General features: G+C 61.3%; 43 protein-coding genes. 32 read left to right on the forward strand and 11 right to left on the reverse strand.

The window, feature by feature from the left end; translation table 11 throughout:
- On the forward strand, positions 1–199 hold a 199-nt coding region (locus ACETK3_RS19105; protein WP_373993377.1), incomplete at its 5' end, for a transposase.
- Between the two features lie 444 nt (positions 200–643).
- Positions 644–1,216, forward strand: a complete 573-nt coding sequence (locus ACETK3_RS19110; RefSeq protein WP_236803046.1) for a recombinase family protein — start codon at positions 644–646, stop codon at positions 1,214–1,216.
- Positions 1,217–1,375: 159 nt separating this feature from the next.
- On the opposite strand, the gene merA is transcribed toward ACETK3_RS19110, so the two are convergent.
- The gene (gene merA, locus ACETK3_RS19115; protein WP_373993378.1) at positions 1,376–2,818 is read right to left on the reverse strand and encodes a mercury(II) reductase; all 1,443 of its coding nucleotides are present in this window, start codon (positions 2,816–2,818) and stop codon (positions 1,376–1,378) included.
- 282 nt (positions 2,819–3,100) lie between these two features.
- On the opposite strand from merA, the gene ACETK3_RS19120 reads away from it, so the two are divergent.
- Entirely contained in the window at positions 3,101–3,490 is a 390-nt protein-coding gene (locus ACETK3_RS19120) for a heavy metal-responsive transcriptional regulator (protein WP_373993416.1), read from the forward strand.
- 21 nt (positions 3,491–3,511) lie between these two features.
- Here the strand turns inward: ACETK3_RS19120 and ACETK3_RS19125 are convergent, their stop codons facing one another.
- The 3 genes from ACETK3_RS19125 to ACETK3_RS19135 all read right to left on the reverse strand — a co-directional run bounded on the left by ACETK3_RS19125 (position 3,512) and on the right by ACETK3_RS19135 (position 5,583).
- On the reverse strand, positions 3,512–3,946 hold the full coding sequence (locus ACETK3_RS19125; protein ID WP_373993379.1) for a hypothetical protein: 435 nt from the start codon (positions 3,944–3,946) through the stop codon (positions 3,512–3,514).
- Positions 3,943–5,160: a serine/threonine-protein kinase gene (locus ACETK3_RS19130; RefSeq protein ID WP_373993380.1), complete on the reverse strand. Its 1,218-nt coding sequence runs from the start codon at positions 5,158–5,160 to the stop codon at positions 3,943–3,945. The genes ACETK3_RS19125 and ACETK3_RS19130 overlap by 4 nt, the downstream gene beginning before the upstream one ends.
- 204 nt (positions 5,161–5,364) lie before the next feature.
- Positions 5,365–5,583, reverse strand: coding sequence for a hypothetical protein (locus tag ACETK3_RS19135; protein WP_373993381.1), 219 nt, complete (start codon positions 5,581–5,583; stop codon positions 5,365–5,367).
- 674 nt (positions 5,584–6,257) lie between these two features.
- On the opposite strand from ACETK3_RS19135, the gene ACETK3_RS19140 reads away from it, so the two are divergent.
- On the forward strand, positions 6,258–6,839 hold the full coding sequence (locus ACETK3_RS19140) for a recombinase family protein (protein ID WP_373993382.1): 582 nt from the start codon (positions 6,258–6,260) through the stop codon (positions 6,837–6,839).
- A gap of 285 nt (positions 6,840–7,124) precedes the next feature.
- Here the strand turns inward: ACETK3_RS19140 and ACETK3_RS19145 are convergent, their stop codons facing one another.
- Positions 7,125–7,730 carry a DNA-binding protein gene (locus ACETK3_RS19145; RefSeq protein ID WP_373993383.1) on the reverse strand — a complete coding sequence of 202 codons (606 nt, stop codon included), beginning with the start codon at positions 7,728–7,730 and terminating at the stop codon, positions 7,125–7,127.
- 645 nt (positions 7,731–8,375) lie between these two features.
- Between ACETK3_RS19145 and ACETK3_RS19150 the strand changes: the two genes are divergently transcribed.
- The 5 genes from ACETK3_RS19150 (at position 8,376) to ACETK3_RS19170 (ending at position 11,054) form a co-directional block, all read left to right on the forward strand.
- A complete protein-coding gene (locus ACETK3_RS19150; RefSeq protein ID WP_373993384.1) occupies positions 8,376–8,747 on the forward strand; it encodes a TIR domain-containing protein in 372 nt (123 codons plus the stop codon).
- Positions 8,748–8,753: 6 nt separating this feature from the next.
- The gene (locus ACETK3_RS19155; protein ID WP_373993417.1) at positions 8,754–9,740 is read left to right on the forward strand and encodes a caspase domain-containing protein; all 987 of its coding nucleotides are present in this window, start codon (positions 8,754–8,756) and stop codon (positions 9,738–9,740) included.
- Positions 9,740–10,024, forward strand: coding sequence for a hypothetical protein (locus ACETK3_RS19160; protein ID WP_373993385.1), 285 nt, complete (start codon positions 9,740–9,742; stop codon positions 10,022–10,024). The genes ACETK3_RS19155 and ACETK3_RS19160 overlap by 1 nt, the downstream gene beginning before the upstream one ends.
- Positions 10,025–10,155: 131 nt before the next feature.
- On the forward strand, positions 10,156–10,326 hold the full coding sequence (locus tag ACETK3_RS19165; protein WP_373993386.1) for a hypothetical protein: 171 nt from the start codon (positions 10,156–10,158) through the stop codon (positions 10,324–10,326).
- A complete protein-coding gene (locus ACETK3_RS19170; RefSeq protein ID WP_373993387.1) occupies positions 10,326–11,054 on the forward strand; it encodes a DUF6338 family protein in 729 nt (242 codons plus the stop codon). Before ACETK3_RS19165 ends, ACETK3_RS19170 begins: the two co-directional genes overlap by 1 nt.
- Positions 11,055–11,708: 654 nt before the next feature.
- On the opposite strand, the gene ACETK3_RS19175 is transcribed toward ACETK3_RS19170, so the two are convergent.
- From ACETK3_RS19175 to ACETK3_RS19190, 4 genes are all read right to left on the reverse strand, one after another.
- Positions 11,709–12,542: a ParA family protein gene (locus ACETK3_RS19175; RefSeq protein ID WP_373993388.1), complete on the reverse strand. Its 834-nt coding sequence runs from the start codon at positions 12,540–12,542 to the stop codon at positions 11,709–11,711.
- 266 nt (positions 12,543–12,808) lie between these two features.
- Positions 12,809–13,666: a hypothetical protein gene (locus ACETK3_RS19180; protein WP_373993389.1), complete on the reverse strand. Its 858-nt coding sequence runs from the start codon at positions 13,664–13,666 to the stop codon at positions 12,809–12,811.
- Positions 13,667–14,227: 561 nt separating this feature from the next.
- The gene (locus tag ACETK3_RS19185) at positions 14,228–14,455 is read right to left on the reverse strand and encodes a hypothetical protein (RefSeq protein WP_373993390.1); all 228 of its coding nucleotides are present in this window, start codon (positions 14,453–14,455) and stop codon (positions 14,228–14,230) included.
- Positions 14,456–14,544: 89 nt separating this feature from the next.
- Positions 14,545–14,889 (reverse strand): ArsR/SmtB family transcription factor, encoded by a 345-nt coding sequence (locus ACETK3_RS19190; protein WP_373993391.1) that lies wholly within the window; start codon positions 14,887–14,889, stop codon positions 14,545–14,547.
- A 292-nt stretch (positions 14,890–15,181) separates the two neighbouring features.
- Between ACETK3_RS19190 and ACETK3_RS19195 the strand changes: the two genes are divergently transcribed.
- The 9 genes from ACETK3_RS19195 to ACETK3_RS19235 all read left to right on the forward strand — a co-directional run bounded on the left by ACETK3_RS19195 (position 15,182) and on the right by ACETK3_RS19235 (position 26,249).
- Positions 15,182–16,357 (forward strand): MinD/ParA family protein, encoded by a 1,176-nt coding sequence (locus ACETK3_RS19195; RefSeq protein ID WP_373993392.1) that lies wholly within the window; start codon positions 15,182–15,184, stop codon positions 16,355–16,357.
- Positions 16,354–16,713: a hypothetical protein gene (locus tag ACETK3_RS19200; RefSeq protein ID WP_373993393.1), complete on the forward strand. Its 360-nt coding sequence runs from the start codon at positions 16,354–16,356 to the stop codon at positions 16,711–16,713. The genes ACETK3_RS19195 and ACETK3_RS19200 overlap by 4 nt, the downstream gene beginning before the upstream one ends.
- A 671-nt stretch (positions 16,714–17,384) precedes the next feature.
- Positions 17,385–18,887 (forward strand): hypothetical protein, encoded by a 1,503-nt coding sequence (locus ACETK3_RS19205; protein WP_373993394.1) that lies wholly within the window; start codon positions 17,385–17,387, stop codon positions 18,885–18,887.
- A 4-nt stretch (positions 18,888–18,891) separates the two neighbouring features.
- Entirely contained in the window at positions 18,892–20,511 is a 1,620-nt protein-coding gene (locus tag ACETK3_RS19210) for a hypothetical protein (protein WP_373993395.1), read from the forward strand.
- A complete protein-coding gene (locus ACETK3_RS19215) occupies positions 20,511–22,094 on the forward strand; it encodes an ATP/GTP-binding protein (RefSeq protein ID WP_373993396.1) in 1,584 nt (527 codons plus the stop codon). The genes ACETK3_RS19210 and ACETK3_RS19215 overlap by 1 nt, the downstream gene beginning before the upstream one ends.
- A gap of 10 nt (positions 22,095–22,104) precedes the next feature.
- A complete protein-coding gene (locus ACETK3_RS19220) occupies positions 22,105–23,928 on the forward strand; it encodes a type IV secretory system conjugative DNA transfer family protein (protein WP_373993397.1) in 1,824 nt (607 codons plus the stop codon).
- On the forward strand, positions 23,925–24,593 hold the full coding sequence (locus ACETK3_RS19225; RefSeq protein WP_373993398.1) for a DUF4913 domain-containing protein: 669 nt from the start codon (positions 23,925–23,927) through the stop codon (positions 24,591–24,593). The genes ACETK3_RS19220 and ACETK3_RS19225 overlap by 4 nt, the downstream gene beginning before the upstream one ends.
- Entirely contained in the window at positions 24,586–25,668 is a 1,083-nt protein-coding gene (locus ACETK3_RS19230; protein ID WP_373993399.1) for a peptidoglycan DD-metalloendopeptidase family protein, read from the forward strand. The genes ACETK3_RS19225 and ACETK3_RS19230 overlap by 8 nt, the downstream gene beginning before the upstream one ends.
- Positions 25,665–26,249 carry a hypothetical protein gene (locus ACETK3_RS19235; RefSeq protein ID WP_373993400.1) on the forward strand — a complete coding sequence of 195 codons (585 nt, stop codon included), beginning with the start codon at positions 25,665–25,667 and terminating at the stop codon, positions 26,247–26,249. Before ACETK3_RS19230 ends, ACETK3_RS19235 begins: the two co-directional genes overlap by 4 nt.
- A 119-nt stretch (positions 26,250–26,368) precedes the next feature.
- On the opposite strand, the gene ACETK3_RS19240 is transcribed toward ACETK3_RS19235, so the two are convergent.
- Positions 26,369–27,127, reverse strand: coding sequence for a hypothetical protein (locus ACETK3_RS19240; protein WP_373993401.1), 759 nt, complete (start codon positions 27,125–27,127; stop codon positions 26,369–26,371).
- A 732-nt stretch (positions 27,128–27,859) separates the two neighbouring features.
- Between ACETK3_RS19240 and ACETK3_RS19245 the strand changes: the two genes are divergently transcribed.
- The 14 genes from ACETK3_RS19245 (at position 27,860) to msuE (ending at position 41,905) form a co-directional block, all read left to right on the forward strand.
- Entirely contained in the window at positions 27,860–28,489 is a 630-nt protein-coding gene (locus tag ACETK3_RS19245; RefSeq protein WP_373993402.1) for a hypothetical protein, read from the forward strand.
- Between the two features lie 12 nt (positions 28,490–28,501).
- A complete protein-coding gene (locus tag ACETK3_RS19250; protein WP_373993403.1) occupies positions 28,502–30,031 on the forward strand; it encodes an AMP-binding protein in 1,530 nt (509 codons plus the stop codon).
- Positions 30,028–30,300: an acyl carrier protein gene (locus ACETK3_RS19255; RefSeq protein WP_373993404.1), complete on the forward strand. Its 273-nt coding sequence runs from the start codon at positions 30,028–30,030 to the stop codon at positions 30,298–30,300. Before ACETK3_RS19250 ends, ACETK3_RS19255 begins: the two co-directional genes overlap by 4 nt.
- The gene (locus ACETK3_RS19260; protein WP_373993405.1) at positions 30,297–31,769 is read left to right on the forward strand and encodes a class I adenylate-forming enzyme family protein; all 1,473 of its coding nucleotides are present in this window, start codon (positions 30,297–30,299) and stop codon (positions 31,767–31,769) included. The genes ACETK3_RS19255 and ACETK3_RS19260 overlap by 4 nt, the downstream gene beginning before the upstream one ends.
- Entirely contained in the window at positions 31,766–33,022 is a 1,257-nt protein-coding gene (locus tag ACETK3_RS19265; RefSeq protein ID WP_373993406.1) for a type III PLP-dependent enzyme, read from the forward strand. Before ACETK3_RS19260 ends, ACETK3_RS19265 begins: the two co-directional genes overlap by 4 nt.
- Before the next feature lie 14 nt (positions 33,023–33,036).
- Positions 33,037–33,291 (forward strand): phosphopantetheine-binding protein, encoded by a 255-nt coding sequence (locus ACETK3_RS19270; RefSeq protein WP_373993407.1) that lies wholly within the window; start codon positions 33,037–33,039, stop codon positions 33,289–33,291.
- A complete protein-coding gene (locus ACETK3_RS19275) occupies positions 33,288–34,484 on the forward strand; it encodes an acyl-CoA dehydrogenase family protein (RefSeq protein ID WP_373993408.1) in 1,197 nt (398 codons plus the stop codon). The genes ACETK3_RS19270 and ACETK3_RS19275 overlap by 4 nt, the downstream gene beginning before the upstream one ends.
- A gap of 20 nt (positions 34,485–34,504) precedes the next feature.
- Positions 34,505–35,221 (forward strand): 4'-phosphopantetheinyl transferase superfamily protein, encoded by a 717-nt coding sequence (locus ACETK3_RS19280; protein WP_373993418.1) that lies wholly within the window; start codon positions 34,505–34,507, stop codon positions 35,219–35,221.
- A 67-nt stretch (positions 35,222–35,288) separates the two neighbouring features.
- Positions 35,289–36,071, forward strand: coding sequence for an enoyl-CoA hydratase-related protein (locus ACETK3_RS19285; RefSeq protein WP_373993409.1), 783 nt, complete (start codon positions 35,289–35,291; stop codon positions 36,069–36,071).
- A gap of 92 nt (positions 36,072–36,163) precedes the next feature.
- Complete coding sequence (locus ACETK3_RS19290) at positions 36,164–37,177, forward strand: NAD-dependent epimerase/dehydratase family protein (protein ID WP_373993410.1); 1,014 nt, start codon at positions 36,164–36,166, stop codon at positions 37,175–37,177.
- A gap of 45 nt (positions 37,178–37,222) precedes the next feature.
- Entirely contained in the window at positions 37,223–38,467 is a 1,245-nt protein-coding gene (locus ACETK3_RS19295; protein ID WP_373993411.1) for a DegT/DnrJ/EryC1/StrS family aminotransferase, read from the forward strand.
- On the forward strand, positions 38,464–39,831 hold the full coding sequence (locus ACETK3_RS19300; RefSeq protein WP_373993412.1) for a serine hydrolase domain-containing protein: 1,368 nt from the start codon (positions 38,464–38,466) through the stop codon (positions 39,829–39,831). Before ACETK3_RS19295 ends, ACETK3_RS19300 begins: the two co-directional genes overlap by 4 nt.
- A gap of 29 nt (positions 39,832–39,860) precedes the next feature.
- Complete coding sequence (locus ACETK3_RS19305; RefSeq protein ID WP_373993413.1) at positions 39,861–41,279, forward strand: MFS transporter; 1,419 nt, start codon at positions 39,861–39,863, stop codon at positions 41,277–41,279.
- On the forward strand, positions 41,255–41,905 hold the full coding sequence (gene msuE, locus ACETK3_RS19310; RefSeq protein ID WP_373993414.1) for an FMN reductase: 651 nt from the start codon (positions 41,255–41,257) through the stop codon (positions 41,903–41,905). The genes ACETK3_RS19305 and msuE overlap by 25 nt, the downstream gene beginning before the upstream one ends.
- A gap of 95 nt (positions 41,906–42,000) precedes the next feature.
- Here the strand turns inward: msuE and ACETK3_RS19315 are convergent, their stop codons facing one another.
- Positions 42,001–43,323 carry an ISL3 family transposase gene (locus tag ACETK3_RS19315; RefSeq protein WP_373993415.1) on the reverse strand — a complete coding sequence of 441 codons (1,323 nt, stop codon included), beginning with the start codon at positions 43,321–43,323 and terminating at the stop codon, positions 42,001–42,003.
- Between the last annotated feature and the right edge of the window lie 678 nt (positions 43,324–44,001).

Raw genomic sequence — 44,001 nt, forward strand, 5'->3', positions numbered from 1 at the left:
CGCCCGGTACCGGCGGGCCGTGAAGGCACGCGGTCATTTCCCAACCGAGCAGGCCGCGCTAAAGTGCCTGTATCTCGTCACCAGATCCCTCGATCCGACCGGTGCCGGCAGGACCCGATGGGCCGTGCGTTGGAAGCCCGCTTTGAACGCCTTCGCCATCACCTTCAGCGACCGATTCCCGGCAGCTGAAAACTACTAAAGGAAACCGCCGGATACACCGTTAATGAGATAGTCCCGGCGGTTTCAGCCCGGCGAGGAGAATCACGAGGCAAGGCCCCTGAGCTCGCCGCCGGGATCCTGAGCCTGTCCTGAAAAACGGGCAACACCATTGGCACTTAGGACATTCATCGTGCAGGCGCTGGCATAGACACGCTCCCCCGTGAACGAGCATTCCGCTCCACCTCGGCCAAGCGCGTCAGCATCTTCAGGTCTCTCTTGATGACGATGCCATCCTCATGCCCCGACTTGCCCCGCAACTTCCGGAAGCGGAGGTACTTACAGAACACAGCCGTAACGGTAACGATCGTTCGCGAGACATCTCTCGACCTGTTCAGCGGATCGCGCACTTCAGGGGTCGATTTTGTAATGCTTTCCGCGTACGCGTCTGTGTAATGCCGTGCAGGGTTGGTGATACGTTATGGGGATGCGCGTTGGATACGGACGGGTCTCTACCCGTGATCAGCACCCCGAAGCCCAGCACGATGCCCTGACCGCGGCCGGCTGTGACCAGGTATTCGTTGATGTGGCCTCGGGAAAGCTAGCCCGCCGGCCAGAACTGGACAAGGCCCTGCTCTCGGCCAACCGCGCTGGGGACCAACTCGTCGTGACCAAACTTGACCGACTCGGCCGGTCGTTGGAAAACCTCATCGAGGTCTCCAAGACACTCCAGGAGCGCGGGGTTGATCTGGTGGTCCTGGACCAGAGCATCGACACATCCACACCGATGGGGCGGATGTTCTTCCAAATCCTTGGCTCGATCGCCGAGTTCGAACACGCGCTGATGTCCGAACGTACCCGTGACGGTCTGGCCGCGGCCAGGGCGAGGGGGCGCACCGGCGGCCAGAAACCCAAACTCGGCCCCCGCCAAGTACGGCTGGCCCAGGAAATGTATGAAGAAAAAGGCCCAGACGGCAGACGTGCCCACACGGTCGAGCACATTGCCAAGGAATTTGGCGTTACCCGGCCCACCATCTACCGCCACCTCGCCAAATCATGAACGACGGTCGCTGCCACAACAGAACGACGGCATGTCCGTAAGGTAGGGCCGTTCAGGGCTCAGTCATCGCCTACAACCACTGAACCAATAGGACTCGATCATCCAGATTGCCCCTGCCGACACTCTCAGGAGTACCGGGCCGTGTGGGGAGGGCAGGTGTCAGGAGGCGCAGCAGGAGAGTTTGGAGATGTCCGTGGTGAAGGACTGGGCTGCGATTTTGAGGCCTTCGGCCATCGTCAGGTAGGGGCTCCACAGGTTCGCGACTTGGTTCACGGTCATCCCGGCTTCCAGAATGTAGACCCCGGCCGCGGCGAGGTCCCCGGCGTCCTTGGCGACGGCGGTGATTCCCACGATCCGTCCAGTGTCGGCGTCGGCGACGATCTTGATGAAGCCGCGGGTGTCCCTGTTCACGAGGGCCCGGGGCACGTATTCCAGGGGCAGGACCCGGCATTCGCACCGGATGCCGGCCTCGTTGGCTTCCTTGTCGGTCATCCCGACCGCGGCCAGTGCCGGGTTGGTGAAGGTGACCCGGGGCAGGTGCCGGTAGTCGACCTCGCGGCCGGCGTTGTTGAAGGCGTTCTCCACCATCAGGGAGCCGTGGGACGCTGCGACGTAGACGAATTCACGGTGTCCGGTCACATCCCCGGCGGCCCAGATCCTGGGGTTGGTGCTGGCCAGGGTGTTCTGCACGAGGATTTCGCCGCCGTCCCCGGTCTTGACGCCGACCGCCGCCAGGTTCAGGCCCTCCGTGACCGGCCGGCGTCCCGTGGCGACCAGCATCCTGGCGGCCCGGAATTCCTCCTGCCCGCCGGAGACGGCCGCGGTCGCGATGATCCCGCCGGTGGCCGGGTCCCTGCCCACGGAGGACACGGCCGCCCTGCGGACGACGCGGATCCCCTCGTCGGCGAAGACACCCATCAGGGCGCGGGAGGCCTCGGGTTCCTCAGCCGAGGCCAGGCGGGAGCGGACCAGCATGGTGACCCTGGACCCGAGCCGGGCGAAGAGCTGGGCCTGTTCCAGGGCCACGTACCCGCCGCCGATCACCAGCAGGGAGTCAGGGACCTCCTCGAGTTCCATCGCCGTGGTGGAGGTCAGGTAGCCAGTGTCCTGCAGTCCGTCGATCGGGGGCGCCCACGGGGCGGAGCCGGTGGCCACCAGATAGTGCGCGGCCCTCACAGATTCCCGGGCATCGTCCGCACCGGTAATTTCCAGGACCGGATCGTCCTGGGTGCCGGCGAACACGGCATCGCCTTGGCGCAGCTCCCAGCCGTAGTCCGCGATCAGGTCCACGTACTTATCCGAACGCATCGTCTCCACGAGGGAACGCTTCCCGCCGATCAGCCCGGCCATGTCCACCGGGGCGGCTGAGGTGCTGATACCGGGGAACCGGCCGGACGCGTCCAGGGCAACATGCCTGGCCTCTGCCGCGGCCAGGAGTGCTTTGGAGGGAACGCAGCCGGTGTTCACGCACGTGCCGCCGACGGTGGAACGCTCGATCATCAGGACGCGTTTGCCCAGGCTGGTCGCCCGGATCGCGGCCGCGAACGCTCCGCCGCCGGAGCCGATGACGGCCAGATCAAAATCAGGTGTTGGTTCAGACATGAAATCCTCCAAAGTCGTACAGCAGCACCGTCCCGGAACGCCCGCAACGGTGCCTCGTGTATGGGTCTGCCCCCAGTCTGCACCTTCCATCATGGGGGAAGGTCAAGAGACTGACCCGCCGCCGGCCCGGAACCGCGGAGTCCTCACCGGACTCAACGCCATCCGAACAAAGTGGGCGTTCGCTGTCCCAAGCCGGCACGCACGGGTTCCTGTACCCGTTCTTGACCTTCCACTAAACTGGAAGGTCAAGGGAGGAATCCCCCCCGGGACAAGAGGTGCATGATGCGTATCGGCGAAACCGCCGCGGCCGCCGGTCTGACGGCCAAGACACTGCGGTTCTACGAGGACCGCGGCCTGCTGCCGGCCGCCGACAGAGCGCCGAACGGATACCGCGACTACCCCCAGGAAACGGTCAGCCGACTGGAATTCATCCGCCGCGGCCGCACCGCCGGGCTGACCCTGGCCCAGATCGGCGACATCCTCTCCGTCCGGGACATCGGCCAAGCCCCCTGCGTACACGTCCGGGACCTGTTGGCCAAACAGCTCCGGGACCTCGACGCCCAGATCGCAGAACTCACCGCACTGCGGGCAACTGTCGCCGAATTCCATGACGCCGCGGCCGCAGGGGACCCCGCAGCCTGCGACCCCGAACGCATCTGCAGCTACCTCTAAACCCGAAACCGGCCCGGAACCTCAGTCGTCCGTGCTGTGGCTTTCTTCCTTGCCGTTGCCTTTGCCGTTGCCTTTGCCGTTACCGGGCGATTGTGGCACTGTCGGCGCAGGTGTCTGCAGGGCTGGCGCCGGGGTCGGGACGGGTGTCGGGGTTGCTGCGGTCAGGTCAGCGCGGATGAGGTCGATCGCGTTCTGGATGTCCTGCCGCCGCCCCGCGGAGAGCTCACCGTTCGCCGCGGCTGTGGACACGTCGCCGGCGAGCAGGTCCAGTTCGGTCCTCGCCGCGGGGAAGTCTTTGTCTGCGGCCGAGCGGGCGAGTGACTGGAGTCGGTCCTGGAGCTTTGCGGCGGTGTCGGGGTGCAGGTCAGTCTGGGTGTTCGCGCAGCCTGCGAGGATGCCGGCAGCCAGCACAGCGGCCGCCGCGATCCCAAGGAGTCTGTTCACTGTCCGGGTCATGGTGTGATGCTCTTCTTCAGCTGTTCGAGGTGTTGGCCGAGGGGACCGGGGATGCTCGGCAAAGGTTGCGGAACCGGGGATGCCGGGGCCTGGGCGTGGAAGACGGCAACGACCGCGATCACAAGTATGGCCAGTGTCAGACCGGCACCGGCGAGCCACGCCACCCGGCGCGGTAGGTTTCGGCGCCGCTGGCCCGGGTCCGGCGAGGCAGGTGCTGCCGTCGCGGCCGTGTGCTCAGCGTCTTCCCCCGGCAGGGTAGGGATCAGGACGCGCGTTCGGGTGTTTTGTTTGCCGGTGCGGGGCGGACGGTCCGGCATCCCGGCGAGGGCCTGGGTCACCCCGCCCGCGTTCCCGGGCAGGGCTGCCGGGACGCCGGAGCCGGTGGCGGCCCGGAGTGCTGTTTCGACATCCCTTGCTGCGGGACGTCCGGCCGGTTCCGTCGCTGTCATGGCCCTTAGCAGGGCATCCCATCGCGGGCCGAGGGCGGCGGGGATGCGGGGCGGCCGGTGCAGCCGGGCGACTGCTGATTCGACGCTGGTGCCGGGGTACTCGAGGGTTCCGGTCAGGCATTCGAGCAGGACCAGTCCCAGGGAATAGATATCGCTTTCCGGCCCGAGAACGGTCCCGGTGGCCTGTTCCGGGCTCAGGTAGGCGGCCGTTCCGACGGTGAGCCCGGTAGCGGTCAGGCGCGGGCCTTCCAGGATCCGGGCGATTCCGAAATCCGTGAGCTTGGGCCGGGGCGCGGTTCCTGGGCGTGTCTCTGCGAGGAGGATGTTGGCCGGTTTTATGTCGCGGTGGATGATCCCGCGTCCGTGGACATAGTCCAGGGCCGAGGCCAGGTCCGCTCCGATGCAGGCCACATCATGGGCACTGAGCGGTCCGCCCCGCAGCCTAGCGTGCAGGTCCTGTCCGTTGATCAACTCCATGGACAGGAAGGTCCGGGGCTCCTCCGGGACCCGCGTATCGGTGCCGGCGTCGTAGAGGGTCACCAGTGCGGGGTGGTTGAAGGTGGCCACGAGCCGCATTTCCGCTTCGAAGCGTCCCGGCCCGGCCGCGTTCCCCGCACTGAACACTTTCAGCGCGACGTCCCGGCCCAGTTGTTCATCTCGCGCCCGGTACACCGAAGCTGTCGCGCCGCGCCCGATCACGGCGTCGATCCTGTACCGGTCGGCGACCAGAACCCCCGCGGACCCGGTGAACAAACCCTCCGACACGACGACTACCGCTTTCTGTAAACCGTGAAAATCCAGCTGTCCATGTACGCCGCGGCCGGGCATTGATCCCTTTAAGCCCGGTCAATTCCAGCCCTCATCATACGTTCAGCCCGTCCTGGGGCAGCGGACCAGGGTCTGCCGCCAGGGTCATGACACCGGTTGGAAGAGGTGCCGCAGGAGTCATCGTTTGGGCCAATGAGAACGTCAGTGATCGGGGCGCCGGACGGTCATCATATGCATCAGCAGAGCACGTTCCGGCTGGCCGGGCCAGCGGGCGACATGCCCACCTAATGACCTCCGGACGCTTTCCTCTGCCGGATCAGTACCGCTGAGGATTTCATCAATGATTTCCAAGGCCTGCAGCTGCAGTTGAGGGACACATTCCGCGTCGATCAGCGGAAAGTCCTTTGGCTGGATACTCATAACATCCACCACCTTTGTTCGCTTGAAAACGCACCAGGGGCCAGCGTCCCCTCCGAAACTCCCAAACCAACATGATAAGCATACTGACGGTCTGCTCGTTTAGGAATCTCACGTTGGTGCAGGAATCCCTGCCCGGCTGTGCGCCGCCCCTTCCCATTGATTTGCCTCTGATCGCCTACCGGGCACCAGCGTGACCTGCCTGCAGGTTCAGGCTGACCCGAGGGGCCTGGATGGGCTGCTCTTCGAGAAAAAATTGATCGCCCCGATGCTATTGGGGGAAAGCATCGGGGCGATGAAAAGATCATATTTGGAGGCGTTTTTCAAGTCAAATAGTTGCGCCGGCGGCCAGCGTCCTGGTGAACCGTCCCTGAAGCAGTCGCGGTGCTTGGCCCTATGAGCCGGTTTCTGTAGCAGCGCGGAATTCGGCCCCTTGTTGAAGGGCCGCCGTTCTCCCGGTCGGCGGCCCTTCTGGCTCTTACAAAGGAAGGATTCCGAGAAAGCTACGAATCGAGAATCCCGGGTCGAGCGCTCATCGGTGTGGCGCGACGTCCTGCCGCGGAAAATGGGCTCGACGAAGAAAAACGGCAGCCCGCACCCCGGTTCTCACAAATAGTTCTCGAATCGGTAGAGTCGAAATAAGACCACGAACCGAGTTTTGAGAAGAGAACACCCCCATGACCACGCACCGCATCGGCTACGCCCGGGTTTCCACCCGGGACCAGAACCTGGACCTGCAGCGCGACGCCCTACAGAAGGCCGGATGCGACAAGATCTACAAAGACACGATCAGCGGCACCAAGTCCCAACGCCCTGGCCTCGACCAAGCGCTGGACAACCTGCGCGAAGGCGACACTCTGGTGGTGTGGAAGCTGGACCGCCTGGGTCGGAGCGTGAAAGACCTCCTGGATTTCGCCGGCGGACTGAACGACCGCGGCGTAGGATTCGTCAGCCTCACCGATGCGATCGACACCACCACGGTCTCTGGACGCTTCTTTTTTAACGTCATGGCTTCCCTGGCCCAGATGGAACGGGAACTCATGGTCGAACGTACGCAGGCCGGACTTCAGGCCGCGCGGGAACAAGGACGGGTCGGTGGCCGCAAACGCATCATGACGGATGCCAAGATCCGCTCAGCCCGAAAGCTGCTCAAGCAAGGAACACCGCCCCGGGAGGTCGCCGACACCCTAGGAGTCTCCGTGCCGACGCTCTACCGGTGGGTCCCGGCCGCAGGTACTGCTGAGGCTTCAAAGAAGTAGTTCCTGCTGGTTGGTGCAGGCGACTTCTGAAAAGTGATGGTTGGTGCAGAGGACTCTTGAGCAGAATGCAGTTCCGTGCAGGGCACTTCTGACATTTCAATGTCCATACTCGTCTGCACTACCCCGGAGTTCCGCGGGCGCCTGTGCAGATGACTTCTGAAAACGACACCTGAAGCTCTTATGCTCGGAAACCGCCGTTACTGGTCGGCCTGCTCCTGGCGCGCCCTGCACCCGGGCCACCTGTTCGGTTTTGGTGAAGTACGGCGAGAAGCATTTGTTCTTCTCTTAAGCACCGGGGGCCTTTGCCTCCGGCGCGACGCGTTGCAGCAAGGCGTTGTGTACCTTCTCCAGGGTCGTGCTGCGTGCCTCGGCACTGGCGAGCTTCTTCTCCGCCTCTGCCGCCGCGCCGGCAGCAGCACGTTCTGCCGTACGTGAGTCTTCCAACTCAGAGCCCAGCGCGGCCAGCTGCTGCTCCAAAGCCTTCGCCTGCGACTCCAGGGCGGTGACGCGGGCCTGATATTCGGCGGCCGCGGATTCCTTCTCCGCTGCAGCCTTGTCCAGGTCCGCCACCAGCTCGGAGATTTCCAGGTCTTTGTCCTTGCGTTCCTGCGCCCAGGCCGTCTCTACGGCGCTATGCCGTTCGGCCGCCAAGGTGGACGCCTCGGCCCAGCAGGCAGCGGCGAGCCGGGTTGCCTGTTCGAGCAGGGCCGGCGGTGTCGCGGCGACCTGTCCCCCGGCGGCGAGCTTCTGCTCGTTCCATTCCTTGAGGTAGCGGGTAGCGTCCGCGTTACTGACGCCCGCGGCGGCACGGACCGTGGAGACGGTCGGTCGGCGCTCGGCGCTAATCTGCTCGGCGGCGGCAAACACGCGATCTTTCACACTCGACGTCACGGCGTCTCCTCCATGAAAAGTAGTAGGAGTAGTAACGCTACTACTCCTACTACTACTTTTCAACATTTTAAGCGGCGTCTCAGAATCGCGGCCCGCTGCCCCCAGCCCCGGTGGCCCGCTGGTCGCCGGGGGTCTCGTAAGACCCTGCTCTTGAGCCGGGCGACGCCTAACAGGGGTGGCTTCTGAATTAGCGAAATATCCGGACGCTAACGTTCTAACTGGCGTTGTTGGTGCGCGGTGGCCACCGTCAGTCCCCGAAGGGTGCTGGCGGCCCATGGACAGTGGGCTGTCAGGCCTCGTCTTTCACCGGAGTCCAGGACATGTACACCTTCCCGGAGTCGGGGATCGAGGGACAGACGCCCGAGATCCGGCGCTAAGGACTAAGCAACAGTCGTCGTGCGGGCCTGGCGAGCTCAGGAACACGTCGACTGTTGCGTAGCCACCAGAGGACACTCCTGCATAGAGCCCACGACCCCAACCGGACCGTGGACGTCAACAAGTCGAGGAATCCGGCCTCGAAATCAGGCGGGACCGCCGCATGTGGAATCCGAATCTGACGACGGGCAATCCGTGACGGGCACATTTGTCGGACCTGCTGGCTATGATGAGCCGTGAGTTAGTGACCTACTTGACGAGGAGATCGACATGGCTGGTACGAAGGTAGTTTTCGTCGCATTTGCGATTGAGGATGAACGGCAGCGTGATTTCCTGAAGGGGCAGTCACTGTCGCCTCGTGCGCCTTATGAGTTCATCGATATGTCGGTGAAAGAGGCATATGACGCGAACTGGCAGGACAAGGTACGCACGCGTATCAAGCGGTCCGATGGAGTGATTGTCCTGGCAAGCAAGAACTCGCTGACATCGTCGGGTCAAAAGTGGGAGATTGCCTGCGCGAAAGAAGAGGGCAAGCCTGTCCAGGGGATCTGGGCCTACTCTGCCGACCGGACCACCATCGCGGGGGTCAGCACATCTGCATGGAGCGACGCGAACATCAGCACCTTCATCGACTCGCTATAAGTGGGCATGCGCAAAGCGCTCATCGTTGGCGTTGACTATTACGAGCACATCAAACCGCTTCACGGATGCGTAAACGACGCTTACGCCGTCAACTCCGTCTTGGAACGCCATTCCGACGGCACGTTGAACTTCGCCAATCCGAAGCTGCTTTCCAGCACCGGGCCGACCGCGACGGTTGATCGTACCGAGTTGAAGGCGGCGGTGCGGGAGCTATTCAGTGGTGATGCTGAGATCGCTCTCTTCTATTTCTCGGGCCATGGCTACCTTGAGGACACCGGCGGGTTCCTCTGCGCCAGTGATGCACGAACCGGTGATGACGGCCTTTCCCTGAATGAAGTCATGGCATTCGCGAACCAGTCTCCCGCGACGAACAAAGTCATCATCCTTGACAGCTGTCATAGCGGTGCAGTGGCGAACGCCGCGGCTGGCGCACACCAGGCGGACATCCGGGACGGGATAACTATCCTTTCGGCCTCGACCGCTGAGCAATACGCGTTGGCGTCCGACGGGTCAGGGGTTTTCACGAACCTTCTTGTCGATGCTCTTAACGGCGCCGCAGCGAACCTGGTTGGAGACATCACCCCGGGTAGCGTGTATGCGCACGTCGATCAGTCCCTAGGCCCGTGGCAGCAGCGCCCCGTCTTCAAAACGAACGTGAAAACCTTCGTCTCATTGCGACGCACCGAGCCCCCTATCGCACTGACAGAGCTGCAACAGCTCACCACGATCTTTCCGTCCCCGGACTACCAACTTCCACTGGACCCTTCCTATGAACCGGTTCGCTCCGCGGAACAGCTTGCCGATCCCGCGATCCCTGACCCAGATCCAGCGAACAACGCCACGCTTGCAGTGCTTCAGAAATACGTCAAGGTCAATCTAGTCCGCCCGGTCGATGCCCGACACATGTACTTTGCCGCTATGGAAAGCAAGGCCTGCGAGTTGACAGTTCTCGGAGAGCACTACTGGAAGCTTGTAAAGCAGAGAAGAATTTGATGCCCCACGAGTCGCAGGATTTCCTGGCCACATCAGCGGCTTTGGAAGCCACCGCCGCGGTCGAACACGAGCGTTGGGCTCACTGGCAGAAGTACCTCCACGAACAGTGCACCGTTCTTGAGGATGGGAGCCTGCTGATCCCAGCCCACCTGGTTGAAAGATGGGAACGGCAGATCGCGACACCGTACGATGCACTTTCGGACCAGGAGAAGAGCAGCGACCGCGAACAGGCTCACGAGTATCTTGCCGCGCTTAGGCAAGCGTCGAGTGATGGAAAGGCCTAGCTAGACACGTCCCTCCGCTGCTGGTGCCGCCGTGGCTTCAGCGATTGAGAACGGAGTTTGAGTCGCACGTCCCAGTAGAATTGTCGGCAGGCGGAAACTCCGCCCAAGCTTGCCAGGAAGGACCCACCGAAATGGCCGACGAAGAGACACGCCCTGCCCCCACTTTCGACGTCATCGAAAAGGGCTTCTCCACCGTCTCATCCCATAAAGAGACGGTGTCAAACCAGACGGTAGCGGACATCATCGCCAACCTGACCAGCACAAGCGACACGAGCACGTTGACGGGCACTGACAACGACTAGTGCCAACTTCGGCCTTTAGCGTCCTAGTATTCATACTGGCCGTCGCACCCGGTTTCTACTACGAGCTTGTCCGGGGACGACGTTATACACGGACTAAGGAATCAGCCTTCTACGAGGCCAGCCGGGCAGTCGTCGCCTCTGTCGTAATCGGTGTCTTCGCAGGGGCCTTGGCGTTCTTGTTCTGGCTCTACATCCTGAGTCCTGAAGACCCTCCCGACGTCGCAGCCCTCCTCAAACGAGACCCTCAGTACCTTGGCGCGCACGCTCGGCAGCTCACCGCCAGCCTGGCTGTCTACCTGGTAACCAGCTTCCTTTTCGTACACATCTGGGTGAAACTCCACGGCGTGCTCAACCGGATCAAAGCAAGGTTCACGTGGCTTTCACCGGGAGTAACCTCCTCACATTCCCTCTGGACAGAAGTACTTCAATCCCGCGTACCAAACGGCCATATTTCGGTGGCACGAGTCCAAATGAAATCGGGAGGCGTCTGGGTTGGCCCCGTTCTAGCCTTCAGCACTGAACACGAGCTCGCCGACCGGGAATTGGTCCTACACGCCCCGATCCTTCACGCCGACTCGGAGAATCCCACTGCACTCGCAGCGACGACGCTGCGCACGGTCATTCTGAGGGGTCCAGAAATCGAGACGATCGCCGTTGAGGGATACGCCCGGGACGAGGAGCCCTCCGAAGCCCCAAAGCGAAAAGGGCGAAAACATCAGACACGCTGACAGCCGCTTTCCGGGGATTGGGGGACGGACGCCCGAGATCCGGCGCTAAGCCTGAATGCCCAGTGTGTTGGAGTGTTAGTGATTTCATACCTTCGACGCGTCGGCCAACCGCACCAGGAAAACTGTTGGCGACGTAGGTGCCGGCCTTTGCTGGTTTTTCCCTTGGGCAAAGGAAATCTGTAGACGCTATATCTATTGGATACAATGGATACTTTGGAACGGCTAGGCTTTGCGGCCTACTCCTATGCTTCCCGCTGGCGCCGGCGGGAACTCCTTACCCTTGTTATAGGCCTTTTCACGCTCGGCAGCGCGGGTAAGCGCTGCCTGAAGCAGGAAGTCAGAGAATGAGAGTTCCCTTTCTCCTGACGTTGTTGGAGTGTGGAACCACGCGCCGCGTATCCTTTCAATCACTTCCTCATCAGCCCACACTGCAGCCTTCTTCTTGACCCTTCCAGACGGGGCCGGGCCGGGCCTCCGGCGGGAGTCAGGCGTCTCCGCGGCGGGTGCTGCAACTGCTTCCTCGGTGCCTCTGGCGGAGCGTTTTGGCTGCTCTGCTGCAGCGGGGCGCACAGCAGCCGGCGTGTCCTCGATGTGTTCTATGGGGTGGGTTGCGCCGAAACTGCTGCGTTTCGGGGCCGGGCGGGCTGGCATGGTCTAGAGTCCTTTCATTTCGCTGAAGTCATGTTTGGGGAACACGGATTCGAGGTGGCTACGGAGGTCCAGTTTCTCCAGGGCCGCGTAGTGTCTCGCGTACATCTCGTAGGTTTCCCGGCCAAGCTTGGGTTCAACGTTCCACTGATCAAGACCGTAGGCGGCTTCCTGCGCGTCTTGGATGAGGCTTCGCATGGGGACATTGGGGCCGATGACTGGCCAAGGTGTGCTGCTTTCGAGGTCGCTGATCCAGGTTCGGTGACCCACGGTGTTCCGCATGCCGTTGACCACGATGCCCGCGACGGTGAGGAGCGGGTTGTAGTACTTCTGAACACTGTCAAAGCTCTGCTGCAGCTCCCCCAAGCCGTCCAGGGAGAACTTGCCGGGTTGTGTCATGACAACGGCTCGGTCAGCGGCAGTGAGAGCGTTAACTGTGTGAAGGTCCAGGCTTGGAGCGCAGTCAATGAGTATCAGGTCGTAGTCGTCCCTGACCTTCTCAACGGCTTCCCGCAGGCGGTATTCGCGTCCGTGTTCTGTCGCGAGCTGCTTCGTTGCCTTGTCGGTATTCCGGTTGCCTGGGAGAACGCTCAGTGATGACCAGATACCCGGCACGGCCACGTCCTTGATGCTCTCCCCCACCAGGACATCTGCGAATGAGAGCTGGTCGCGCGCCACCTCATCGGCGGCCAGAATACCGGTAAGACTGCCTTGTGCGTCCGCGTCTATGACCAGCGTTCGCCTCAGGTCGTTACTGGCCACGCGCGCCAGGTTGATGGTCTCAGTGGTTTTTCCTACCCCGCCCTTCTGGTTGATGACGGCATAGATGGTTGCACTCATAAAATGGTTCCAATCTGTCTATTAGTTCCATTATATCCAACTTCCCCTTTGGGTCGAGTGGATATAATGGATAACATTTGTATCCAACCTATCCTATGTATCCAAGAGAGGCAATATATCTTGTGGATATATTGGATAGGGCTAGTCGTGCGCAAGGGAAACGCCCCCTTCTCCAAGGCCAAGGAACGCTCCGCGGGGGGCAGCTCCGCCCGGTGAGCCACCCCGGGGGTCGGTTGGGCTTTCGACGGGGCCTTCCGGCTGACCTTTCACGCTCCTTTGGCTTCCTGTGCCAGGGCGACTCGCTCCCGCCATCCGATGGGCGGCGGGGAGTAGGTGGCCCTTTCGGCGCGGTCGCGTTCGCGGCGCTCATCAGCTGCGCGTCGTTCAGCGACGCGCTGGGCTTGCTCAGCTGCCTGTTTCTGGCTGGGGGAGCGGTAGAACCCTCCGTCCGGACGGACCCATTTGCTGAGGCGGTGTTTGAGCCACGCGCCAACGTTGTCGACGCCGGTTGCACCGTCGTGGTGGTACCTGGCGTCAGTGTTCGGCCGCCAGTCAATGGCGTGTTTCAGGTCTTTGACCGTCCAACCTGCCCGGAGGAACGGCCGGCAGATGGCGGCAACGTGGGCTGTCGAGATGCGTTGCAGCGGAAAAGACCTGAATTGGAGCTCCAGCGAGGCTAGACGCTCAGCCTCGCGTCGCTCACGCTTGTTCCTGGCGTTTGTCGTCGTGTTCGGATCCCAGAATGGGTCTTTCCGATTGAGCAGTTGGTGATTGACTTCGCGCCGCTGTGCGGCGCGCTTGGAAGAAGTGAGCGGCGGAGCCGCTTCCATGTGAATCTTTGAATCTTCGCCCGCCCGCGCGTGCGGGGGGTTATTAACTGCCCTAGTGGGCACCGGTACGCTACTTTTTTCCACATCCTTTTCTTCGACCTTTTCGAGCAGCACGTAGATGGCAGCTTCATTCTCTGTACGCCCGCTGGATTTCGGAGTGAACTCGGCTGTGCGCCCCGTGGCCACGACCGCCAGGGCACCCCAATCCCGCAGCCGGCGGAAGTAGTTGGAGATGCTTTTCGGTGGAAACCCAAAGCGTTCCTGGAGCCGCTGCCAGACGGGCATGATCGTCATGCTCGCAGGGTCAAAACCCGGGCACTGAGCCAGCGCGTTGGCGAACCGCCAGATGTTGGCCTTCAGGTCCTTGCGGGCCAGCTGGAACGCCGGAATGTCTTGGAAGCTGCGCAGCCACCGAATGACGTGCCGGGCGGGTCTGTGTCCGGCTGGGATGACGGACCAGACGGCCCGGTTGCTTCGCTCATTGGCCTTCCTGACGCGCCTAGGCTTGTGCTTGCCCTTGCGGCCTTTTCGGCTCTTCCTGGGGGTAGCGGGGGAGGAGGGCTCCGCTTCGGCAGTCGACGGAAGGGCGGCACCGAGTGCGGACACGTTCTCGGGGGTCAGAAGCAACCGCTGCGGGCCATCGTCTGCTGTGACTTGACGGGCAACACACTGAGGTGTAGCCGTTGACGCGCAATGGGATTCAGGTAGCATGGGGCACAGAAGTTCCTCCTGTAGGAGGGCATAGAAATACCCACCTACTTAGTAGGTGTTTTGAAAGTTCAGATCTGCGTCCCGCCAAGAACTCGATCTGAACGACATACTTTTGAAGGCCCGCCTAGTGCGGGCCTTCAGCCTTTAAGCAGCGGTGATGGGCAGGACTCCCTTTTCTTGGGACCACCAGGACGGCAGCCCGTCGGAGGTTACTTCAGCCTCTACATGGTCGATCATGGCTTCCAGGAACACGGCGCTGGAGACGCCGGCCCTCTGCGCCAGGGCATCGAGGCGCTTCTTGCGCGCTCGTTCAATCGCCCATCCAAGACGGACGGGTTCTTTCCGGGTACCCCAAGGGAGTCGGTCAGCCATGCCCTAAATCTAATGATGTACGTAGACGGAAGCTGAGAGCGACACGCCAGCGGCGCGCAGTTTAACCATGCACTTACGGCGTGCGGGAACTACTCGGCAATCTTTAAGGCGCGGCCAAGGGCTTCGTAGTGCTTGACGATCTCCTCGCGTACAACCGCGTACCGGACTCTCTTGCCCACCCTGTCCTCTACGCGGAGGCTCTTCGGGGGGTCTGCGGTTACGGCCCCTGTGTCCGCGAGTTGGTACAGGTGGGCCTTCACGGTGGGCCGCCCGAGCCCAGTTCCTTCTGCGACTTCGGCGGCCGTGGCTGGACCATGCTCTGCCAGGAAGCCGAGGACGGCAACCTTGGCATGGTTGCCGCCGAACGCGTCAATGGCTGCCTCCAAAGAGGCGGACACGTTGGGTCGGACGTAGCGGGGCATGGGTTCTATCATGCCGCAACTTATTCACGGTGATCATGATTAGACCTTAGTGCATAGTTAAAGTATGCGCTAAGGTTGGAGGTGGGTTCAGTTGACGTATTTGGTCACTGGCGTGTGAAACCCGCCACGAAGGTGTGACTTGACATGCAAAAGTTTGTCGAGTCCGGGACAATCGGCCCCGGCTGTTCCATTCGGTGGATATTTTGTCTGTGCCTGCTGGTACGGGTGGAGGCAGCTGTGTTTGTAAGGTGCAGGGCCTCGTTTGGGTCTTGTTTTGGGGAACTAGGAAGGTGGGACCTTTCCAATGACAGAGTTGAATTTTCCGGGCGCTCGGCGCTCGGACATGTATGTAGAAACAGAAGAGCGGCCCGAACCGGCGCCGGTCGCCACGGAAGCTTTCGAGGAACCTGCGGATCCGTTTGTTGAGCCGGATGAGGTTGAGACCGTAGCTCCCGTCCAGGCAATCAAGAAGGACGCCGCTCCTGTTGTTCGATCAAAGACAACAGCACCGATCGCTAAGCCTGACGCGGAGGTTGATGAGGATGCTGAGCCTGTCGCTCCTGCCATGGACGGGTTCAAGGGGTTCCTGAACCAGCTCTTCGGCGGTCTGTTCAACCTTGCTCCGTCGGCAAAGGAACTGGAGGCGCGGGAACTTGCCGCGTCGCAGGGCCGCTTTGAGGATCTGATCCGCCAGTCAACGTGGACCCGCGCTGTTGGGCTGTTGGTAGCGAATAAGAAGGGCACTGCCGGTAAGACGCCGCTTTCGATCCTGCTTGGCGGGGTGTTAGCTGCGATCCGTGGCGGGTCCGTGGCCATCCTTGAAACTTCGGATGATAAGGGCCAGCTGGCTTATCGGGCGGAGGGCGATCCCCAACTGGGAATGGGCGAGTTGGTCGCGAATATCTCCAACGTCCGTACCCAGTCGCAGTTGCGGGGCTACACGGTGACGCAGACAAGCTTCGCGTCAGTGATCGGTTCCACGCCCAAGTGGCGGCCGCCGCTGACCCGGGAGAACGTGCTCGATGTGTCCTCGATCGTGGATGAGCATTTCACCATCCGTGTGATGGACACGGGTAACCAGTACAGCTCGGGTCCGTTCGGCGCTGCCGTGGAGGTAGCCGATGTCCTGGTTATCCCGACGATGTTGGCTCAGGATGCCGTGTCTGAGGCTCTTGAGCTGTTGGAGTTCCTGGAGCACCAGGGCGCAGAGGCTGCCCGGCTGGCGCGGACGGCCATTGTGGTGATGATGTCCGATGGCCGTCCCGAGTTTAAGCCGTCGCGGTTGAAGAAGCAGTTCATGGACAAGGGCATCGCGGAAGATCACATCTACTCCGTCCCCTATGACGCCCACGTTGCGGAGCGCGGTGCGCTCACGCTCGACAAGCTGGCGCCGGCTACCCGCCAGGCCTTGACCGCTATCGCAGCTGGCGTTGTCGCCCAAACCAACCAGAACGTCTTTGAAAAGGATCAGAACCGATGAGCGTCATTCTTTCCACCCTTGCAGAACTGTCGACAAGCGTTGACCCTTCCACCATCGTCCAGGCCGGGCCTGTGCCGATGATCGCTAACCCGTTTCCCGGTGTCCCTGACTTCACTTCCCTGGGTGGGAAGTTCACCGAATGGTGGCAGCGTCTCTTTGCTGTTGGCTGGGGTATCGGCATCATCATTGCCGGCGCTTACCTGATTATCGGTTTGGTGGCCATGGCCAAGGCCGACGCGAACAACCCTCACGCCCATGCTGAGGGTAAGAAGAAGGCGGCGGGCGCGGGCATCGGGCTGGCCTGCTTGTCTGGATTCGCCATTATTATCGGCGCGGTCCTCGCGGTGGCGGGCTAATGGTCCGCCGCAGCTCGACTGCCACTGCCCGGCGCGGGTTCCCGCGCTGGGCATGGCTCGTTGTAGGTGCCGCGGTGGTAATCGCCTTGGTTGGCGGTGTGAGCGCCTGGTACCAGGCCAAGCCTCAGCCGAGCGGACCGACCAGCACCGCGGCTCCTACCAGCGACACTACGGCGGTACCAAATGGCTGTCTTGCGGGCGCGTCCAACGACGCGGCCGGTCTCTTGAAGGCCCAGAAAGAAGCACCGCATAACCAAGCAGGCGCAGTAGGTTTTGCCGCGGCCGTCCTGCGATGGATTGCTCAGTATCCCCGGCCCAATGCCAGCGATGGGACTACCGTATCGGCAGCCATCCTTGCGCAGGGTGCAACAGGTACAGTCGCGAACCTGGGAGCGAACTTGGCGGCAGCCAAGCCGCTGCCCGGGGTTACCTCCGGGTCACTGAACTTCGCTGACGGCAGGTATGTAGTCGAAGAGTCAACTCCCGACATGGTGCGCGTCACTGTCGGAGGAGCTGAGGTTCGTAACGGCAAGCCCACCGACCAGAAGATCGCTTCCACGGTCACGCTGGTCTGGGAAGACAGTGTTTGGAAGGTCCGCAGCGATGGAACCGAGCGGACTCTTGATGAGCTCTTTGCAAGTGGTTCCGCGTTTTCTGGGGGGTGCTGATCCATGTTCATGCTGATTCCGATGGAAGACAAGCCGGGTCCCGGTGGGCTAGTAGGCGGTTTGATTGATGCTGCCGTTGGAGTTGCGAAGGCTGCAAAGCCTGCTGGTGATGCTATTAGCGGTGCGGTGAATTTCGCTGCTGATCCGTTGGGGGCAATATTCGCTGCGACCCGCGCGGGCGCGCAGGGCCTGGCGAAGGACCTGCTGCCGGCACTGGCCCAGGCAACGGAACCGGACCTTACTGCCGATTGGTTTATCAAGGCCTACGCGATCAGTTTTGCCTTGTCGATCGTGGTGTGGGGTTTCCTGCTGCTGTTCCAGTTCGTCGCGGTTGCGCGGGGGACTCTCTCCGGTCAGGAGTTCGCGGAGGTCCTGACGACGAAAACTGCGCTGTTCTTCGGCGGCGCTCTTTTTGGGCCCCTCATCGGGGTCATGACGGTGAAGACTCTGGGTTCCTTGTCGGACAGTCTCATTTCCTGGGGGATCGTTTCCTCGTCTGAGCGGATGCTGACGACGATGGATTCGATGCTCAAAACCGATGCGGCTGCCATACCGGGGGGCGTGATCGTGGGTATTTTGCTGATGGTCTGCATGATCATCGGCTTGTTCGTGGTCGTGATCATGCTGGCCGTGATGCTGGTGACCTTGTACTTCTCCGGGGTTATGGCACCGCTGGGCATGGTCTGGTTCACGTCGGCCAAACACGGTTCGTTCGGCCGCAAGATCCCGCTTCTGTGGTTCGGGATTCTTGCCTGCCATCCGCTGCTGTTCTTCATGCTGGGCATTGCTTACAACATGATTGCCGCGTCGGCGTCGTGGATGAAGTGGAGCGACGGGCTGGGGACGCTGATGAACATCATCGCGTCCTTTATCGCGCTGATGATCGCCGGGCTGGCGCCGATGATGCTGATGAAGTTCGCCCCGGTTATCCCTTCGGGGGCCGGTGGCCAGAACGGCCCTTCCTTGTCGCCTCCTCAAAAGGAGTACGGGCCTCAGAGTATGCGGGACGTGAAAGACATGAACCGCGGCGGCTCCGCTGGCAGCGACTCGTCCGGCGGCGATTCAGCGTCGACTAGCCAAGGATCCCAGGATCAGGCAGCGACCCCGGACGAGGGTTCTCTTGTCCGTAAGCTCCGCGAGCTGAACGGCGGTTCCCAGGCTGATGCCGGGTCCACCCCGGGCGGAACTGCGGGCACGCCTGCAGCTGAGGGAGCGGGCGGTGGTGGCCTTCCCAAACCCGGTGGTGCTGGTGCTGGTGCGCCAGCTGGTGCAGGTGCCGGCGGCGCTGCCGCTGGAGGGGCTGAGGGCATGGCTGCCGCTGGGGCGGCTGAGTCATCAACCGGTGTTGGCGCTGCAATTGGTGTTCCTACCTTGCTGGCCGCGGGCGCTATGGCGGCTGCGGAGAAGGCCAAGGAAGTAGGCGAAGGGGCGGCACGTCTCGGCGCAGCTGGCGGAGAGTACGCGGCCGGTGGCATGGACGACGAAACGGAACGGTACGGGGGATAAGACGATGGCGACACGATTCATTGGTGGGGAATCGGGGCACCGGAGTTTCTTTGGTGGCATTAAATCCAAGACCCAGCTGGTTGGTTTGGCCGGGTGCGTATTTGTCGGCTTCTTCGGCATGATGTTCACTGGCTGGCCGGGCCTGATAGTTGGCGTGCTTTCCGGCGTGGTCGTGTACCTGGTGACGGCCTCGACGCACCGCGGGTCATATTGGGAGCGGCGCAAGCGCCGAGCGCGCTGGAAGGAACGTCAGAAGGCCGGCACTGACCGGTTCATCCCTTACAGCGCAGCTGCTTGGGAAGAGGCCAGCGCTCTGGCGGACTTGGCCACGAGCAAAGAGGAAAAGGCCAGGATCATGGCCGCTGTCCGGTCCCGTCCTGACGGGGCCGACGGGATGGGCTGGCTTGATGCCCGTACCGGAAAGCCCGGGATTGCCTGGCATGCCCCGATCGGTGAGGACCCGTATCTGTCAGTGGCGTTCGAAGTTTCCGGGCAGCTGCGTGGAGCCGAATCCCAGCGCAAGCAGGATCAGGCCCAGAGTGGCTTTGGTTCGATGCTGGCGGGGTTCGCCCCGGCATCGAAACTCGTCAGCGGAGTCCAGTCCATCACGCGTGTCCTTCCTCCCGATCTGGCCCTGAATGAGGCCTGGGTTGAGGATCATCTGGCCGCAGATGCGCACCCTAAAGCTGTTCGCTCTTACCAGGAGGTTCTTGAGCGGACTGGTCGGGATACGTTCGTGCAGCGTCACCTCGTTGTCGGGCGGTGGCCGTTGACTCCGGATTTCTATGCCACTGCCGCCCGGTACGGGGCGGGCAGGGACGGGTGGCGGCTGTTGATGGCCGCTGAGATCTCTTCCCTTGCCCGCTCGTTGCGTGCTGCGAAGCTGGGGCAGGTACGGCCGTTGACCGCCCGCGCGGTGGTGGCCATGATGCTGCACCAGCAGAATCCGTCGCGGCCGCCGTTGATGGTTTCGGGCGTCAAGGCTGATCAGATGGGCCTTCCGTCGCAGGACCAGTGGAACTCCACATGGGTCAAAGGAACCAATCCGATTACCGGTGAAGAGGTCGTATGGGGTCACCGGACGGCCATGATCAGCGCCGAGAACATGGAGACGGGGGAACGGACCCCGTACTGGCTGCTGTCGTTGCTTCACAATGCGGGCTCCGGGGCACGGACGTTGAGCTTTCAGCTGGAAACTGTCCCAGCTGAGCAGGCACGTCAGTTGGCGTCAAAGGACGTTGTGCGGGACATGGCCGCGGTGATCGCTAAACAGAAGAAGGGCCAGCTGGTCGATCCGGCAACGGATGTGAACCTGAAGTCCGCAAGGGCACGCGGTGCTGACTTGATGCCGGGGACCGGCCAGCACGGCGTGAACTGGGTTGGCTTCATCACCATTTCCGCCCAGACGCAGGCAGGCCTGACAGAGGCCGCCCGCCGCCTGGAAGAGACGGCGGGAACGTCGGCCGGGATCCAGAAACTTGAGTGGCTGGACACCTACCAATCCGCGGCCGCCGGGACCACGTGGCCCATCTACAGGGGCACCCGCCCGGCGACACCGACGCTTGGAGCCAAGATGATGAACCAGCTTGCAGGACGTGGCGAGAAGGAAGAGAAGGTGGCCTAATGGGCGCGGTCGAAGAACTTAGCAAGGAAGCCATCACCGAACCCCGCGAGCTGGGATTTCCCCTGATTCCGGAAGCGGAACAGAAGGTCATCATCGATGATCCGGACGCGAAGGGCTCATGGATCCAGAGGGTGCCGATCGTGGGCGGCATCGTCAGGACGTTTTCCGCCCCGGTCATCGAAGAGGCTCGACTTCTGGAGTCGGGGGAGTGGCCTCCGTACACGGAGCAGGGCACCCGGTTAAGGGTGAACGAGCGTAAGGCCAAGAACGGGTTTTATGCTCCTGCGTTCCAGGGCGCTCCGACGACAACGCGGCAAGCGGAAATCCTCAACACGGCCCTGATCGCGGCACCTACGGGTGTTGAAGGAGTCGCTGCAGGCAGGGACGTGCTCTCGCAGACGGCCATCAGCAAGGACCCGTTCACCGATTACAACTCCACTCCGCGCCGGATCACCTCAACGAATGTCCTGGTTGTCGGAGACGTGGGAGCCGGTAAGTCCGCGTACACCAAAACGGTGTACGTGATCCGTCCGTTGATCCTGCGGCACCGCCGGGCAGTGGTCTTCGATAAGAAGACCGAAAAGGGCGAGGGTGAGTATTCATCCATCGTGCGGGAATTCGAAGGTGACCACATCAGGTTCCGCATGGACGGTGACGGGGTCATTTTCAACATCATGGACCCTGCCATTTCGGGCGTGAATGATGATGGGTTGAACAACCAGCTCGTCTACCTGAACACCATTCCGGCCCTGATCCGGGAGGGAAACGGCCCGGATGAATGGGAGCGGAAAGCGCTGCGCCTGGGCTACCGGACCATGATGCGGAACTTCGAGGGGTCAAGGACCCCAACCACCGCCGATCTGCACGATCTTCTTGGCGTCATCGACCCGACCGACGCCAGCCTGGCCGGCATGAGCGCCGCGACACTCGAACGGCTCCACGAAGCGGGGATCTCGATGAGGTTCTGCTTCAATGAGCTGCTGGAAACATATGGGTCGATCTTCGACGGCGAGACCTCCAAGGACGTCCGCCTCAATAAGACGCTGACTTCGTTCGATATTTCCCAGTTGCCGGATACCGGACCGGCCATTCCCATGGTGATGGGCTTGGCAAACCTGTGGCTGCTGGGCACGGTTCGCCGCCCCGAATATCGGGGCATCCGGACCAACGTGATCAACGAAGAGGCCGGCCACATCCTGGGCGGTCCGCTGGCCGTTCAGCAGCGATCCAACATCAAGCTTTCCCGTGGCCTGGGCCTGTCGAACATCTACAACATCCACAAAGGCGCTACTGACGTCCCGGCGGGATCCCCGGGCATGGCAGTGATCGAAGAGGCACAGACGGTGCACATCTTCCGGCAGGACAAGCCAGAGGCTGCCCAGTGGTGCGTCAGGACGTTCGGTCTGAACCCGGAATCAGCGAACGACATCATGGTCCTTCGCAATGGCCACCACCTCCTCAAATCCGGTGCCGACGCACCTGAGGTGGAAATTGAGCACGTCCGCTCCGCCTGGGAAGTGGAGATGACTGACACCGACTCGGCACTGCGAGAAACCGATTCCGCTTACGCGGACGTGGCTTGAGGGGAAGACCATGACCGAGAACGTCACCATAGAAAAACACAACCCGTCCGGATCGACGGTCAAGAAGACCGAACGGGAACTGATTGTCCTGGCCATCCTGTCCGCAGGGCTGTGGCACGTTGCCCTGGTCTGGACGACGGGCCTGCCCTTCTCTAATTGGCTGGCTACCTGGAAAGCGCTGATTGGCTCGCTGATCGGGCTGATAGCACCGGACAGGGCTACCTCTCCGGTTGCGGTGAACGGTCACCCCGCCGACCAGTGGGGCTGGCCGCTTACCGTCTGGATCATCCTCGTGGTGCTGCTCATCGCGTCCTACATCGGGGCCTTATTCGGGCTCAAAGCGCTCCGTGCCCGCCGCAAGAAGGCCAAGACGGGGGAGCGGGGCATGAGCACCGCCAAGGGCATCAAGACGCGCATCGAGGGAGCGGAAGGCTCGTCCCTCGCACCTGCCGTCTACGTCCTTGACGGTAAGGAGATCGCCATCCGGCTGGAAGACACCGCCTGCACGGTTGCCCCGCCCAAGTGGGGAAAGACCACGTACATGGTCGCCGGCATGGTCGCTGACGCTATCGGCGCTGTGATCACCACCAGCACGCGGCCGGACGTGCTGCGCCTCACGGTGGGTGTGCGGAAGGACCTGGGCAAGGTCTACGTCGCTGACTTTGACGGGCTGAGCCAGTACCCGGACAAGCTCCGCTGGGACATGGTTGCCGGCTGCGGTGACCCGCAGATCGCCTCCGAGCGGGCCTCGGCCATGGTGAACGCCATGCCCCGGACCGGTGCCCCGTCCTCGGCCGACCGGTACTTCGACTCCGGTTGCGTGATGATCCTCGAAGCACTGCTGCACGCCGCCGCCCTGAAGGAGGGCGGCTCGATGCGGGACGTGCTCCGCTGGACACAGAACTTCTCCGAGCACGAACCGGCGAACATCCTCCGGGCCAAGTCCCCGACGGTGAAGACCTGGGCGGGAAACCTTGATGAATGGTGCCGGCAGAACAACCCCGACACGATCGGCAACACCAAAACCACTCTCGGCAAGATCACCGGACCGATGAAGAACGAGAACGTTCTCACCATGCTGTGCGCCACGGCAGATGACCCGGGCATCAACATCAACACCTTCACCGACGCACCGAACACCCTGTACTGCCTCACCCGCGTCTCAATGAACGCTTCCACGGCCCCAATTGTCACGGCCCTGGTTGAATCGCTCGTTCAGGCGGCCATCCGTAAATCCGGCGCCATGGCATCCGGAAAACTGGACGTGCCCTTGTCTGTAATCCTGGATGAGGCGGCGAACACCTGCGCCCTTCCGTCGCTGCCTTCCCTGATGAGCGAGGGCGGTGGCAACGGCATTCACACCTCCGTGTTCGTCCAGACGTACTCCCAGCTGGTGAACCGGTGGGGCGAAGAAGGCGCGGAAACGATCTTCGACTCCGCGGCCGCCAAGACAATTTTCGGTGGCATCTCCGACGTGAAGTTCCTGACGAAGATTTCCGATCTGATCGGCCGGCACTGGGTGGAGCACACCTCCACGTCATCTTCGACCGGCAAGGACGGCGTCCCCTCGGTGAACATTTCCAAGTCCAAGCAGCTTGATCAGAAGATGCGCGTCGATGAGATCCGCAAACTTCCCCAGGGCCAGGTCCTGCTGATGTACCGCGAGATTGAAGCCGTGGTCAATGTCGTTCCGTGGTGGGAGCGGCCTGACAGCGCAAAGTTCAAGGCCTCTCGTGTGTGGTGCCTGGAGAAGGAAGGCATCTCGGCCGAGAGCGCCGCGCAGGCGGCAGCGGCCGAGACGGCCGCTGAAGCGAATCTGGCGGCCGCCTCATGAGCGAGGATCCGATTCCCGAAGAGGACAGCATGCCCGATGAAGCGTGGCTGCCTCCTGAGGACGCTGCTGCGGCCCCGGCAGGCGTTGATGCCAGGACCGGTGAACTGACCAACGACGCACCCGGCGTAGAGGCCATTCCAGACCTGCTGGACCGGATGGACAGTGTAGAAGAGCTGGCCGCGAGTTTGTTCGAGGAACTGACGAGCTACCCTTCCGGCGGACCGTGGTTCTGGGAAGAGCTGAACCCGGAACAGCGCAAGGAACTGTGGGCCGAACTGGACGGCTTTGTGGTCTGGTTGCAGAACAGGATCCTGCGGCACTGGTCCAATTCCGCCGGCTGGATCCCCGCCTGCTGGTACCGCCACCCTGACGCCGTAGAGATGCTGACGGCACTGATGGTGGCGCATAAAGCGGCCTACCGGGCCAAGTCCAAGAAGCCCAGCTTCGAACTCAGCGAATGGTTCAGCCGGGCGCTGTGGCCGACGATGGAGACCTTCACGCAGCGCCTGACCTTCAAGAACTGCATGGACAACCAGGGGCACTACGACGCCACCGGTTCCGGTCTTGAGCTGGCGGCTGAGAGCCCCGATTTCGCGGCCTTCGTAGACGAGGAAACCGCCGAATCAGCTCCCGAGAGCGCCGAAACGGTGTCTGCTGATGCGTAAAGTCGGCCTGTTCCTTCTCCTTCCGGTCCTGATCGTCCTGGGCCTGGTCGGCGTCGCCCTGATCTCTGTCGGCGGCAACGGCGGCTCTCAGGCACAGGCGGCCGTGTGCGTCAGCGTCAACGGGACAACCTTCAGCGAGAAGGAAGTCCCCAACGGTTGGGGTCCCCTCGTCTCTAAGGCCGCCGGTGTCGCCGGCGTCCCGGCGCCCGTCCTTGCCGCGCAGCTGGAGGCCGAAAGTGGCTGGAACCCTAAGGTGACCTCCCCGGTTGGGGCCGCTGGCCTTGCACAGTTCATGCCCGGCACCTGGGCGAGCTACGGCGAGGGCGGCGACGTGACCAACCCTGCCCACGCGATCGCCGCGCAGGGCCGGTACATGGGCGCACTGGTCAAGCAACTGCTGCCGGTGTCCAAGAGCACCGGCCAGGACATCATCAAACTGGCGTTGGCAGGCTACAACGCCGGCCCCGGCGCGGTGCAGTCCTCCAACGGGATCCCGCCATACGCGGAGACCCGCGCGTACGTTGACAAGATCATGGGCTCGGCCCAGACGAAGTACGGCAATTCGTGCCCGGCCAGCGGCGTTGAAATCGGGGCTCTGACAGGCAAATGGTCCAACCCGCTGCCCGGGTCCACTTTCACGTCCGGCTACGGCCCGCGGCCCACACCTCCGGGGACGCAGGTCATCGGCGGGAACTTCCACTACGGCATCGACTTCTCCACCCCCGGCGCGGCCGGCACCGTCGTGGCCGTGATGGACATGAAAATCGTCGTTGCACACGAAATGCAAAGCAGCAGCGGGACTTGGGTGGCTGGAGTGAGCCTGGATGGCAAACTCACGGCCACGTTCTCCCATATGGAGGCCGGGTCCTTGCGCGTCAAAGAAGGTGACACCGTTTCCGCCGGCACTCCGCTGGGCACGGAGGGTGCCACCGGTAACGTCACCGGCCGGCATCTGCACTTCGAAATGTACGCAGGGGCCCCTGTGGATCCCCGGCTGGGCGCCGTGGATCCGAAGCTGGGCGAAGTGAAACCCATTGACCCGACACCCATTCTGAAAGGCAAGGGCGTTCTATGAGGCTCCCCAAGACACTGGCCGTCATTGTTCTGGCAGTCGCGCTGCCACTGACCGCCTGCGGGCAGGGCAGCGGCGGACAGCCTGCCGCTTCCGAGTCCGCCACGGCAACACCAAAACCGGCGGCAATGGACGTCACAGTGAAGCAGCTGCTCGAGGTGGACCGGACGCGCCCGGACAAAGTAGCTGCTGCCTTCGCGGAGCTCATCACGCGCTGGGACGTCGCGAAGGACAAGACAGAGACGGCGGCCGCGGTCCGTGCCCGGCCTCTGATGACCCCGGAGCTTGCCAAGCGGACGGTGGAACCGGAGCGCAACTCATCACAGGCGTTGTGGTTGGAGCTGGGGCCTCTGGGTGCGTTCTCCGAGCCGACCATCGGCCCGGGCGTACCGATTGACGGGGACGAAGGGACGGACACGGAAGATGTGGCGTACCGGAACTTCGCCGCAACCTGGACGTGGCGGGACGCGGACGGCAAGCACCTGAAAGCGGACCAGCGGAAGCGAAACATCTTCCTCGTAATGACCCGCAGCAACGGTGCCTGGTCGGTCTCCGACTACGTCACCGAAGACCTCCCCGCCTAACGAGAAGGAACCGGGCATGACGCAGCGCCCATAGTCTCGGAGGGCCGGCAACCCTCCCACCTTCTGCCGGCCCTTCGTTCCTCTCCCGTCACAGGGAGGGATAGGGACCATCGTCCCGGTTATCGCTGATAGCCGGGACGGTGGTCTTTTTGCTGCTTCGGGGGCGTTGTCTCGGCGCGGTTCTCCGCGGCGGCCGCGCGCTGCTGACGCAGCTGCTCCAGCGCCGCCCTGACCTTCTGAGACCCTTCGGGTTTCATGATGGTCTCCGCTGCCTGGGTAATGGCCTCTTCCGTGCGTGGCCGCCCTGGCGCACCAGGCTGGCGTGACTGCTTCAGGTAGGCGTTCGCGGCCGCCACAAGACGGCGGGGCTCGTTGGTGGCCACGGCAAGTGTCACCTCCTGCTCAACGTTCTTCCCAGCCGCTCCGGCGATGCGCCGTATCCGGGCCAGGGCTTCGCTTTCGGAGCCGTCAAACACTACACTGGTGGCAGAAGCAACAGCGGGCCCTCTGCCCCGGCTAAGGCCGGATTCATGGGAGACAGTCTGCTGGACCCCCGGACTTGGCTGCGGCAGATGGGGGTTGCTTCGTTTAACGGACACGTCCGCTCCGTCCACGTGCAGCACCGTTGAGATGCCCTGCAGGGGTTCGAACCATTGCTTGTCCCCGACGGCCAGGTTCCGTCTGAAAGCCCACACGCTCAGGTCAGCCGCCCACAATAAGGGTTCCTTGCCCGGGGAGGTGTGGTGGACATGAACGTGACGGTCCACGCTGCCAGCAGCCCTTAGCTGCTTGATCACGTGCGCGTCATCGGCATCCCCGCCAGGGTGGACCCGTGCGTTTCGGGACTCGACCACCAGCAGGCGCACGGCGGAGCTCATCGACGCGGAAGCGACCGCGTTTATCGGCGCCGGCCCGTTCGAACGCACCGATGAGCGCGCGACGCATCGCAACGGGGACACACTGGTCTGACCAGTTGGCGCAGGGTCACGGCCCAGCCGGTCGAGCTTCCTTCTCCGAACGCACCCTGGCCGGCCTCGAGTCCGCCCGCAGACGGCACGGTTCCGCCCTTTGAGCACGGTGGTAACACTGCAGCAAAGCTCCACATCAAAACCGAGGGAGGCCTCTCCGCGCATGGAAGACGCAACTCCGGGGATGTAGGGATTCGTCCGGAGTTCATCTTAAACCCGTGACATTAACTCCAACTCACGTTAGTTTCTTTGTACGGACGCAAAGACTGCTGAATATGACGGCGTTCGAAACGTACTATGTGCATGCTCCATGGGGGGGGAAGTATGGACTATGAAAATTCATTGTTCCCAGGCATCGGCCTGATCGACGCGGACGTCATGGATTGTATTTCGGGCAATATCGCTGTCCTCTTGACGCAGGCCGGAGTTGACGACGTAAGAACGCCTTTCGCACATGCTTGGGCGTTTCGACTCGTCGGAGACGAGACTGGCGGATTATCGGTCGAGCTTCCCGCGAAAACGCTAAACGAGTCCTTATCTCATTTCACAGGGCGTCGTCTGCGATGGCGGGACATCCGGGGTGCCGCAGACTCGGTAAATGAGTGGCGAGACCTCACCGCCCAGGGACAAGGCGTCCTCGTCGTGGGTGACGCGTATGACTTGCCGTGGGTTCCGTACTTCGGCCACGAGCACATGCAACACGGTTTTGTCGTGGTCGGGGTCGAAGGCAGCACACTCCGAGTCGTCGACCCCTACGACAACGTCACACGGTGGGGCCGCGCTGTACCGGTGACTGTTCGTGTGGGTCTTCACGAGGTTGAGCGGGCACTTACCGCCGGGTCATGGGCCACCCTCGAGGAGGTGGGTAGAAGGCGCGATGTCAGCGTTGCTGACATAGTCGCACGTAACTGCAAAGTAATGAGCTCCGACGCGACGGCTGACAACGTCCGCCGTTTCCTCACGAGTTACGACGAACTGACGAGGGAAAGCTTGCAGAATCTTACTCTTCAGACATGGCTGCTGACACGAGACAGAGAGTTACATTCCCGTTGGCTGTTTGACGTCGCGAACGTATATCCGCCCGCTGATGATCTTGCCAGAGTCCTTGCTGATCAGGTCGTACCTCAGTGGAAGAAAGCACAGGAGCTGAGCTACATAGCCCTGCGGCGAGCAGAGGGCGGCAAATCGGTGCCCAATGTCCAAGAGGAGCTTCGCATCGTCCTGCGCAACGAGATCCACCTTGCCAAAAACTCAGCCGTCTCAAGAGTCTGAAAGGTTACTTCCGTGACGATCTACGAACGCTTTCTTCAGCGCGCCCTGAAGTCGCCCGACGCGAACGCCTGCGTGGCGCCAGACGGGACAAGAATGTCATACCGAGAGCTCGCTTCGGCCGCGTCGCTCCTCGCGCAACAAATAGCCGACCTTGGTGTTAGACCTCGACGAATTGCCATCAACAGCCGGAAGCGCACTGAGACGCTCGTAGGCTTTTTGGCATGCTTGCACCTGGGAGTGCCCTATGTTCCCCTCGACCCCGGGGCTCCTGCCGCACGGAGAGCGTTTATATTGTCCGACGCGCAATGCGACCTCATCCTCGAGACCGACGGAGGTAAAGTCGGGTCTCCGCAGACAGAAGGCCCTAGGACCTTTGGGGTGGACGTCACCTCGATGAGAAAAGACAGCCATCAGGGGTGTACACCGCGAGCTATTCAGGGGCATGAGGAAGCGTTCGTCCTCTACACTTCTGGCTCGACGGGCTCCCCCAAAGGTGTTGCGATCACCCACGATAACGTCGAGGCCTTCGTGAACTGGGCGGCAGTGGCATTTCCGGTGTCAGTCGACGACCGGATTGCCGTGCACGCACCACTCCATTTTGATCTGCCCGTATTCGACCTCTTCGTGGGGTTGAGCGCCGGGGCCGAAGTACATCTGATCTCGGAGAAGATCACACTCTTCCCTCAAGCTCTAGCGAACTTTCTGCGCGAGCGCCAGGTGACGCATCTTTACGCAGTACCAACTGCCCTCTCTGCGCTCGTCCGAAAGTCGGATCTCAAGGCTGGTGGCCTACCAACAATGCGCAGAATTCTGTTCGCTGGTGAAGAGTTCCCCGCTAATCCATTAAGAGAGCTCATGAAAGCGGTGCCTGTTTCCTCGTATGCCAACCTGTACGGGCCAATCGAGACGAACGTCGTGACGAGCTACGAGGTACGAGCCTTGCCTGAAGAAGGTTCGCGTGTTCCCATCGGTGTGCCTGCGTCTCATGTTGTGCTCGCCCTCCTTACCGACGAAGGCGACCTGTCTTTCGAGGGTGCAGCGTGCGGAGAAATCCTCGTGAAGGGACCGAGTGTGTCCCCGGGTTACATCAATCGCCCTGATCTAACCCGGACGTCTTGTTTCGACGCCGACGGGGAAACGTATTATCGCACGGGTGATCTCGCCGAGAGAGATTTGGAAGGTGTCTTCCGCTTGCAAGGCAGGAAGGACGGCCTAGTCAAGACGCGTGGGTTCCGCGTAGAACTCGGCGAAGTGGAGGCTGCGCTATCGACGCATCCAGGCGTAGACGCTGCTGCCGTTTTGGCGGTCCCCCATCCCGAGCTAACTAACGAGTTACACGCGGTAGTCACGTTGCGGAGCAGTTGCTCAAGCGAAGTGTTCCTAGCCCAAGGGGCCGCGCACTGCGCCAAGCAGCTCCCTCATTACATGGTGCCTGCTCATTTCCACGTCGTTGACTCCATGCCCACGACGAGTAGTGGAAAAACAGCTAAGCGTGAGTTGCTCAGTACTTTGCCACTGACGGAGATGGGTGCCCTACGATGAACGATCCTGATCCAATCAACGTTGGAGAAGTGACGTTGACAACAGTGTCAAGCGTTCTTGGGCTGGACCCCACACATGTGGCGGAGGCTACTGCACTCATCGAGCTTCCCGGTTTCGACTCGATCGCCATCATGGCAATCCTGGATCGAATTGAGGACAACACCGGTATAGAGCTGCCCGGCGAGTTAATCGTCCCTGACACCTTTGAGTCTCTCGACAGACTCATCGATGCCTTCACTGACGCGGGAGCAAGGCGGCGCGAGGTATGACCGCCCGGTACCTGCACGACATCCTCGACGGAGCCGCAGACTTCGTTCCATCGAATGATGCCGTTGTACACGATGGTGTGAGCTGGACCTACAGCCAGCTGCAGAGCTTGTCGCAGACCTACGCCGCATGGTTGATGCAGCGCGGGGTCGTCCGCGGAGATCGGGTCCTGGTCCTTTCTCGGAACGAGAAGGAGGCGGTGGCGCTGATTTACGCGACGTCGCGTCTCGGCGCCGTCTACGTTGTGCTGAGTCAGGACATTCGCTCGTTCCATTTAGAGCACATCTTGAAAGACAGCGCGCCAGCCTTGGTCGTATGTTCACGAGAGGTCGTCCGTGATGTCTCAATGCTTGCTTCGGGGAAGGTCCACGCGTGGGATGAACTGCCGACCATCGATGACTACGGAGTGTGCCCTCGCATCGACGGCGCATCCACCGATCTCGTGAGCCTCATCTACACGTCCGGAACAACTGCCATGCCCAAGGCTGTAGCGTCGACTCACGCCCAGGTTCTGTTCGCTTCGACTGCCATCAGCGAGCGATTAGAGTATCGGCCCACGGATAGAGTCTTTTGCTGTCTTCCTCTCTCATTCGACTATGGGCTCTACCAAGTGTTCCTAAGCGCACTCGCTGGTGCATGCCTCGTGCTCGGTGACAGCAGTCACGCCGGCCCGAAGTTACTCTCGGCTCTCGAGACGGAGAAGATCTCCGTGCTGCCTGCCGTTCCCGGACTCGCGCAGACCCTGAGCCGGCTCGCTCGACGTGCTGGCCGGATGCCCCCGCGCCTAAGGCTAATCACCAACACTGGGGCGGCTTTGCCTCCTGCCGTGAGTGGTGCTCTCAGGAGCCTGAGTCCGAACTTGAACGTCGTGGGGATGTACGGGCTCACAGAATGTAAGCGGGTGTCGATCGAAACACCCAACTCCGACCTCGATCGGCCCGGGTCCGTAGGGCTTCCCCTCACTGGAACGGAAGTCCTCATACTCGACGAGGACCACCGCGCTCTTCCCCGTGGCCATACAGGTCAGATCGCGGTACGAGGACCGAACGTCATGGCAGGTTACTGGAACGCGCCTGATCTCACCGAGAAAAAGTTTCTCCGGGACGACCTAGGGTGCACCACGCTCCTCACAGGGGACATCGGTCGTCTTGATGAACACGGACGTCTTTACTTCGTCGGTCGCCACGACGACATCTACAAACAGGATGGGTTTCGAGTCAGTTCCGTTGAAATCGAAGGGGCTGCCATGCACGTCGAGGGCATCGATGAAGTCGCTGTACTCAAGCCCAACGATGTTCGAGAGGCAACCCTCGTCTACACCGGCGACCTCGACGTTGACGAAGTGCGGCGAGAGCTTATGAAGCGGATTGAGGGCCAGAAGATCCCGAAAAAGATTTACCGCCGCGGTCCGCTCCCGCACGGGGTGAACGGCAAGATCGACAAGCAGGTGTTGGAGGATCAGCTGTCATGAAGGAAATCGCAGAGCAGTACGGGACTCCCGCTTTCGTGTACGACCTTGGGGTCGTCCAAGAAGCTCACATGGATCTTCGCAGGGCATTGCCCTCTCCAACGTCGTTGTACTACTCCCTGAAAGCCAATCCGCATCCAGAGGTAGTGGCCTTTCTTCATGCTTTGGGTTGTCGATCCGAGGTCAGTTCCATCGGAGAAGTTACGGCTGCCATCAATGCAGGAGTCCCTGCCGACGAGATCCTGCTTACCGGGCCTGGTAAGTCTGCAGAGATGCTGAGGGATGCCATCGGTCAGGGGGTCAGGCGATTTTCAGTGGAGTCCGCCGACGAACTAAGCCGGATCGACGATGTCTCCGGTGATGCCGGCATCACCACTGATTGTCTCGTCCGCGTCAATGCGGACATCTCCGTACCCGGAGCCGGGTTGAACATGACTGGCACAGCGAGCCAATTCGGGATCGACTACAGCAAGATCGTGAGTTCGCCCGAGGCCTTCAGTGACCTGCCCAACGCCCGCGTTATAGGGCTGCATCTATACATGGGTACGAACCTCTCGGACACAGATTCCCTCCTCGCTCAGTTCGCGGTCGGCTTGGACATCGCGAGCAGCCTCATGCCTACCATGCCTCACATCCGCGAGATCGATCTGGGCGGTGGGTTCGGAGCTCCCTACGGCAAGGAGGGAACGAGGCCGACGTTCCCCGGGTTGGCCACTGCCCTCGAGGATCTGCTGGACGACAAGCTTCCGGGTTGGCGTGAAGGCCACCCCGAAGTGACCTTCGAGTCAGGGCGATACCTCGTTGGGGAGTGCGGGACCATCCTGAGCCGCGTGGTAGATCAGAAGACATCGAAGGGAACCGTCTTCACCATCTTAGATACGGGAGTACATCACTTCGGTGGCATGTCGGGCCTTCGGCGAATCCCAAACATTTCACCACAGCTAACAAGGGTTGGAACCGACGTCGAGGTGCCCTTCGGCCACGACACCACCGTTGAAACGACCCTCGTCGGCCCTCTCTGCACACCTTTGGACGTCTTGGGGAGGGGATCCCCTTTGCCCAGGTTGCGGAGTGGGGACCTGGTCATGATTCCCAACGCAGGTGCGTATGGCCCGACCGCCAGCCTTATTGGGTTCCTCGGTCATCCCGCGCCCGTGGAGGTGATCCTACGCGACGGTCGAGTTCATAGCGCTTCGCGTCTCACGATCATGCGTGAGACGCGGAAACCGAGTCCCACGCGTGGGCACACCAATTGATACAGGAGGAACAAATGGACAACGACCGCTTTGACGAGGTACTCCGCGGGCACCTGAACAGTGGAGGATCGACACCAATCGACCCGGATGCACCTCTCAAAGATCTCGGGCTGACTTCCATGGAGGCAGTCGAGCTCCTGTTCGATCTCGAAGATGAGTTCGGGGTCGAACTTCCAGATGAAGCCATGACGGACGAGACGTTCTCCACTCGTCGTTCCCTTTTCAGCAAGCTCGAGCAAGTGCATGCAACCAAAAGTGCCCAATCATGAGCGCCGTCACTGGGTGGGTCTCCGGAAAGGTCACGGTGGAGGGCCTTAACAACCGCTTGGCCGAAGTGTTACCGATCGTGCATGACGAAGCAGCACCGGCAGACGAGTCAGCTTCTTTCCCGGTTGCCTCTCTGGACGCAATCAGGAAAAGCGGCCTCATGGGCTTGTTGATCCCCACCCAGTACGGGGGCCTTGGTGGCGGCTTGGAGGACATGGCGCATGTTGCTGCAGAACTTGCCGGGGCATGCATGTCTACCGCGATGATCTGGGCCATGCACTGCCAACAAGTCGCGGCCATGGTGGAACACGGCACGAGCTCTCTGAAAAACATTGCACTTCCCGCGATTGCGCGAGGCGAGATATATGTGGCGTCGGTTACCAGCGAAAAGAAGAAAGGCGGTCATCTGCTCACGGCGGATGCGCCTCTGACGGCCGAGCACGGACAACTCTTCATTGACCGAGACGCCCCCATAGTCACAGGCGGGGCCTTTGCTGATGCTTTTCTGGTCACCATGCGCGACCAGATCGATGCTAGGCCGGACCGAGTCTCCCTTGTTTATGTGCATCGCGAGGACCTCGAACTCGTTGCCGGAGAAGGGAACTGGAACCCGATGGGGATGAGAGCAACGGATAGCGTTCCGCTTCGACTCCGTGGTGCACTCGACGAAGACCGACTTATAGGCGGCAGAGGAGAATTCCACACTGTCGCCGTGTCGACCTTCATTCCCACGGGTCACGTGGCCTGGTCGGCCTGTTGGATTGGGGGCGCCCGTGCAGCCCTGAGGTCCGTGTTGCAGTTGCTCAGGGATCCGAAGACGCGAGGCCAGTTCGACCTGTCCTCGGATCTCCTCCGTGACCGTCTGGCTCGCGTTCGACTGGAGCTGGACGCCATGAGCGGACTTCTAGCCCAAGTGATACGCGATAGCCAGTCCGCTGGAGACCTCTCGGAAGTCCCGATTCAGCTGCGGCTCAACGGCTTAAAAATCTTTACCGCAGAACGGTCGAAGCAAGTAGTGGACATCCTTATTGAGATCGCCGGCCTCCGATTCGGGTACATGCGTGATTCGCCTCTTCCGCTTGAGCGTCTCTATCGGGATCTCCGATCGGCGAGCCTAAATTACGCGAACGACCGGCTTTTGAGTGCGAACGGTGCCATGGCGCTGGTGGATCGCAACGTCACCTTGGCGTTCTAATGACGGAGGGAGAGGGGCTCATGATTGCACGCCGAACCCAGTCGCTGGGCACGTTCACCGAGGTGGCCGAGCGCGTTTACGTCGCCCTGGCCGTGACTGACGATGCGATAGATACTCTGCCCGTCACGCCGGCACTTCTAAGATCAGCCGTCGGTTTACCCAAGTGGCGGGCCAAAGAACACGTTGCTGTTCGGGCGCTTCTGGCGATTCTCCTGAGACAAGCGCTGAACGTCCCGCGCATTGACGCCGAAGTAAGGCAGCACCCGAGCGGGCAGCCGTACCTAGTTAGGCGCCCGGACATCTGCATCAGTCTGTCGCATTCAAACGGGTACGTTGCTGCCGCGGTCGCTCCCGGTCGCCGGGTCGGTGTGGACGTCCAAGTGGCCGTGTCCCCGAGCCGTCGATTGCTTGACCGGTGTTGCGGCGAGGAGAGCCCGGCTATCGATGCTCTCGACTCTCACGAGAGAGCGCGCAGATTCGCGAGGGTGTGGGCCGCTCAAGAAGCCTGTTCGAAGGTTGAGAGTAAGGGCTTGTCCGGACGCCCGTGGACAATATCAGTGCCATCGCTCGAAGATCGGGGAGAGTGGGCGAGAATCCGGTGGCTTCAGCTCCGAGGGGTCGATAGTGATGTCGCTGTTTCTGCCGCATTCGGTACAGACCATGCTCCGATGGATGTACCGACGAGCGCGGACATGACGGACGGGGGTGCCCGCCTTTATGGACGGACAATCCTGTGAGAGCGACATGCCGGTAAGGCTGGGCATCAATGGTCCACTTCGCCGGCGGGCCTGGACAACCCTGACGGTGAAGGAAACCGCCTTCCATTCGCAAACGATCTCGATCAAAGGGTCCGGGGCAGGCAACGTTCTAGGAGGCGCTTTCTGGGACGAGTTCGGTGAGGTCCTCTCTCTCATCGTTGAGGAAGGACGGGCCAGTGCGGTTGTGCTTCGAGGGGAGGGGGCGGCTTTCTCCCATGGCCTTGACCTACGGTGGTACCTGACACGCCTTCGTCGAGCGGCACGGAGAGGCGCATCTGCTACTTCAATGGCCGGTGACATCGATAAGTTGCAGGCGGCAGTGAACCTCTTAGCCGACTGCCCCTTGCCTACTGTTGCAGTGATCGATGGAGACTGTGTCGGAGCCGCACTCGAGCTCGTTACGGCCTGCGACATCCGCTATGCGACTCAGCGTAGTTGGTTCGCCATGCCCGAAGCTGACCTCGGCCTGGTCGCCGACCTTGGGGGTCTTCAGCGCCTTCCAAAGCTGATTGGGGAAGGGCACGTCCGAGAGATAGTGCTCAGCGGGGGCCGCTTCAGTGCCGCACATGCAGAGAGGATTGGGCTCGTGAATAGCAGTTACGCGCATTTCGCCGAACTTCAGCAGCAGGTCGACAGGTTCCTTAAGAGCATCGACGAGAAACCCAGGACTGTCATTGCTGCCATCAAGGAGACGTTGAGTGCGTCCGCTAGAGGTTCAATAAGCGACGGCCTCCGTTTCGTTCGGGAGTGGAACGTCGTCAACTTTGAAAATGTGTCTGTCCAACGACGGGTGCGGGCTCGACTTACCGACAGCTCGGCAAACACATGACCGGGATAGGTGCTCGTGTAGGCGACATATTGGCAAAACCAACACAACAACCAGCTTCATATGTACAAATGCTTCCAGGGGAGGAGCCCACTATGAACATGCAGGAACTCAAGCAGCAACGGGGCCGGACGGTTGTCACCGGCGGGCTCGGCTTCGTCGGACGAAACATGGTGGACCATCTGAAGTCCGAGGGGCACCAAGTCGTCGTACTCGACATGGTGGATCCCGGCTTGGTCGCGCTGTCCGATGACGTACTGTACCGTCAAGCGGACCTTCGGGAGCCTAAACAGGTGGAAGCCGCCCTTGGAGACGCTGACACGGTCTTCCACATTGCAGGCAACTCAAGCGGAAGCCGCTCCGTGGAGGACCCGCTCTTCGACTTCAACACAAACGCCGTCGCCACTGCCAACGTGTGTGCGGCGGCGTGCAAAACTGGAGTTAGCAGGCTCGTCTACCTGTCGTCGGCTATGGTGTACGGTCGTCCCAAATCCGTACCCATGCCGGAATCCCATGCCACAAAGCCGTTCCTGCCGTATGGGGCCTCGAAACTCTCTGGTGAGCACATCGTTCACTCGTTCCATGAAACGTACGGACTGAACACGGTCATCGGGCGCGCATTCACGCTGTACGGTCCGGGCGAGAACCCGAAGATTGCCGGAGGCGAGGTCTCCCAATACCTGCGGTGGCACCTCAACGGACAACCGATCCACGCAGCTGGCGACATCGACAAAAAAACGCGAGACTTCACGCATGTCGGCGACCTAGCACGCGCTTTAGAACTCCTCAGTCTCCGCGGAGAGCCCGGTGGCGTTTACAACCTCGGAACGGGGATCGAGACAAGCTTGCGTACCCTCCTAACCATCATTTCCGGAGTGACGGGCCGAGATGTCGAGCTGAAGGAGGACACATCCATAACAGAGGACACCTACCGGCATGTCGCCGACGTTGCTCGAGTTCGCGCTTTGGGATACGAACCGCGCATGACCCTCACCGCCGGAGTGTCGCTGCTCGTCGACTTTTTAGGCTCAAGCCCTGAGCTGCCGACGATGCCGACGATCTTCAAGCCTGAGCAAAAATTTTTGGAACTTGCAGAGAGGGTGAGCTGACGGATGCCCGATTACCGAGTTTCACAGTACGGCCAGGGTAGCGGAGTGCAAAGTGAGGACATCGAGGCCATGATGGCTGTTTTACAGTCCGATCGCCACCTGTCGGACGGGACAAACGTAACAGCGTTTGAGCAAGCTTTCGCGGACTACGTCGGCTCACCACACGCTGTAGCGGTGTCGAGCTGCACAATGGCTCTTGAGCTTGCAGTCCGCAGCCTCGAACTTCGCCCAGAGGACGAGGTAATAACCACACCATTAACTTTCCAAGCGACCGCAGCACCCCTCTTGGACACGCCGGCCGTCGTGAAATTTGCTGATATTTCCGAATCCACGTTGTGTCTCGACCCACGCAGCGTCGTCGATAACATCACCGAACGAACCCGGGCTGTCATAACGACCCACTACGGCGGTTTGTGCGGCGGGCTCGAGGAGCTATCTCGAATCACGCGAGAGCGAGGCATCTTCCTAATCGAGGACTGCGCACATGCACTTGGCGCAAAGGTCGCCGGGCACAGCGCCGGAACCTGGGGAGACATCGGTTGTTGGAGTTTCCATTCGCTCAAGAACATCTCGACCCTCGGGCAAGGAGGGATGCTGACGTTCCGCAATCCTTCGCTGGACTCTCGGTTCAGGGCCGCGAGGAGCATCAACCCCGACGCGAGGTTCTCGCTTCGCGAGGAGCCTTATTCCTTTGATCACTTTGGGCGCGCGACCCTTCCTCGTCCAGAGACACACGAGAAGAATGCCTACACGCACGACTGTGAAGAGGTGATTCGGGGCGGATTGAACGCCCAAATGAGTGACCCCGCCGCTGCCGTAGGCCGATCGCAGTTGAAGCGACTCGATAGCCTCGTCGAAAAGAGGCGTCGACTAGCGAACCGTTTAGATGAAAAACTCACGAATATCGAGGGCGTTCGAACTGTGCAGCATAAGTCTGACGGTGACGTTCATGCGCACCATCTCTACGCTTTCCTGCTCGACGACATCACCATCGATCGTGATCAGTTGGCACGTGACCTCGAGATGCTGGGGGTGCAAATTGTCCTCCGATACTTCCCTCTGCATCTGCTTCCAGAATGGCGTCTCCATGGGGGACGCATCGGCTTGACACCGATCGCCGAGGACATCTGGTTCCGACGGCTGATGAATCTTCCGCTGTCTCCTCAGCTCACGTTCGAGGATGTCGATTTTATGGCACAAGCCTTGGAAGACGCTCTCATGCTGCAAAGGAGCGAGCCGCTACTGTCCCGAGGCTCTTGCCAGCCCAGAGTTGAGAGCGACGCCCGATGACTTCCGAACAAGACGTTCGCGGCGCCCTACGCCAGTACCGGGAAACGAACGATGTACCGGGAGCAGTTCTCTGCGCCTTCACCTCTGCCGGTGAGATTTTGGCGGTTGGTGACGGAACAACCAGCATTGAATCGCCGGAGCAGCGCATGACTCCTGAGACGGTTTTCAGGATGTACTCAGTGGCCAAGATGATGACGGCGACGATGATTGTCTCCCTTGCGTCGGAGGGGGTACTTGACCTGGACGAACTCAGTGACCGTTACGTCGAGGGCATAAGACGGCGATCCAGCACATGTAGCGACGGGACGACCCTCCGACATCTCCTGAGTCATCAATCCGGCCTACTTCCCGACGCGGTCATCCACGAGGGACTGGGACGAGATCCGGATGGGCTAGCCGCCTCAGTCATACGAGACTATCGGCGGACACCGGTCATCGCACCTCCAGGCCATGTCTACGGCTACAGCAACCTCGGTGTAAGCCTCGCCGGGCTCGCTGCGGAGAGGGTGACAGGCGTTCCGTTCGAGCAACTAATGGCGGAGACAGTCTTTATTCGGTTCGGCATGCTGCGCTCTTTCCATGACCCGGTTATAGCTATGACGTATCCCCTTGCTCAGCATCACATCCGTCAGAACGGACGGCTTCGGGTCGTCCACGATGCTAAGGCCGGCAGCAAGCTTACTCCCTCGTCCTTGTGCTTTACGACTGTCTCGGATCTTGCTCTCTTCGGATCGGTTCACCTACGAACTGCACTTGAGGGGAGCCAGATGTCACCACTCCGACAGATGCATTCACCCCATTCAAGTCCTCGCCTGGACGTGGACATCCAGTACGGTCTCGGAACGTACTTGTATCCTCACCAGGGCGGGTTCCGCCCCTTTGGTCACGAAGGGTTCTACGACGGCATGTGGGTCAAGTTGTTCATTGATCCATCACGCGACTTAGGGGTCGTGTGGATGGACAATCGGGGCGAGGAACTGCGTGAAGAGCGTTATTCGGTGATCGATAAGTTGTTCGACGGACTCGGTCGCTCGAAAGCGCCCGAGGACGACACTGCACAGCGAGAGACACAAGCCCAGGCGCCCAGGATGGCGGGGCAGTATTCCCGTACCGGCGCAGCACCGCTGTCCGTCGTACCGGACGAGGACTGCCTGTTGGTCGCATCCGATGGTCAACAAATGGCACTTGAGGCTTACGGGCGGAACGTCTGGCGAAGCAAATTTGACTGCGAGCCCAGCGGGGCTCCTTGGGGGCCACACTCCGGAACTAAGCGCATATGTCTCGGATCAGGCCCCGGCCCCGACCCCGACGGCCAGGTTTCCGTTGTTCACCTCAACGGTCTTCCGTACAAGCGGACGGCTTAACCAAGCCAGTCACAATAGATTGATAGGTCATGCCACAAAACGAAAAAAGGCTCGGGCGCTCGGGCGTCACCACTCAAGAGCAATTGATAGGTGTGAGCCCGACACGTTCTTACAAGAACACGTGGGCCATCTCGCTGCTTTGTCTCGTGCAATTCATTGATGTTCTAGGTGTGACGAGCGCGACCACCGCTATCCCGGCGATGCTCCGCGGAGTGGGAGCCCCCCAATCAGCCGCCGGGATGGTCGTAACGGCATACGCCATGTTCTTTGGTGCACTGCTCGTCCTCGGCGCTCGGTTGGGCGACAAGCTGGGGCACCGTAAGGTCCTCATCGCGGGTGTGGTCTTATTCGCGACTGTCGCTGTCGTCGGTGCGTTGTCGACAGACGTCTGGCAACTCGTTGCGGCGCGCTCTATCCAAGGAATCGCTGCCGCTATATCAGTGCCAAGCGCGTTGAGCCTCATCCTCCACGCTGCAGGGACAGGGCCGAGACGTTCCACAGCGATTGCCGCTTGGAGCGCTACTGGCGCAGCCGCGGGTGCAGCAGGTTTCATCGTGGGAGGTGTTCTGACACAGGTGTTTGGCTGGCGGGCCGTTTTTTGGATCAACGCCCCGATCGGAGTGCTTCTTCTGGTGGGCCTTGTCACAGTGGTACCTGCACTGCCTCCCCAGAACAAGGCGCAGAAGTTGGATGTGTTGGGCGCGCTCCTCTTGACCGTCGCAGTCATGGCCATAGTGGGCGGTGGTTCCTTCATCGAGACGCCCGAGGCTCGGGTTCATGGCATTATTGCTGTTCTCGTCGGCGTTGGCATCGGCGCCGGATTCTTCGTCCATCAGCGGGCGGCTGATCAACCCTTGATTCCCCCGGATGCCTTCCGCACAGCCTCACTTCGGGCCGGCACCGTGGTGAGTTTTGCCAACACTGCGACCACTAGCTCTGCGACCGTCCTCGCGACCCTGTTCCTGCAAAACGAGCTCGGTGTAACCCCCATCGAAGCCGGGCTGTCATTGCTGTCGTTCAGTCTGGCGGTCATCCTTGGCTCCGTCGCGAGCAAGCCGACCCTTCGAGCCATTGCCGCCAACAGGGCCGCTGGCGTGGGTCTCGGTTTCATCGGTATAGGAAACCTCGTATTAGCCACCACCCAGGGAAACTGGGCCGGGATCATCGCGGGTGCCTCACTTGCGGGGCTGGGCTTAGGCCTGTCTTCAGTGGCGGGTACTGCTCTGGGCACCGATGTGTCTGCCAGTTTGACCGGCAGCGCCTCAGGCATCCTCAATACCGGTGCGCAACTTGGGACGGCCCTGGGCGTAGCCATCCTCGTCCTCGTTGCTTCCCCTAATAACTACGGATTCTTGTCCGCTTTTGCTGTGGCGTGGACACTAGCAGCCTTTGCAGCTCTCGGCACAGCCACTTGGATTATGACGTGGCGACCACCGATCCGATCATGAAGGCAGCAATCACTACCGCCGTGAGCAGCCACCGGGAAGAGGGACGGGACCGTCGGCCGCCAAAACTCCGAGTGGTTACGGTCTCCGGAACGCTTAACTCGCCTTCGAAGACCGACGCGCTCCTGGATGCCATCGTCGATTCTCTCGCGCAGGCTCTACGCATCGAGGTTTGCGCAGTACGAGTGAGCGATCTCGGGCCTCAGTTAGCTGCCGCTCTCACACAGGAAAGTATCGGGGAGCAACTACATAATGCGCTCTCCCAAATCGAAACTGCCGACCTCTTGATCGTGGCCTCACCGGTCTACCGCTCTTCTTACACTGGGCTCTTCAAGCATCTGTTCGACCTGATCGGTCGGCATTCTCTGGTGAACGTCCCCGTGTTCCTGGCCGCGACGGGTGGAAGTGAGAAGCACGCGCTGATACTCGAGCACTCGCTGCGCCCCCTGTTCGGTTGTTTCGAAGCGCTTACACTTCCGATCGGTGTGTATGCGCACGGCGACGACTTCACAGGAGGAAGGGTGACCGGGCCAGACGTGCTAAAACGCATTGACCAGTCAATCTCGCAAAGCGTGCCGTTGATCCTGCTCCGTTCCGAAGAAAGATGGAACGCTGAGCCGGGTCAGTAAACGCTCCCGATTCGTAACGATCCAAAGATACAGCTGGCAATTCTACTCCGTTGGCGAATCCAGTGCAGCTATGGACCTTTTCCGGCCCTTCGTCTTTAAGCGTGGTTGGGTGATTTCTTCCGGTAGGGGCGGTGGCCTCCGGCGGCGAGTAGGGTCCTGATTCTGTAGTTTTTGAAGTTGCGGAAGCCGCGGGCGATTCTGCGGGTGGTTTCGATGACTCCGTTGATCGCCTCGGTTGGCCCGTTGGAGGCGCCGCCGGTATCGAAGTAGGCCGTGATCGCCGCCTTCCAGGCCCTCAGGCTTCGTCCGAGTCTGGCTACTTCGGGGATCGGGCAGGTGGGGAAGCTTGAGAGGACCTCGGTGATGAGCTCCCGTCCTCGTTCGGGCCGGGCATGGTAGACGGCGCGGAGCTTCTGGTATGAGTGCCACGCGATGGTCACTTCGCTGTTCGGGTCGCCGGCCTCGAGCTTCTTCTCGAGCCTGACCACTTGCTTCTCGGTAAGGGACTCGATGCCTTGCTGCAGCGTTCTGCGGATGCCGTAGAGCGGGTCGTTCTGCCGCCCGCGGTGCCCGAGAGTGTCTTGCTGGACCCTGCGGCGGACATCGTCAACCATGCCGGGTCCTAACTTCACGATGTGGAACGCGTCGACCACGGTGATGGCTTCGGGGATTTCGTCGCGGATGGCGTTGGCGTAGCCGCGGAACGGGTCCAAGGTGGCGACTTTGATCCCTTGGGTGAAGGCAGGGCCTTGTGCTTTGAGCCAGTCGCCGTAGGCCTTCCCGGACCGGCCAGGCACGAGGTCCAGGAGCCTTGCGTGGACGTTTCCGTGCTCGTCGCGGGTGTGGTCGATGATGCCGGTGACCATGCCGGTGCCGGGGAACCCGGTGTGCGTCCAGACGTGCTCGTCCACGCCGAGCGCGTCGATGCCGACGAGCCGTTCGCGCCTTCCAATCCGGAGGGTTGCTTCAGCTTCGATGCCCTTCCAGAGCGCCCGCCAGGACACCCCGAGCTGGTGCGCGAGGGCGGAGACCGAGGTGTCGTATTTCTCCAGCGCATCGACGGCCCAACGCACGGCCCGGGCGGTCAGGATCGACCGCTTCCCGGCCAGCGGATGTTCTTCACTGAAGACCTTCCTGGGGCAGTGTTCGTCCGGGCAGCGCCACAGCCTTTTGGCCCAGATAAGACGGGCGGGCCGTCCGAAACACGGGATGTCATGAAGGCGAATACGGCGCCGTCCATGGCCCACGGCCACGACACCACAATCAGGGCAACCATTGAAGGTCTGGTCGGTTTCGACATGGACAATCAGGCCGTTTGCGGCCTCAGCGACGGACGTGACGTGCACGCCGGGAATACCCAAAAGGGCACCGGCACGTTCACACCACCGCCCGCCGGAGCAGGAAGTAAAGTGGGACAAGTCAGGGTCTCTTTTGAAAACGGTTGTTTAGTCGCTACCAATTCAAAGAGACCCTGACTTCTCTCTCCTGCCGCCACGCCGGTGCGGGCCCAAACCGTGAAACTCAGCTGGACCTAACCACGCTTAGAGACGAAGGGCCCCTTTTCCGGAGTCGCAAAGGGGACTCCCATTATCGGTTCCGCAGGACAAGCTTTGCCGCGCGCTAGTTGTACTGGTCCGGGACGTTGGTTACAGGGTGAGTGGGTGAGCGAACACCTCTAGGGAATCACCGTAAGGAATAGCTTTACCATCATTACCGTGGTCGAGGGGCTGAAAAAGATTTTTGCGCCTGATCCTTCACCCGCGCTAGAGAAGAAGATTTGATCTCTGGAATCGTGACTAACAATGCCGCAGAACGGGCAATCGTCCTGAGCGGATTCTGGAGCCTCTGTTGTCATACCCCATGTGTACACGACTGGAACGCGTGCCCGTAAGGCGGTCGTTCACCGGAACGTGTGAAGACGATTTTGGAAATTTTCGAAACCGCATGGTTCCGCAGGCGTTAGATTCCCGTATATCGGGCTCTTCAGAATTGAGAGTGTAATCAGGGCTGCCGCGTGAGATGTCCGGGGCGGGGAGGGTGTTTCGGCTGGGGTGAGGGCCTTGGGCGAGAATCAGGGTATCGACTCCACCGTTTCT

The sequence above is a fragment of the Arthrobacter sp. E44 genome (genome assembly GCF_041877125.1).
Taxonomy (GTDB): Bacteria; Actinomycetota; Actinomycetes; order Actinomycetales; family Micrococcaceae; genus Arthrobacter.

What these genes read in the sequence shown, in the direction of transcription:
- ACETK3_RS19110 (WP_236803046.1), top strand. Translation starts at nt 644, where the DNA reads ATGCGCGTTGGATACGGACGGGTCTCTACCCGTGATCAGCACCCCGAA.
- merA (WP_373993378.1), bottom strand. Translation starts at nt 2,818, where the DNA reads ATGTCTGAACCAACACCTGATTTTGATCTGGCCGTCATCGGCTCCGGC.
- ACETK3_RS19120 (WP_373993416.1), top strand. Translation starts at nt 3,101, where the DNA reads ATGCGTATCGGCGAAACCGCCGCGGCCGCCGGTCTGACGGCCAAGACA.
- ACETK3_RS19125 (WP_373993379.1), bottom strand. Translation starts at nt 3,946, where the DNA reads ATGACCCGGACAGTGAACAGACTCCTTGGGATCGCGGCGGCCGCTGTG.
- ACETK3_RS19135 (WP_373993381.1), bottom strand. Translation starts at nt 5,583, where the DNA reads ATGAGTATCCAGCCAAAGGACTTTCCGCTGATCGACGCGGAATGTGTC.
- ACETK3_RS19140 (WP_373993382.1), top strand. Translation starts at nt 6,258, where the DNA reads ATGACCACGCACCGCATCGGCTACGCCCGGGTTTCCACCCGGGACCAG.
- ACETK3_RS19150 (WP_373993384.1), top strand. Translation starts at nt 8,376, where the DNA reads ATGGCTGGTACGAAGGTAGTTTTCGTCGCATTTGCGATTGAGGATGAA.
- ACETK3_RS19155 (WP_373993417.1), top strand. Translation starts at nt 8,754, where the DNA reads ATGCGCAAAGCGCTCATCGTTGGCGTTGACTATTACGAGCACATCAAA.
- ACETK3_RS19160 (WP_373993385.1), top strand. Translation starts at nt 9,740, where the DNA reads ATGCCCCACGAGTCGCAGGATTTCCTGGCCACATCAGCGGCTTTGGAA.
- ACETK3_RS19165 (WP_373993386.1), top strand. Translation starts at nt 10,156, where the DNA reads ATGGCCGACGAAGAGACACGCCCTGCCCCCACTTTCGACGTCATCGAA.
- ACETK3_RS19175 (WP_373993388.1), bottom strand. Translation starts at nt 12,542, where the DNA reads ATGAGTGCAACCATCTATGCCGTCATCAACCAGAAGGGCGGGGTAGGA.
- ACETK3_RS19180 (WP_373993389.1), bottom strand. Translation starts at nt 13,666, where the DNA reads ATGACGATCATGCCCGTCTGGCAGCGGCTCCAGGAACGCTTTGGGTTT.
- ACETK3_RS19185 (WP_373993390.1), bottom strand. Translation starts at nt 14,455, where the DNA reads ATGGCTGACCGACTCCCTTGGGGTACCCGGAAAGAACCCGTCCGTCTT.
- ACETK3_RS19190 (WP_373993391.1), bottom strand. Translation starts at nt 14,889, where the DNA reads ATGATAGAACCCATGCCCCGCTACGTCCGACCCAACGTGTCCGCCTCT.
- ACETK3_RS19195 (WP_373993392.1), top strand. Translation starts at nt 15,182, where the DNA reads ATGACAGAGTTGAATTTTCCGGGCGCTCGGCGCTCGGACATGTATGTA.
- ACETK3_RS19200 (WP_373993393.1), top strand. Translation starts at nt 16,354, where the DNA reads ATGAGCGTCATTCTTTCCACCCTTGCAGAACTGTCGACAAGCGTTGAC.
- ACETK3_RS19205 (WP_373993394.1), top strand. Translation starts at nt 17,385, where the DNA reads ATGTTCATGCTGATTCCGATGGAAGACAAGCCGGGTCCCGGTGGGCTA.
- ACETK3_RS19210 (WP_373993395.1), top strand. Translation starts at nt 18,892, where the DNA reads ATGGCGACACGATTCATTGGTGGGGAATCGGGGCACCGGAGTTTCTTT.
- ACETK3_RS19215 (WP_373993396.1), top strand. Translation starts at nt 20,511, where the DNA reads ATGGGCGCGGTCGAAGAACTTAGCAAGGAAGCCATCACCGAACCCCGC.
- ACETK3_RS19220 (WP_373993397.1), top strand. Translation starts at nt 22,105, where the DNA reads ATGACCGAGAACGTCACCATAGAAAAACACAACCCGTCCGGATCGACG.
- ACETK3_RS19225 (WP_373993398.1), top strand. Translation starts at nt 23,925, where the DNA reads ATGAGCGAGGATCCGATTCCCGAAGAGGACAGCATGCCCGATGAAGCG.
- ACETK3_RS19230 (WP_373993399.1), top strand. Translation starts at nt 24,586, where the DNA reads ATGCGTAAAGTCGGCCTGTTCCTTCTCCTTCCGGTCCTGATCGTCCTG.
- ACETK3_RS19235 (WP_373993400.1), top strand. Translation starts at nt 25,665, where the DNA reads ATGAGGCTCCCCAAGACACTGGCCGTCATTGTTCTGGCAGTCGCGCTG.
- ACETK3_RS19240 (WP_373993401.1), bottom strand. Translation starts at nt 27,127, where the DNA reads ATGAGCTCCGCCGTGCGCCTGCTGGTGGTCGAGTCCCGAAACGCACGG.
- ACETK3_RS19255 (WP_373993404.1), top strand. Translation starts at nt 30,028, where the DNA reads ATGAACGATCCTGATCCAATCAACGTTGGAGAAGTGACGTTGACAACA.
- ACETK3_RS19260 (WP_373993405.1), top strand. Translation starts at nt 30,297, where the DNA reads ATGACCGCCCGGTACCTGCACGACATCCTCGACGGAGCCGCAGACTTC.
- ACETK3_RS19265 (WP_373993406.1), top strand. Translation starts at nt 31,766, where the DNA reads ATGAAGGAAATCGCAGAGCAGTACGGGACTCCCGCTTTCGTGTACGAC.
- ACETK3_RS19270 (WP_373993407.1), top strand. Translation starts at nt 33,037, where the DNA reads ATGGACAACGACCGCTTTGACGAGGTACTCCGCGGGCACCTGAACAGT.
- ACETK3_RS19275 (WP_373993408.1), top strand. Translation starts at nt 33,288, where the DNA reads ATGAGCGCCGTCACTGGGTGGGTCTCCGGAAAGGTCACGGTGGAGGGC.
- ACETK3_RS19280 (WP_373993418.1), top strand. Translation starts at nt 34,505, where the DNA reads ATGATTGCACGCCGAACCCAGTCGCTGGGCACGTTCACCGAGGTGGCC.
- ACETK3_RS19290 (WP_373993410.1), top strand. Translation starts at nt 36,164, where the DNA reads ATGAACATGCAGGAACTCAAGCAGCAACGGGGCCGGACGGTTGTCACC.
- ACETK3_RS19300 (WP_373993412.1), top strand. Translation starts at nt 38,464, where the DNA reads ATGACTTCCGAACAAGACGTTCGCGGCGCCCTACGCCAGTACCGGGAA.
- ACETK3_RS19305 (WP_373993413.1), top strand. Translation starts at nt 39,861, where the DNA reads ATGCCACAAAACGAAAAAAGGCTCGGGCGCTCGGGCGTCACCACTCAA.